This window comes from Streptomyces sp. NPDC000345 (assembly GCF_042898825.1).
Taxonomy (GTDB): domain Bacteria; phylum Actinomycetota; class Actinomycetes; order Streptomycetales; family Streptomycetaceae; genus Streptomyces.
Genome location: NZ_JBIAZE010000007.1, coordinates 1 through 57,671 on the forward strand (window position 1 = coordinate 1; position 57,671 = coordinate 57,671).

Annotated in this window: 48 protein-coding genes and 5 pseudogenes; 19 read left to right on the forward strand and 34 right to left on the reverse strand. The window is 68.0% G+C overall.

Annotated features, from left to right (window positions below; translation table 11 throughout):
- Positions 1-358 precede the first annotated feature (358 nt).
- Positions 359-526 carry a hypothetical protein gene (locus tag ACFY30_RS17945; RefSeq protein WP_390846134.1) on the reverse strand — a complete coding sequence of 56 codons (168 nt, stop codon included), beginning with the start codon at positions 524-526 and terminating at the stop codon, positions 359-361.
- Positions 527-1,466: 940 nt separating this feature from the next.
- On the opposite strand from ACFY30_RS17945, the gene ACFY30_RS17950 reads away from it, so the two are divergent.
- Both ACFY30_RS17950 and ACFY30_RS17955 read left to right on the forward strand, forming a co-directional pair.
- Entirely contained in the window at positions 1,467-3,977 is a 2,511-nt protein-coding gene (locus tag ACFY30_RS17950) for a Helicase associated domain protein (protein WP_390846135.1), read from the forward strand.
- A 97-nt stretch (positions 3,978-4,074) separates the two neighbouring features.
- Complete coding sequence (locus ACFY30_RS17955) at positions 4,075-4,299, forward strand: hypothetical protein (RefSeq protein ID WP_390846136.1); 225 nt, start codon at positions 4,075-4,077, stop codon at positions 4,297-4,299.
- Between the two features lie 32 nt (positions 4,300-4,331).
- Here ACFY30_RS17955 and tpg read toward each other — a convergent pair whose 3' ends face one another.
- Both tpg and tap read right to left on the reverse strand, forming a co-directional pair.
- Complete coding sequence (gene tpg, locus ACFY30_RS17960) at positions 4,332-4,889, reverse strand: telomere-protecting terminal protein Tpg (RefSeq protein WP_390846137.1); 558 nt, start codon at positions 4,887-4,889, stop codon at positions 4,332-4,334.
- A gap of 6 nt (positions 4,890-4,895) precedes the next feature.
- A complete protein-coding gene (tap, locus tag ACFY30_RS17965; RefSeq protein WP_390846138.1) occupies positions 4,896-7,148 on the reverse strand; it encodes a telomere-associated protein Tap in 2,253 nt (750 codons plus the stop codon).
- Between the two features lie 357 nt (positions 7,149-7,505).
- Here tap and ACFY30_RS17970 point away from each other — a divergent pair, with 357 nt between their 5' ends.
- From ACFY30_RS17970 to ACFY30_RS17985, 4 genes are all read left to right on the forward strand, one after another.
- Complete coding sequence (locus tag ACFY30_RS17970; protein WP_390846139.1) at positions 7,506-8,903, forward strand: DNA-binding protein; 1,398 nt, start codon at positions 7,506-7,508, stop codon at positions 8,901-8,903.
- Between the two features lie 110 nt (positions 8,904-9,013).
- A complete protein-coding gene (locus ACFY30_RS17975) occupies positions 9,014-9,781 on the forward strand; it encodes a TnsA-like heteromeric transposase endonuclease subunit (protein WP_390846140.1) in 768 nt (255 codons plus the stop codon).
- Positions 9,782-9,926: 145 nt separating this feature from the next.
- Positions 9,927-10,928 carry a hypothetical protein gene (locus tag ACFY30_RS17980; protein WP_390846141.1) on the forward strand — a complete coding sequence of 334 codons (1,002 nt, stop codon included), beginning with the start codon at positions 9,927-9,929 and terminating at the stop codon, positions 10,926-10,928.
- 309 nt (positions 10,929-11,237) lie between these two features.
- Entirely contained in the window at positions 11,238-11,558 is a 321-nt protein-coding gene (locus ACFY30_RS17985) for a hypothetical protein (RefSeq protein WP_390846142.1), read from the forward strand.
- 532 nt (positions 11,559-12,090) lie between these two features.
- On the opposite strand, the pseudogene ACFY30_RS17990 reads toward ACFY30_RS17985, so the two are convergent.
- A pseudogene (locus tag ACFY30_RS17990) lies at positions 12,091-13,050 on the reverse strand (bifunctional DNA primase/polymerase); the annotation flags it as partial.
- Positions 13,051-13,592: 542 nt separating this feature from the next.
- Here ACFY30_RS17990 and ACFY30_RS17995 point away from each other — a divergent pair.
- Positions 13,593-14,276 carry a hypothetical protein gene (locus tag ACFY30_RS17995; RefSeq protein ID WP_390846143.1) on the forward strand — a complete coding sequence of 228 codons (684 nt, stop codon included), beginning with the start codon at positions 13,593-13,595 and terminating at the stop codon, positions 14,274-14,276.
- 389 nt (positions 14,277-14,665) lie between these two features.
- Here ACFY30_RS17995 and ACFY30_RS18000 read toward each other — a convergent pair whose 3' ends face one another.
- The 8 genes and pseudogenes from ACFY30_RS18000 to ACFY30_RS18035 all read right to left on the reverse strand — a co-directional run bounded on the left by ACFY30_RS18000 (position 14,666) and on the right by ACFY30_RS18035 (position 20,873).
- Positions 14,666-15,043 (reverse strand): fic family toxin-antitoxin system, toxin component, encoded by a 378-nt coding sequence (locus ACFY30_RS18000; protein ID WP_390846144.1) that lies wholly within the window; start codon positions 15,041-15,043, stop codon positions 14,666-14,668.
- Positions 15,040-15,288: a plasmid mobilization protein gene (locus tag ACFY30_RS18005; protein WP_390846145.1), complete on the reverse strand. Its 249-nt coding sequence runs from the start codon at positions 15,286-15,288 to the stop codon at positions 15,040-15,042. The genes ACFY30_RS18000 and ACFY30_RS18005 overlap by 4 nt, the downstream gene beginning before the upstream one ends.
- 846 nt (positions 15,289-16,134) lie before the next feature.
- On the reverse strand, positions 16,135-16,779 hold the full coding sequence (locus tag ACFY30_RS18010; protein WP_390846497.1) for a CBS domain-containing protein: 645 nt from the start codon (positions 16,777-16,779) through the stop codon (positions 16,135-16,137).
- A 213-nt stretch (positions 16,780-16,992) separates the two neighbouring features.
- Positions 16,993-17,587, reverse strand: a pseudogene (locus tag ACFY30_RS18015) (TSUP family transporter); the annotation flags it as partial.
- A gap of 76 nt (positions 17,588-17,663) precedes the next feature.
- The gene (locus ACFY30_RS18020) at positions 17,664-18,383 is read right to left on the reverse strand and encodes a cation transporter (protein WP_390846146.1); all 720 of its coding nucleotides are present in this window, start codon (positions 18,381-18,383) and stop codon (positions 17,664-17,666) included.
- Positions 18,383-18,718: an ArsR/SmtB family transcription factor gene (locus tag ACFY30_RS18025; RefSeq protein ID WP_390846147.1), complete on the reverse strand. Its 336-nt coding sequence runs from the start codon at positions 18,716-18,718 to the stop codon at positions 18,383-18,385. The genes ACFY30_RS18020 and ACFY30_RS18025 overlap by 1 nt, the downstream gene beginning before the upstream one ends.
- A 14-nt stretch (positions 18,719-18,732) precedes the next feature.
- Positions 18,733-19,305, reverse strand: coding sequence for a hypothetical protein (locus ACFY30_RS18030; protein WP_390846148.1), 573 nt, complete (start codon positions 19,303-19,305; stop codon positions 18,733-18,735).
- Positions 19,305-20,873 carry a hypothetical protein gene (locus ACFY30_RS18035; protein ID WP_390846149.1) on the reverse strand — a complete coding sequence of 523 codons (1,569 nt, stop codon included), beginning with the start codon at positions 20,871-20,873 and terminating at the stop codon, positions 19,305-19,307. Before ACFY30_RS18035 ends, ACFY30_RS18030 begins: the two co-directional genes overlap by 1 nt.
- Positions 20,874-21,019: 146 nt before the next feature.
- Here ACFY30_RS18035 and ACFY30_RS18040 point away from each other — a divergent pair, with 146 nt between their 5' ends.
- The 3 genes from ACFY30_RS18040 (at position 21,020) to ACFY30_RS18050 (ending at position 24,054) form a co-directional block, all read left to right on the forward strand.
- Positions 21,020-21,934, forward strand: a complete 915-nt coding sequence (locus ACFY30_RS18040; protein WP_390846150.1) for a hypothetical protein — start codon at positions 21,020-21,022, stop codon at positions 21,932-21,934.
- A 763-nt stretch (positions 21,935-22,697) separates the two neighbouring features.
- A complete protein-coding gene (locus tag ACFY30_RS18045; protein WP_390846151.1) occupies positions 22,698-23,189 on the forward strand; it encodes a hypothetical protein in 492 nt (163 codons plus the stop codon).
- Positions 23,190-23,730: 541 nt separating this feature from the next.
- Positions 23,731-24,054 carry a hypothetical protein gene (locus tag ACFY30_RS18050; protein WP_390846152.1) on the forward strand — a complete coding sequence of 108 codons (324 nt, stop codon included), beginning with the start codon at positions 23,731-23,733 and terminating at the stop codon, positions 24,052-24,054.
- A 185-nt stretch (positions 24,055-24,239) separates the two neighbouring features.
- Here ACFY30_RS18050 and ACFY30_RS18055 read toward each other — a convergent pair whose 3' ends face one another.
- Complete coding sequence (locus ACFY30_RS18055; RefSeq protein WP_390846153.1) at positions 24,240-24,629, reverse strand: hypothetical protein; 390 nt, start codon at positions 24,627-24,629, stop codon at positions 24,240-24,242.
- Between the two features lie 822 nt (positions 24,630-25,451).
- Between ACFY30_RS18055 and ACFY30_RS18060 the strand changes: the two genes are divergently transcribed.
- The 3 genes and pseudogenes from ACFY30_RS18060 to ACFY30_RS18070 form a co-directional block, all read left to right on the forward strand.
- Positions 25,452-26,323 (forward strand): IS5 family transposase gene (locus ACFY30_RS18060; protein ID WP_390846154.1). Its coding sequence is split into 2 segments (ribosomal slippage): positions 25,452-25,809 and positions 25,809-26,323, totalling 873 coding nucleotides; the frame shifts between segments, so codons are not numbered across the junction.
- 437 nt (positions 26,324-26,760) lie between these two features.
- A complete protein-coding gene (locus ACFY30_RS18065) occupies positions 26,761-29,064 on the forward strand; it encodes an NACHT domain-containing protein (RefSeq protein ID WP_390846155.1) in 2,304 nt (767 codons plus the stop codon).
- A 10-nt stretch (positions 29,065-29,074) separates the two neighbouring features.
- Positions 29,075-29,462: pseudogene (locus tag ACFY30_RS18070) on the forward strand (IS5/IS1182 family transposase); the annotation flags it as partial.
- A gap of 457 nt (positions 29,463-29,919) precedes the next feature.
- On the opposite strand, the pseudogene ACFY30_RS18075 reads toward ACFY30_RS18070, so the two are convergent.
- The 10 genes and pseudogenes from ACFY30_RS18075 to ACFY30_RS18120 all read right to left on the reverse strand — a co-directional run.
- A pseudogene (locus tag ACFY30_RS18075) lies at positions 29,920-30,183 on the reverse strand (ATP-binding protein); the annotation flags it as partial.
- Positions 30,184-30,343: 160 nt separating this feature from the next.
- Entirely contained in the window at positions 30,344-30,871 is a 528-nt protein-coding gene (locus ACFY30_RS18080) for an ATP-binding protein (protein ID WP_390846156.1), read from the reverse strand.
- Positions 30,872-31,039: 168 nt separating this feature from the next.
- On the reverse strand, positions 31,040-32,218 hold the full coding sequence (locus ACFY30_RS18085; RefSeq protein WP_390846157.1) for a thiolase family protein: 1,179 nt from the start codon (positions 32,216-32,218) through the stop codon (positions 31,040-31,042).
- Positions 32,219-32,247: 29 nt separating this feature from the next.
- Positions 32,248-33,900 carry a long-chain fatty acid--CoA ligase gene (locus ACFY30_RS18090; protein ID WP_390846158.1) on the reverse strand — a complete coding sequence of 551 codons (1,653 nt, stop codon included), beginning with the start codon at positions 33,898-33,900 and terminating at the stop codon, positions 32,248-32,250.
- Positions 33,894-34,652 (reverse strand): 3-oxoacyl-ACP reductase FabG, encoded by a 759-nt coding sequence (gene fabG / locus ACFY30_RS18095; RefSeq protein WP_390846159.1) that lies wholly within the window; start codon positions 34,650-34,652, stop codon positions 33,894-33,896. The genes ACFY30_RS18090 and fabG overlap by 7 nt, the downstream gene beginning before the upstream one ends.
- Positions 34,653-34,719: 67 nt before the next feature.
- Complete coding sequence (locus ACFY30_RS18100; RefSeq protein WP_390846160.1) at positions 34,720-35,583, reverse strand: SMP-30/gluconolactonase/LRE family protein; 864 nt, start codon at positions 35,581-35,583, stop codon at positions 34,720-34,722.
- Positions 35,580-36,623: an ABC transporter permease gene (locus ACFY30_RS18105; protein WP_390846161.1), complete on the reverse strand. Its 1,044-nt coding sequence runs from the start codon at positions 36,621-36,623 to the stop codon at positions 35,580-35,582. The genes ACFY30_RS18100 and ACFY30_RS18105 overlap by 4 nt, the downstream gene beginning before the upstream one ends.
- Entirely contained in the window at positions 36,620-37,600 is a 981-nt protein-coding gene (locus ACFY30_RS18110; RefSeq protein WP_390846162.1) for an ABC transporter permease, read from the reverse strand. Before ACFY30_RS18110 ends, ACFY30_RS18105 begins: the two co-directional genes overlap by 4 nt.
- Positions 37,597-39,132: a sugar ABC transporter ATP-binding protein gene (locus ACFY30_RS18115; RefSeq protein ID WP_390846163.1), complete on the reverse strand. Its 1,536-nt coding sequence runs from the start codon at positions 39,130-39,132 to the stop codon at positions 37,597-37,599. The genes ACFY30_RS18110 and ACFY30_RS18115 overlap by 4 nt, the downstream gene beginning before the upstream one ends.
- Positions 39,129-40,205, reverse strand: a complete 1,077-nt coding sequence (locus tag ACFY30_RS18120) for a sugar ABC transporter substrate-binding protein (RefSeq protein ID WP_390846164.1) — start codon at positions 40,203-40,205, stop codon at positions 39,129-39,131. The genes ACFY30_RS18115 and ACFY30_RS18120 overlap by 4 nt, the downstream gene beginning before the upstream one ends.
- Before the next feature lie 159 nt (positions 40,206-40,364).
- Here ACFY30_RS18120 and ACFY30_RS18125 point away from each other — a divergent pair, with 159 nt between their 5' ends.
- The 3 genes from ACFY30_RS18125 to istB (ACFY30_RS18135) all read left to right on the forward strand — a co-directional run bounded on the left by ACFY30_RS18125 (position 40,365) and on the right by istB (ACFY30_RS18135) (position 44,989).
- Positions 40,365-42,155, forward strand: coding sequence for a helix-turn-helix domain-containing protein (locus tag ACFY30_RS18125; protein WP_390846165.1), 1,791 nt, complete (start codon positions 40,365-40,367; stop codon positions 42,153-42,155).
- Between the two features lie 474 nt (positions 42,156-42,629).
- Positions 42,630-44,228, forward strand: a complete 1,599-nt coding sequence (gene istA, locus ACFY30_RS18130) for an IS21 family transposase (RefSeq protein ID WP_390846166.1) — start codon at positions 42,630-42,632, stop codon at positions 44,226-44,228.
- A complete protein-coding gene (gene istB / locus ACFY30_RS18135) occupies positions 44,225-44,989 on the forward strand; it encodes an IS21-like element helper ATPase IstB (RefSeq protein WP_030792970.1) in 765 nt (254 codons plus the stop codon). The genes istA (ACFY30_RS18130) and istB (ACFY30_RS18135) overlap by 4 nt, the downstream gene beginning before the upstream one ends.
- Positions 44,990-44,995: 6 nt before the next feature.
- On the opposite strand, the gene ACFY30_RS18140 is transcribed toward istB (ACFY30_RS18135), so the two are convergent.
- Together ACFY30_RS18140 and ACFY30_RS18145 are read right to left on the reverse strand one after the other, a co-directional pair.
- Positions 44,996-45,457: a hypothetical protein gene (locus ACFY30_RS18140; RefSeq protein ID WP_390846167.1), complete on the reverse strand. Its 462-nt coding sequence runs from the start codon at positions 45,455-45,457 to the stop codon at positions 44,996-44,998.
- 133 nt (positions 45,458-45,590) lie between these two features.
- A complete protein-coding gene (locus ACFY30_RS18145; RefSeq protein WP_390846168.1) occupies positions 45,591-46,703 on the reverse strand; it encodes an IS4 family transposase in 1,113 nt (370 codons plus the stop codon).
- Between the two features lie 177 nt (positions 46,704-46,880).
- On the opposite strand from ACFY30_RS18145, the gene ACFY30_RS18150 reads away from it, so the two are divergent.
- Complete coding sequence (locus ACFY30_RS18150; protein ID WP_390846169.1) at positions 46,881-47,636, forward strand: IS5 family transposase; 756 nt, start codon at positions 46,881-46,883, stop codon at positions 47,634-47,636.
- 84 nt (positions 47,637-47,720) lie between these two features.
- Here the strand turns inward: ACFY30_RS18150 and ACFY30_RS18155 are convergent, their stop codons facing one another.
- The 5 genes from ACFY30_RS18155 to ACFY30_RS18175 all read right to left on the reverse strand — a co-directional run bounded on the left by ACFY30_RS18155 (position 47,721) and on the right by ACFY30_RS18175 (position 52,820).
- Positions 47,721-48,224, reverse strand: coding sequence for a hypothetical protein (locus tag ACFY30_RS18155; RefSeq protein WP_390846170.1), 504 nt, complete (start codon positions 48,222-48,224; stop codon positions 47,721-47,723).
- A 51-nt stretch (positions 48,225-48,275) separates the two neighbouring features.
- Positions 48,276-49,070 (reverse strand): IS21-like element helper ATPase IstB, encoded by a 795-nt coding sequence (gene istB / locus ACFY30_RS18160; protein WP_390846171.1) that lies wholly within the window; start codon positions 49,068-49,070, stop codon positions 48,276-48,278.
- A complete protein-coding gene (gene istA / locus ACFY30_RS18165) occupies positions 49,067-50,695 on the reverse strand; it encodes an IS21 family transposase (protein WP_390846498.1) in 1,629 nt (542 codons plus the stop codon). The genes istB (ACFY30_RS18160) and istA (ACFY30_RS18165) overlap by 4 nt, the downstream gene beginning before the upstream one ends.
- Positions 50,696-50,989: 294 nt before the next feature.
- Positions 50,990-51,526 (reverse strand): DUF4240 domain-containing protein, encoded by a 537-nt coding sequence (locus tag ACFY30_RS18170; protein WP_390846172.1) that lies wholly within the window; start codon positions 51,524-51,526, stop codon positions 50,990-50,992.
- Positions 51,527-51,581: 55 nt separating this feature from the next.
- Positions 51,582-52,820: an IS110 family transposase gene (locus ACFY30_RS18175; RefSeq protein ID WP_390846499.1), complete on the reverse strand. Its 1,239-nt coding sequence runs from the start codon at positions 52,818-52,820 to the stop codon at positions 51,582-51,584.
- Between the two features lie 135 nt (positions 52,821-52,955).
- Between ACFY30_RS18175 and ACFY30_RS18180 the strand changes: the two genes are divergently transcribed.
- Positions 52,956-53,441 carry a winged helix-turn-helix domain-containing protein gene (locus ACFY30_RS18180; protein ID WP_390846173.1) on the forward strand — a complete coding sequence of 162 codons (486 nt, stop codon included), beginning with the start codon at positions 52,956-52,958 and terminating at the stop codon, positions 53,439-53,441.
- Between the two features lie 5 nt (positions 53,442-53,446).
- Positions 53,447-54,028, forward strand: a complete 582-nt coding sequence (locus ACFY30_RS18185; protein ID WP_390846500.1) for a transposase — start codon at positions 53,447-53,449, stop codon at positions 54,026-54,028.
- Positions 54,029-54,059: 31 nt separating this feature from the next.
- On the opposite strand, the gene ACFY30_RS18190 is transcribed toward ACFY30_RS18185, so the two are convergent.
- From ACFY30_RS18190 to ACFY30_RS18205, 4 genes and pseudogenes are all read right to left on the reverse strand, one after another.
- The gene (locus ACFY30_RS18190; RefSeq protein ID WP_390846174.1) at positions 54,060-54,614 is read right to left on the reverse strand and encodes a hypothetical protein; all 555 of its coding nucleotides are present in this window, start codon (positions 54,612-54,614) and stop codon (positions 54,060-54,062) included.
- A 45-nt stretch (positions 54,615-54,659) separates the two neighbouring features.
- A pseudogene (locus ACFY30_RS18195) lies at positions 54,660-55,394 on the reverse strand (IS630 family transposase); the annotation flags it as partial.
- Positions 55,395-55,583: 189 nt separating this feature from the next.
- Positions 55,584-56,750: a DUF4190 domain-containing protein gene (locus ACFY30_RS18200; RefSeq protein ID WP_390846175.1), complete on the reverse strand. Its 1,167-nt coding sequence runs from the start codon at positions 56,748-56,750 to the stop codon at positions 55,584-55,586.
- A 308-nt stretch (positions 56,751-57,058) separates the two neighbouring features.
- Positions 57,059-57,460: a hypothetical protein gene (locus ACFY30_RS18205; protein WP_390846176.1), complete on the reverse strand. Its 402-nt coding sequence runs from the start codon at positions 57,458-57,460 to the stop codon at positions 57,059-57,061.
- Between the last annotated feature and the right edge of the window lie 211 nt (positions 57,461-57,671).

Genomic DNA, 57,671 nt, shown 5'->3' on the forward strand with positions numbered 1-57,671 from the left:
CCCGCGGAGCGGGTCCCATCGCGCTGCGCGCGATGCAAGCGAACCACCGCGCTGCGCGCGGTGGTTACGCTCCCGCTCCGCGGGAGCGTTGGCGGGATGCTGCGCATCCCGCACATCCTGCCTGCTGCGCAGGCAGGATGACGCTCCGTCCGCTGCGCTCCCGGAGTGGACGGGACTCCCGTCCTGCGGGCTTGCGCTGCGCTTCAGCCCGGGCGGCGGTCCGCTGCGCTCCCCGCCTGGTGGTCCCTGCGGCTGCGCCTCCAGGACCATTACGGCCCGCTGACGCGGGCCGGGCTGGCTGCAGAAGCGGGGCGGCCTGCGGTGACGGGCTGTCACCGCAGGCCGCGAGCACGGGGGGTCAGCGTCTGCGGGCCCAGCCGGCACCGACTCCGGCCACATGCAAAGCCAGAGCTGTCAGTCCCAGCAGCATGATGTTCGTCGAAGAGAACGCATCATTGGTACTGATATCAGCCGCGTTGATCAAAAACGCAACGAAGAACAGCACCGCCGCGACTATGCCAAGCATGACGAGCTCCTCTCACAAGGGGGTGAGGCCCGTATGCCCAGCTATCGCTCCTGCAGACGCCGGGAACCTCCCCCGGTCGTGCCCCTGCGGTAAGTCAGGCGTGCGTATGGTGCGGCCTGGCGGCCCGCCGTGCGGCTTGGTGCGCAGGGCTGGGCGCGCCTGTGGTCCGAAGTCGCTGAAGCCATAGAGAGGCTGTGAGCAGGAGGCCGGTGAAAATGGCCAGTAGGAGGACGGATACCCACATCTGCCGGCCGCCGGGAGACTGCCGGGCTGTCCAGGCAGTCGATGCCGCCCACATCAGGACGCCTGCTGTGTAGAAGGCGCGGATACAGCGCAGCTGGCGCACGGCCTGCAGGGACATGATGCGATCGGTCTTGGATGCCATGCGGGCCCGTGTACCCCGGTGCACGCTGTTCAGCAGACCGGGTTCGCTTCTGCTGTTTCGCTCAGCTTTGCTCTTGTTGCTGGGTACGTCCTTCGAAGTCGCGTCGTACTGCTGCGCCTTGGTCTTCGATCAGTGCTGCACTGTCGGGGAGGTCCAGGACGGCTCCGCAGTGGTTGCACAGTTTCCCGTTCTCGGCGGGCGTGCCGCAGGCCTTGCAGAACCGGTTGGCTTCGGTGTTTCCGGGTTTCTGTGTCATGGCTCTCCCGTGTCGGTGTGGGGCGGTGGTGCTTGCGAGTACCCGAGGCTTTCGTGTTGATTCTCCAGTGTGTGCTTCATTTTTTGATTGGGATAGACTCTGGAATTAATGGGCTCTCGTTCTGTGGGTTCTGTGGCCCGCTCGAGGGTGGCCGTCTGCGGGTCCGCATCGGAGGAGGCGATCCGATGGCACGGTGCTGGTGATGTGGCTGTCAGATCAATGGGCGTTCAGGTTCGGCTAGTTGATTGTGGTTCGGACGTGGGAGATGTTGTCCGGCTTGCAGGAGAGGTGACACCGAAGTGACCGTGAAGGAAGTCCGTCCGCATCAGCGAGAAGCCGTGGACGCAGTACTCCGGGCGCTCGAATTACCTGCAAGATCCACTGTGCCGGAGCGGGGCCTGCGGACTCAGGTGGTCATGGCGACCGGATCGGGCAAGACCCTCGTCGCCGTGCGCAGCGCGGAGGAGCTGCAGGCGGGTCGTGTGTTGGTGCTCGTGCCGTCGCTGGACCTGCTCGCGCAGACCGAGGCCGCCTGGCGCGAGGGCGGGCGCAGGGGGCCGATGATCGGGGTCTCGTCCCTGCGGGGGCCGGAGGCGTCCTTCCCGAACACCACGGATGTGGACGAGCTGGTCGCCTGGGTGCGGCCCTTCGACAAGGTCACCGTGTTCGCCACGTACGCCTCGCTCGGGCTCGGCACGCTGGAACGCGCGCACGCCGCCGGCCTTCCGGGGTGGTCGCTGATCGTCGTTGACGAGGCGCACCGGGTTTCGGGTCGGATCGGCAGGCCGTGGGCGGTCGTCCACGACAACACCCGCATCCCATCCCTGCGGCGCCTGTACATGACGGCCACGCCCCGGCTGTGGCAGCTCGACGAGGACTCCGAGCAGAGCGCGCCGGGTGAACTGGTGGCGTCGATGGATGACGACCCCAGCGGGCCGTTCGGCAGCAGGGCGTTCACGTTGACGCTCTCGCAGGCCATCGACAGGGGAATCTGTGCTCCCTACCAGGTGGTGTGCCTGGACATCACCGACACCCAGCTCCAAGCCGCACAACTCCTGGGCGAGGACGCACGCTCCGAGCAGGTCCGCGGGGCCCGACTCGCCGCGCTCCAGACTGCGCTGGTGAAGGCATCCTCGGAGGAAAACTTCCGCAGGACGCTCGTCTTCCACCACGTCGTCAAGGAGGCAGAGGCCTTCGCGGCGGGCCTTCCCGACGTCGCCAAGCGACTGCACTACGCCGACCCGGAGCTGTACCCGCGGACGGTCTGGGCCAACTGGCTGTGCGGTGAGCACAAGCCCCTCCGTCGGCGCCGTGTCCTCGACGAGTTCTCCAAGGGAATCGCTGCTGACGGCACGGTCGTGGAGAAGACGTTCCTCGGGTCTGTTCGCGTGCTCGGCGAAGGCATCGATACATCCCACTGTGACTCCGTGTACTTCGCCGATGTACGCGGCTCCATGCCCGACCTCGTCCAGGCCGTCGGCCGGGCGCTGCGGATGCAGCCCGGCGAGGGCAAAACGGCCTCGCTGGTCGTGCCGGTCCTGCTCGGGCCCGGAGAGACAGCCGACAACATGCTCGCAAGCCGGGCGTACGGCGGCCTGGCCAGGCTTTTGGAAGCGCTCAGGGCACACGACACCCGCATCGTGGAGCAGCTTGCCGAGCAGCAGGCGCAGAGCCGTGTCAGGGGCGTTCAGAGCCGCAGCGGAGAGGAAGGGGAGGGAGCCGGAAGCGACCGAAGCGACCAACTGTCGGTGCCGGCCCGACAGCTGCTGCAATTCAGCACACCGCGTGACCCCTCCCAGCTGGCAGCATTCGTCAACCTCAGGGTGCTCAACCCCGAACACCAACACTGGAGACGCGGCATCGAAGCCGCCACCATCTACCACCGGATCCACGGCAACCTGAAGGTCTCCTTCACCTACCGCGTCCCCGACCGCGGTGCCCGGGAAGCGGAAGCCGAGGGGTGGCCGACCGCGCTCGCCGGGTTTCCACTTGGGCAGTGGATCGCCGACGCTCGGAGGTTCTACGCCCGGGGTGACATGGACGAGGACCGCATCGCACAGCTGGAAAAGCTGGGCATGGTCTGGTCCCGCTACGACGTCGCCTGGGAAGAAGGCCTGGCCGCCGCCGGCGGATGGGCAGCGGAACACGGGCATCTCCTGGCCCCGTTGGATGCCACCTACCAGGGCTATCGGGTGGGCATCTGGCTGAAGAACGCCAGGGCCGCCGCCCGAAAGGCCGCCGAGATCGAACAGCGCCGTGCCGAAGGCCTGCCAGTCCAGTCGTCGGCTGGCGCCCTGTCGGAGGAACGGCGCGAGCAGCTCGAGGACATCGACCCGGCGTGGTGCCCCACCTGGCCGGTGGAATGGCAACGCTGCTTCCACCTCACCCGGCTGCACCTGGACGAAGGCGGCGCGCTGCCCACCGAGCCGGGCGACGTCGTGCACCAAGGCGCCGATCTGGGGCGGTGGGTTCGGGCGCAGCGGCTCGGCTTCGGCAAACTCACCACCGTGCAGCAGTGGATGCTGGAGCACATCCTCGGCATCGAACCCGCCGCCGACGACGAGAAGCCAAGGCCACGCACGAGTCAGGCGGAGAAATGGGCGTTCCACCTCGCCGCCGCCCGGCAGTACTACGAACGCGAGGGCCATCTGAACGTCCCCCGCAAGCACGTCGAGACTGTGCTCTCAGACAAGGGATCGGGACGGCCCTTTCGTCTGGGGGTATGGGTCAGTAACCAGCGCTCGCGCGTGGCGACGCTCTCGGAGGACCGGCGCGAGCAACTGTCCGCCGTCGGCATGCGATGGACATAGCCGCACGGACTGCGATCGGAGCTGCCGGGACGACGGTTTTGTCCGGCCCGCGCCGTCGGATGCACAGGCGTAGGAAGACCGCGGCCAGGGCGACACGGTGACGTGGGAAGAGCGCGAGACCCAGGCGGCACGGGGGCGGGCGCGGGCGCGGCGGATGAATGAGCTGATGCGCGACCACACCGAGGCAGAACTGGCGCGCATGGCCTACGCGGGCGGTCTGGTGAACCACGACTCTCCCGAGAAGTGGCGCAAGGATGAGATCGCCTCCGCTGTCGTGGACGTCGAGTTCGGGGCGGGCCGACCGGCTCTGACCACAGCATGATGCTGTCGACGGGGCTCGCGGATGTTCGAGAGCTATAGGTCGAACTCGAGGTGCTCGATGTCCGTGAACCGGATCTCCTCCAGCTGGCCGGCGCGGCGGCCGCCGTCCTGGAAGTACACCTCTTTGAGCGCCTCAGCCGCGAGCTCTTGGAGACGCTGCTCGGTGGCGCCCTGCTCCTGGGCCTCGAAGAGGCGCGCCGCGTATTGCGGTGGCAGCGCGACGGTCAGGTGCCGGATGCGGTCCTGGTCCGTCGACCCGATCGGCGCGGTGTAGCCGAGCCGGGCTCGGGTGTCGATGACGATGCCGCCGGTCGTCGCCGCCCGCTCCTTGGCCTTGGCACGGATCTGCGGCTGCCAGCGGGCCTTCACCTCGCGCTCCAGGCGCGCGGCGAGGTCCGGACGCGGCTTCTTGATCTGGTCCTTCACATACCGCTCGACGGTGCGCTGGGAGATCCGCAGTATCTGGGCGACCGCCTTGGTGCCCTTGAGCTGCTTGACCAGGTACCGCATCTGCGCGCCGGCCGACTTCGGGACCGGGCGCGTGAACGCCCGCTGCACCGCCTGGTCCAGGCCGTCCCCGAACAGGGTCATCGCCTGCTACTCCCCGCTGTCCTTGTCCGTGACCTGCCCGTCCTTGATGTACCGGGCGAGGTTGAGCTCCGGGGCGTTGAACCGCTCGCGGACCTCTTCGCCCCACAGGACGTCCTGGGTGCCCTCGTGCTTGACCAGGCCGGGGTTGATGCCCAGCTTGAACCCACCGGGCAGTGGCTTGCCGTCCCGGTACGGCAGGAAGTCCAGCGGGCTGGTGCCGTCTGCCGCGTAGACGACGCAGTCGGACAGGATCGCGACCGGGTACTGACCGGTGAACGCCGCATGCTTGACGATCTTACGGTGCAGGTTGATCCGGGTACGGGAGATGACCGCCGCGCGGATGTCCGGCCGCCACGTCGGACGGGACAGCGCCCGCCACGGCTGCCCGGGCTTCCAGCCCTCCCCGCGCGGGCGCTCGCGCAGTTTGCCCAGGCCGCCCTTCACGGTCGCCTTGACCGCCGAGACGACGATCGCCAGCTCCGGGTCGCGCTCCTTGCAGCCGTCCATCGCGGCCAGGAAGTCGGCCGGCTCCATGTCCGCGTGCACGCCGAGGTCGGCCATCGTGGCCAGGAAGGCGTCACGCAGCCGCTGGTACCAGCCGTCCAGGTAGCGGCCGTTGTCGTAGCGGATGTAGGCCTCGATCGGGGTGACGTCGTAGCCGAGTTCCACCGCGTAGGCGACGGTGGGCGTGGCGTACCAGGCCGGGCCCTGCGGACGGTCGCCCTTCGGGGTGAACGGGCTGGGCAGCAGACTGGCGTCCAGGTCCGCCCAGGTGTCCTTGCCGACCTTCACCCGGGACAGGTCGACGTGGGAGAGGTCGACCAGCCAGGAGCCGGGCAGCTTCGGGTCGAACACCGGCGCCTTGACGTGGGTGGGCGCACCGAGGCCGACGACCAGGCCGTTGGCGCCTGCGGCGAAGGCCATGTTCACGTCGATGCCGACCAGGTGCCGCAGGGTGCACTCGGCATCCGTCATCGGCCGCGCCCAGTCGTATGCCTCTTCGAACAGCTTCTCGCCAGGGCCGCGGACGTGGAACCGGGGCAGGTCCTTGAGCAGCGGGTGTCCGTCGGGGGCCTCGCAGGGGGCGCAGTCGACCGGGTCCTTGCCCAGGCTGGCGGGGTTGTGCTCGGAGTGCCGCTTGCCGTCGGCGTCCGGCTCGGTGGCGCGGGTCGGCGGGTGCAGCGCGGTCATCAGCTCCAGGCCCGTCACGGCGGTCGATCCGCGCGGGGTCATCACCCGGGACGCGTACACGCCCAGTACGCGGGCGAGTTCCGGCGGCGGGAGCTGCCCGGCCTCGCCCCAGTGCCGGGTGTCCAGCGCGTTCCACGACGGGATGCACAGCTGCACGCAGGCCCGCTCCGAACCGGTGGCGGGACGGTAGATCCGTGCCCACGGCCCGAAGCCACGCTTCGTCAGCTTCCACTGCGCACGTACCAGCTGCTTGATGACTTTGTGGCCCTCCGGGATCCGCCCGGTGAGGCGCTCCTCATCGGTGAGGGTGACCGGGAGGCCGTAGCGTTCCAGCGCGGACGGGGTGAGCACGAGCAGGGGGTCGGCGTCCTTGCCCGGGCCGGACAGCTTCGGCGCCCCGAGCTTGGCCTCCTTCAGGGTCCAGTCCACCAGTGCCGGAATGCTCTTTGCGGGCACGTCCAGGACCAGACCGCCGGTGCAGTACGCCAACACCTGGCCGTCGTCTTCGACGTCGACGACCGCCAGCGGACCGTTCTCGAACCGCGGGTCCGTGCCACCCGCCGGAACGTTCGCCGGGGCCGCCTTCCTCGCACCTGGGCGGCGCGACGCCGCCGACGGCGTCCTGGTGGTGCGCGCCGGACTGGGCGCGGCAGCCGGAGACACGGCGTTGGCGGCGGGGTGGGGCGGGGTGTTCTGTTCGGTCGTCATGGCCGCAGCCTCGGGCGCCGCGTCTGTGGGCACAGGCTGCGCCTGCGCAGCCGGGGCGGGATCGCTCGAGAACGTCTCCAAAGCGGCCCTGTCCTCAGCGGGCGGCGTGGCGTCGGGGTCGGCGGGGTAGAACTCCGCGAGCTTGCCGAGCAGCCGCGCGTAGGCCTCGCGCTCCGGCGGCCGCGGCTCGGTCTTACCGGCCTCCCAACCGCTGACGGTTGCCCGCCGAACGTCCAGGGCTGAGGCCACTTCGTCCAGCGTCAGACCGTGTGCTTGGCGCAGCCGCTTGCGTTCCGCCGGCGGCGGCAGCACAGACCGGGACGCAACCAGCGCATCGATCCGATCGAACAACTCGGACATGGGAGACCTCCTGAGCAACACCCTAGCTCACGAACCGTACGGATAGCGTACGGTTGCCGTACGCAATCCGTACGCAATGCGCTGCGGTAGGCGTCGAAGCTGGAGTCCTGCCCTGCTTCCCATCCTCGCGGCACCCCGGTCCGTGCGCCGCGACCGCTGTGGGGGACCAGGACAGACAGCTCCGTGGTGCAGACAGCTCCGTGCGCTGGGACTGTGGGGGTGACTCGGGTGACCTCCGGCTTGGCGAAGAAGCCGATTGCGAAGGGACTCCATTCTCAGGGAACCGGCTTGTTGGATTCCGCGGGGCATCCGTTGCGAAAGCGCCCGCCGGAACGGCGAACACGAGACCGTGGTGGAGTGCCCCATCACCCAGGCCTGCTGCGGACCGCTCCTCTGCAGGGAGAGACCACCTCCTCGCTGATCTGCCGCATCGCGAACCGCTACGGGATGGACCCCAAGGTGTTGCGGTCATGCTGGCACTGGCGCAACTACCAACCTGGGCACGACGGCGGGGGCGCGCGGGCCGACGCCGAGGTGCTGCTGAACACGCCCGGACGGCAGATCCTGGCAGGCCTGTGCGGCGTCGAGGAAGGCGTGCTGGCGCGGGCATTGCCATCCTGGGAACAGCAGGACACCAAGCTGACCTCCGAAGAGGACGGGGTGCCGGCGGCAGCGTGGCGGATCGGCGGCGCGGTCGCCGGGCCGGTGGCGTTCGGCTGCCGCCTGTGCACGGCGCGGCGTACGGGGACGGCCGTGCGGGTGGTGCGGTACGCGCCGCGGTGGGAGCGGGCGTGTGTTCGGCATGGGCGGTGGCTGCTGGACGCGGACGCCAACCAGCCGCTGGAGCACCTCGACCTGCGTGGCCTGCCGGAGGTAGTGGCGGCGCAGCGGCGGTGGGCCTCGGTGGCGCGGCGGGCGGTGCGGGCCGGTGCGGAACCGGAGCGGGTGTTCGCGCTGGCGCAGGCGGTGGTGGCCCGGTGGTGGGAGCAGGCCCTGCAGTGGGAGCGGGAGACGATCTGGCCGCGGCGCCTGCACCAGGTCGCGGGCGGGGATGCAGGTGGTGATCTGGAGCGGTGGCGGATCGTGGGGCGGGACGCGGTCGTCTTCCCGGAGGTGGTGGCGGTGGCCGACGCTTTGCTGGACCCGGCTATGGCCGAGCTGGTGTGGGCCGACAGCGGTGCTGGGCGGCCGCGGGCGCTGCCCGGCGAGGGGATGTTCTGCCGCAGGCTCGGTGAGCGGCTGGGGCGGGGATGGCTGAGGCCGCTGGCCGCGACGGACCACGGCGGGCCGCTCATCGCGTGGATGGGCAGCGTCATCCGCCTTGGTCGCGGCGCCGGCGGCCCGCCCGGCTACGACAACGACCCGTGGTGGCTGCGGCAGGAACACCAGAGCGCGACCATGGCCGGTCAGCTGCGGGTGCTGGGCAAGGAGAAGAAGGCGCCCGGTTCGGGGACGATGTGGCGGGCTGCGGTGCCCGCCGAGCAGCGCAGGCTGATCACCAGCGCTGTCGACAGCGCCGAGGAGCAGCTACTGCAGCTGCGCGGTGTGCAGATCGGTCCGACCGCCGAGGTCGCCCGGCGGCTGCTGCGCGGACTCGGTCACAGTGCCGGTCTGATCGAGAACGCCTGGAAACGGACCGCGGTGGCGGCGGTGAACGGCGGGGTGCCGCTTGGGGAGGTGGCCCGGTGGGTGGACATGCCCGTTGAGGTGCTCAGCCAGATACTGACGGCGGGCAGGCAGGAGAACGGCGGCTGAAAGCCGATGCGCCGACGGGCAGGTCGGCTGTTAGCTGATACGGCACTCATTCGTGGCAGAAATACTGAAAGCGGCGGCGTCTGCCGGCGGGAGCGGTTTGGCTGGCGCGGGTGACCAGCACAGGAGCGGCCCGGCACCAGAGCCGGGCAGGGCGAGCGGCCGTGGACCAGGGCAGCGGGTTCGAGGCGGTGTTCCTCGACCCGGTGGGGCAGGCGGTCCAGCAGCGGTGGGCGGATGCCGCCATGACCGTGGCGTTCGAGGAACTGCCGCCAGTGTCGGCGTTCCCGGTGGTCCCAGGACGCCGCTGGGGTCCGGGCCTGTGGTGGTCGGCGACCACCAGACGGCACATAGCCGCGGGGTCGAACGCGATGCGCGCCCAACTGATGGTCCCGGACCGCGACCCTGACGTGACAGGCCTGGCGGGGCGGCCCGTGCGGCTGCTGTGGCGAAATCCCCGCGGGCAGGTGCGTTCCTGGGTGCCGCAGCTCTTCGCCCGCCGTGCCGACGGCACCGCGCTGCTCGCCGACTGCCCGAGCCATCCGGAGGCCGGCGGCGAGCGGGCGGTGAAAGCCGCCCAAGCGGTGGCGCAGGCGTGCGCGCACATCGGTTGGACCTACCGGCGCCTCCCACCGCTCGACGACGTCCTGGCCGCCAACCTGAAATGGCTGGCCGGTTACCGCCACCCCCGCAACGCCGGCCGCCTGGGCCTGATGGCGGCGGTCGTCGAGGCGTTCACGCGGCCGCGGCAGCTGATCGAGGGCGCAGAAGCAATCGGCGACCCGGTCGAGGTCCTCCCCTGTGTCTTCCATGCCCTGCTCGAACCCCGCTCCGGCTACGTCTACGAGATCGTCCCCAAGAGCGAGGGCACGGACAGCTGACGGCCGGCCTGGAGACGCCACTGCACGAACGCGTCCCCGTCGGCCCGCGAGGCTGGAGCGGCCCCGAGACGGGAGATGCCGGGTGACCGCGCGGCGCAATGCCAGGCCGGCCGTGAAGGTCGGTGCTCACGTCCGGTTCCGGGGCATGAAGTGGCAAGTGGTCGCCCTTTCGGGGCAGGACATCCACCTCGTCGGCCCGGACGGCGGTGGTGAGGCCGTGCTCGCCGGGCACCTGTTCGCCGACCCCGGCTTCACCGTCGTCGGGGCCGATGCGCCTCAGGCGGCACCGCAGTGGGGCCTGTTCGAGACCGCCCCCGCCGCAGCGCGTGAGAAGGCGCTGGCCTGGCAGCGGCACGTGCGGGAAGTCGAATGCGGCCTGCCTGGCGGGCCTGGCAGCGAAGGGACGGTGCGGGAGCAGTACGACCCCGAACGGCACACGCTGGCCGAGCGGGAGCAGGCCAAGGCCGAGGAGCTGACCGCGCTCGGCTTCGGCCGGGTCTCGCGCACCACGGTGCAGCGCATGCGGCTCGCTTATCGCAAGCAGGGCCTGTGGGGGCTTCTGGACCACCGCACCACGCGCGCTTCCAGCCCCACCGGGCGGGCTGACGAGCGGGTCGTCGCCGCCGTCCGCGAGGCGCTGCGCCGCCGCCGCGGCCGCTCCAAGGGCACCATCAACGGCCTGTTCCCGCTGATCAACCAGATCCTTGAGGACCGGCACGGCCCCGGCACCGTGCCCGCGCCGTCGCAGGCCGCGCTGTACCGGCTCGTCACCGCCCTGGCCCGGCCCGGCGAACTGCCCGCAGGGCCCGTGAGGCAGGTGCCCGCGAGCGTGGACGGGCGGGCCTTCACCCCCGCCACGGCGCTGCGGCCCGGCGAACAGGTCCAGATCGACACCACCCGCCTGGACGTCCTCGCCCTCTTCGACGACGGGCGCCTGGCCCGGCCCGAGCTCACCATCGCCGTCGACGTCGCCACCCGCGCCATCCTCACCGCCGTGCTGTGCCCGAGTGCGACCAAGGCCGTCGACGCGGCCCTGCTGCTGGCGGAGATGGCCGTCCCGCACCCCGCCCGGCCGACCTGGCCGGACATCCTGCGCATGGACCACGCTCCCCGCACTCCCCCACCAGCGGCTGGCCGCACTCGATGAGCGCCTGGCCGGTGCAGCGGCCCGGCCCGTCGTCCTGCCGAGACGATCGTCGTCGACCGCGGCAAAGTCTTCGTCTCCGCCGCGTTCACCGCCGCCTGCGAACACCTCGGCATCAGCGTCCAGCCCGCCCCGCCCCGCGCCCCCACCGCCAAAGGCATCGTCGAGCGCACCTTCGGCACCATCAACGCCCTGTTCTGCCAGCACCTGCCCGGTTACACCGGCTCCGACGTCACCCGCCGCGGCCCCGACACCGAGAAAGACGCCTGCTACAGCGTCGCCCAGCTCCAGGACCTGCTCGATGAGTGGCTGGTGCACTACCACCACCGGCCCCACGAAGGCCTGCGCCACCCGATGATGCCGAAGAAGGCCCTCACGCCGAACCAGATGTGGGCCGCGCTCGTCGCCGTCGCCGGACACGTCCCCGTCCCGCTGACCGGCCGCGACTACCTCGAACTGCTGCCCGTGCGCTGGCAGGCCATCACCCCCGCCGGCATCACCATCCACCACCGCACCTACGACCACGATCTCCTCGCCCCCTACCGCGGCGAGGCGTTCGTCGCGGCTGCGGGGCGGGTCGCCGGACTGCGCACCCCCGCCATCAGCCAGCTCGCCCCCAGGTCCGCACCCTGATGATCCTCGGCCGCCACCAGCAGACCACCGCACGGCCCTCCCTGATCGTCACCGGACCCGCCGCAGCCGGGAAAACCACCGCCCTGCTGAACGTCGGCCGCGCCTGCCACCTCGCCCACACGCGCAAAAACCCCGCACCGCCCGGATCAGCCCACTCCACGGCGTCGCCAGCCGGGGCGGGAAATGGGAAATCCACTACAACCCCCACGACGTGCGCCAGATCTGGATCCGCCTCACCGACGGCGACCTCACCGAAATCCCCTGGATCCACCGCGACCACGTCCACCAGCCGTTCAACGACCACACCTGGCAGCACATCCGCACCCACGCCCACCACAACAACCACGACGACAGCCAGCAGCGGTGGCTTGGCCGACGGGTCGCTCGGTGGTGGCCTGGGCAGGCAGCGGCGTTGTGGGGCTCTGTGCGCGGATCTGGGCGGCGACGGCTTCGGGGTCGAACTCGAAGAGTGTCTCGTTGCTGGGCGAGGTCACGGTTGCCTCCCCGTGGCGTGGAGGGGCCTTTTCAGACCGGCGGCGAGGCCGCCGAGGATGTAGGCGGCCCTGTTGAGGGTGTCCGAGAAGCCCGCTCCCTCGGCGACCTGGCCGCAAGCCTCCACCAGGGCGAGGACAGCGGCGAGGGTGCGCTCGGCTTGGGCGCGGCCGCCTCCGGCGGCGAGGACCGCTTGCCGGGCGCGAGGTGGGACGGGGCGGGGAGCGGGAATGGCTGGTGCGGGCAAGTGCCCGGTGCGGTCGAGTTCTTGGGCGAGCTACAGGGGAAGAGCTGCGGGCTCGCGGGCGTTGCCGAGGGGGGTGTAGGTGCCGTGGTGCGTGGTGGTGCCGGGGGCAATGATGTAGCTGCCGTGGGCGCGGATGTCGACCTGCCAGGCCAGGGCACGGCCGGCGCTGGAGCCGGCGGAGGACTTCCATTGGCGGTTGCCGGTAGCCCGGTACCACACGTGCAGGCCCCCGGAGGGCGTGCGCACGCGCAGAGTGGTGGTGTCATCGGCAGGGCTTTGCTGGCCGCGAAGGGCGGCGAGGACGGCGAGGGTGTGGAAGCCGTTGGCGAGGCCGGCCAGGTCGACCTGGTCGCCGATGGGAATGCCGGGAAGGATCCGGTCGCGTGCCGGGGTTTCGGTGCTGTGGGCATCGATGTCGATGACTACCAGGCCAGCCGGGCCGCAGGAGACGCCGATGCCGCACTCCGGGTGCTGCCCCCACCACTGCTGGATGCGGTCTTGGTTGAGGGTGGCCGCGTGGAAGCTGTGGCACCAGCGGCCAGCGCGCAGGCAGGGGCAGTTGGCCGGTGGGTGGGTGCTGGCACGGCAGTCGCTGCAGTGCGCAACTGGTGTCTTACGGCCTGGCGCAAGGGGGTGGACGGGCCAGCCTCGGCGGGCGCACGCCTGTGCAGTGGCAAGGGACGGAGCGACTGAAGAAGCAGGGAGGGCAGGGTCCCTTGAGTCGCTGCGGAAAAACTGCAGCTCAGCAGGCATCTGCGCCCTCTATCAGCGACTGAAGCGACTCAACGACGGACACAGACTAGCGAACGGGGCGCGTGGGGTCGTGGAGCACATGCGGAACAACGGTGACACCACGCCGATGATGCGACCGGCGAGCGGGCGACCAGCGACCGAGTTGGGGGCGCAGCGACTCACTCTGGTTCGGTAGCTTCCGACGCGTAGCGGTAAAAAGCCAGGTCAAGCGGTATCTCGAGCCTGAACATCGACTGAAGCGACTGAATATCACGCACACGCACGCACTCTCTGGAGTTCATATATGCCGAGTCCGAGTCGCTTGAGTCGCTTTCCACCCTCAAAGAACCCGCTGACCTGCAGGTCTACCTGCTTAAACGGCCAGCGACCGAAGGATCGCCCGGTCGCTGGCCGTTCAGTCGCTGCTCTATGCCGAGTACAGCGACCCAAGCGACTGAAGCGACCGAACTTCAGGCAGACCGGAACAGCGAGAGTTGGCAAGCGCCGTTGTCACACCCCTCCGATTCACTGGAGGCACCACAGTGAAAGGGCAGACGACAGGAATGTTGCACCTGGTGTACGACGATCCTCATGGTTGGCTGCGGCACTACATCAAGAGGCGACCCGTCCCCAACCGGGCCGCGAAGGGCACGGGGTTCGTCTATGTCCTCGCGATCACCGGCCCGGTGTCCTACGTGAAGGTGGGCTCCACCGCAGGGCCACGTGCCCGCTTCGTGGCCCTGCGCAGTGAAGCGCACCGTGTCGGGTCGACCGTCACCCGGGCATGGCTCTCACCCGCACATCCGCAGTACCTGGCCAGCGAGTCACGCACCCTTGAGGCTTGCCGCGCGTTGTCTCCGTCATCGACGCCTCGCAGCGAGTACTTCCCCGAGCTCGACTTCGTCAGCGCCTGTCGCGAGGCCGTGAAGGCGGTTCTTGGTGTACGAGATCAGCCACGGGTGTCCGTCACGACGCTCGCCGCCGGCCTCCACGAACCAGTCCCCTCCGCTGTCCAACGGCGCTTGGCCCCGAGCATCTACGACATCCATCGTCGGCGGCAGACCTACTTTGCCCAGGGAAGCCGGCGATCTCGGTTCCTGCAGCGCAATGCCAGCCCGCCCGAACGCTCCGGTCTCAGCCCCTTCCTCAAGGCCCTCGAGGAGTTTGCCCAGCCACGTGCCACGGTCATCGATTTGTCGTCCCGCCGTCAGTGCACGCTGTCGGAGGGAGCCGACCGTAGGCTCTGAGCATCGACGGCTCGGGCAAGGGTGGTCAGCGTGGGCCTCGCTTAGCGGAGGAAAGCCAGCGGGTCCAGGAGCGTCGTCCCGATGGGTCTGTCGTCAATAAGACCTTCGACGTCGCAAGGGTCCTCAGCGCGGGGATGGCGCGCCTCGACCCCCAGGAGCCTGGCTCGCTGAGCAAGTCCAGGTGGAGGCAGATCGCGCTCGCAGGCAAACTCTTGACTCCACTGCTCTACTGCACGGAGGCGGCCTTCGTCGTCGACGCTCAGCTGGGGCGAGGATCGGAGATCAGGGCTGCCATCCTCCCGTAGGAGCTCGGGCGCACGAATTAAGCCCTCCGACACATACGAAGGGGCCCGGTGCCGTCGAAACGGCACCGGGCCCCACTGCACTGCTTAGCTGCGGGCGGTCCAGCCCTTGATCTCCTCGGCGACCAGGCGCACGTCCAGGCCTTCACGGGCGATCCGCTCGGCGAGGTCCGCGGCCTCCTTCGGGGACACCGTCACCACCGACCCGGACACCGTCAGGTACGAGGCGGCGACGACCGCGCCGAACAGGGCGTTGGCGTGCTCCAGCCCGGGGCAGCGGATGAGCTGGTGCATGAGCGCGGCGGCCCGGTGGTGCACTTCGGTGTAGACGGGGGTGTCCATCACCTTGTCGGCGTGTCTGGCGACGGCGGCCTGGAGCGTGCCGAAGTCGCCGACGTCCGGGTCGCCGGGAAGGCTGCGGTGGGCGAGGTCGAGCAGCCATGCACGGTCGATGTGCACGATCACGCGGCGTGCCCATGCGGCTCGTGCTTGGCGGGTGCGGGGTGGCCGAACCGCTCGGCGAAGTGGTCGCCCCACTCCTCGGCGAAGTGCGCGCCGGCGTTGAGGAATCGGTGCCGCAGGTCGCTGCCCTCGTCGGCGAGCACCGTACGGGCGTACTCGGCCACGTCCATGCCGACCGCCTGAGCGCGCTCCTCGATGGTGGCGTACTCGTCTTCGTCCACCCGTACGTTGATCTGCTTCTTGGCCATGCAGTCAGCGTAGCGGGTTGTACACGTCGCTACAGCAGCACGGGAGAAGTCGTCGTGCAGCGCGGTTCACATGCTGACAGAGCCTGCCATCGGCGAGGGCATGGCGCAGCCGAGATGGCCGTTCGGGCCGAGGGCCCGGCGGCCGGCCTGGTCATCGGCTTGCGCGCGGGGCTGTCGCTGCCGGTGCGCGCCCCTCCCTTGCGGAAGGTCTCGATGGCCTCCACGGACGGGGCGCGCGCGGCCGCCTCAGGGACTGCGGGGATGAGGTCATCGGCCCCTTCGGGGACCGCCTTGTCCCGGTTCGCCGTGGACGTCCGAGGCCCGTGAGGTGCCACGGAGCCGACGGCCTGCTGAGCGCCGCCGAGCCCGAGGGCCGCAGCGATCGTGCCGAGGGCCATGAGGGCGCGCATAGTGGCGCTGACACCGGGCGGGTCATCAGTGCGGCGATGCTTCGCACACGCGGGCTCCTCGGCTTCTTCCTCGGCGCTGTCGTCCGGGGCGGCGGCGAGGAAGGCTGCATCCACGAGCGTCAGGTGGCGTAGTCCCTGCCCGTGCGGGCCACCTGCGAGATCGGTCTTCATCGCAGACGATGCCTCCATGGCCCTGTTCTCGCGTATGGCTACGGCCAAGTGGCGTCTGTCGTCACCTGCCCTGGTCAGCAGGCCAACCGTCTCGGTAAACCGCGCATTTACCGAGACAACGGCCCACCCAAGAGGGACGATGACCGCGTTTCAGCAGTGAGGTGTACGCATTCACCGTGACAGGCTGAGATGGCCGGTCGCTCACCGCTACATGTCCGTCTGCCGTAGCTATACGAGCAGACCCCCGACTCCCGGGGCAGAACACTTAGCCCGTCCGGGCGGCGGCGAGGTGGGCGTCCACGGCGACGACACCGTCGACGCCCTGGCAGAGGCCCACGACCACCGGAACGAGTCGCGGTTGCGGGACGTGACCCCGGAGGGTGACGACCCCGTCCCGGACCTCGACCGCGACGGTGCCCTCGTCCAGGCCGAGGATGCGCCCCAGGACGTCCTGCTCGACCTCGCCGCGGATCTCGGCGTCGGAGCGGATGAAGGCGTCGAGCAGGTCACTGCGGGTGACGATGCCGGTGAGGAGCCCGTCGTCGCCGACCACCGGCAGCTGCTTGACGTGCCGCTTGCGGAGTTCCCGTGCGGCCCGGGGGATCGTCCAGTCGGCGCGGGCGGTGAAGACGGGGCTGCTCATGAGCGCGCCCGCGGTCCGGGCCCGGGCCTTGCCCCAGGCGCGCTCGTCGTTCCCGTCCTGACTCTGCGGCTCGGGCATGCCGGTCTCGTGCCGCAGCACGTCGGACGCGGACACGACACCGATGGGAGCGCCGTCGTCGTCGACGACCGGGGCCGCGACGATGTCGTTCGCGTCCAGCAGGGCGGCGACCTCCTGGAACGGTGTGCTGGGGCGGAGGGTGACGACATCCTCGGTCATCACGTCACCGACCGTGCGGCGGTACAGCATGGCATCGGCCTCCTGCGCTGTGCGACGGGGCGACCGCGATCGGTCCGCCCGGGCGGACCACGCGCGGCGCGGCGGCCTCCGCGCCCCTGCCGGCTCGTCCACGCCGTCTTCCCTACCCATGACAGCACCGCGCCGCTCCGGCGGCCAGTGACGTTCGGCCTGGCGGGGAGGGCCGGAGGTCCCACGGCCAGGAGTGCGACCGAGTGCGCGTGGCAGCAGCGCGAAGGTGGCCGCGCCGACGAGCGAGGTCGCGCGAACGTGGAGGCGAGGGCAGCCGGGGCGACCCGGGCGACGGGCAGACCGCGGCCGACGAGGATCGGTCCGAGAAGCGAGCCGCCTCCGATTCCGTAGATGCCACCCATGATGCCCACGGCCAGCGCGAGACCCATGACAGTGCGGGCAGACGGTCACCAGCGGCCCGCTCGGGTGCCGGGTGGAGGGTGCGTGCGCACAGCCACAGGCCGAGCGGGAGGAGGAGGGTGGCGATGTGGAGCCGGAAGGCGGTGGGTCCGGGAAGTGCGAAGACTCGAATGACGGCGCCGAGGATCACTCCTGGCAGGGTGCCGGCCACCAGGCGTCGGGTGAGGGGTCCGCGCAGGGCGCCCGTCCGGCGGTAGCGCCACAAGGCGCCTGGGCCGGCGATGACGTTGAAAAGGAGGTTGGTCGGCGTGACGGCGGGGTTCGGCACGGCGAAGACGCTCAGCGGGACCGGGAGGAGGAACACTGCCCCGGACACCCCGACCGGCGCGGTCATTGTCGCGATCAGCAGCCCTGCGGCCAGCCCTCCCAGCGCCGTCCACCAGTCCACCGCTGCCCCCGCCCGTCCGTTGCGGGACCAGTATCAGCGCGGCCGCCAGCGGCTCGGCTGGTCGGCAACGAGATGTTCATGAGCAGCAGGTGCAGCCCGGTCGGCAGCCGCACGCGTCAGGCTCGTCGTCCGACGCAGGTGCGGCTGCGACGGAGTGGGCGGATGGGGCGCAACAGCCCTTGCCCTGCCAGGCGTCGCGGCCTTCCTTCACCGTGATGACGGCGATGACGAGGGCGGCGATCGGGTCGGCCCAGGACCAATTGAGGATGGCGTTGAGGATCAGGCCGACAAGGAGGACGGCGGAGAGGTAGGTGCACAGGAGGGTCTGCTTGGAGTCGGCGACCGCGGAGGCGGAGCCGAGTTCGCGTCCAGCGCGGCGCGGGGCGGCGGAGAGGAACGGCATGATCACCAGGGACAGGGCGGCGATGACGATGCCGGGGATGGAGCGGTCGGCCTCGCCGGTGCCGGTCAGGGCGCGTACCGCGTCGATGCTGACGTAGGCGGCGAGGGCGAAGAAGGAGACGGCGGTGATCCGCAGGGTGGTCTTTTCGCGCGCTTCGCGTACAGCGTGGTCGCGGGCGGAGAACTGCCACGCGACCGCAGCGGCGGAGGAGACCTCGATGACGGAGTCCAGGCCGAAGCCGATCAGAGCGGTGGAGGAGGCGATCGCCCCGGCGGTGATCGCGACGACGGCCTCGATCACGTTGTAGGTGATCGTGGCGGCGACCAGCAGGCGTATGTGCCTGGCCAGGATCTCGCGGCGGGCCGGGGACGGCCCCAGGGATATCGCGGTCATCAGCAGCAGGCCTCCGTTGCCGCGTCGGGGCAGGTCTTGTCCGACTCGACGGCGACCACTGCGGCGAGCAGATGCCCCACGGCGTGGCCGAGGCGTTCGTCGGCGAGCTCGTAGCGGGTGCGCCGCCCGTCCGGCACAGTGACGACCAGGCCGCAGTCACGCAAACAGGCCAGATGGTTCGACAGTCGTGTCCGGGAGACGCCGAGGGCGTCGGCGAGGTCCGAGGGGTAGGCCGGCGACTCACGTAGCGCGAGGAGGATTTGGCAGCGGGTCGGGTCGGCAACATGAGCGCCCTCCACAGCCCAGGCTTCGATCACCGCCAGGAGGTGCTGCACCTCCTCTCTGGGTGTTACCTGAGTTCAACGGAGTAGCTACCTCCGTCGAACTCCCGTCCATCGGTGCCCTCACCGATGTCCGCCACGATGACGTCGTCGATGAAGTGGTCCTCGAACTCGTCGTCGGTGAGCTCGCCGGCCAACCAGAGGTTCTCGATCGCGGCCCAGTCACCCCGGCTCCCGTCGATCCGCAGGGGCGCGGCGTTGCGTGTTCCGCGCTCGCGCCGGTCGGTACCGGTGGTGACCCAGCCGCTGATCTCGTACTGGCCATCCTTGACGTGGTCGGGGATCCGGTCGGCGGGGACGATGGCGACATTCTCGTAGGCGGTGTGGATGAGGTCGCGGTAGCTGCGGCGGACGTTGTACTCAGGGTCGGACAGCCAGTTGAGAAGGGTCTTGGCGGTCACGTCGAGTCCGGCCTCTTCCAAGGCCTGGTAGCCGCGGTGGGTTCCGGTGAGCTGACTGAGCTGGGCGTGCCAGTGCTTGGCGTTGTAGGACGACAGCCGGTGGCGGGGTGTGACCTGGGCGCGCAGGAGGTCGTTGAGGGCGGCGCCCAGGGACCCTCCATGCCCGGTGGGCCCGGCCATCAGTCGTCACCCTCGGGGATCATCTCGCCCGGCTGGATGAACTTGGCCTTGACCTCGCCGAAGCCCGTCCCGATCCGGTACGTGTCCGGGGGCGTGCCGGGCGGCGTCCAGAAGACGGCCGCGTCGACGTTGCGCAGGGCGATGAGCGTGTGGCCTTCCTGGACGGCCTTGAAGGCGACGGTCCAGTGGCGGACGGAGGCCTCGGCGACCATGCTCATGCGCCAGTCCGGCCGCCAGAACGGGGACTTCTGTTCCTTGCGCTTGGGCCACAGCAGACGCAGCGCGATCGACAGGCGGGTCTTGTACGCCTTGTACGGGTCGCCGCCGGCCTGGACGAGCTCGATACGCGCTTTCCGGGCCGCCTCGTAGAACGGCTTGAACAGCGACTCGTTGGCCTTCCCCGTCCAGGAGTCGTGGATGGCCGGCATCGCGGCGAGGTGGTTTTCGCGCACGAGTTTCATCAACTGCTTGATGTGCGGGGTGGTGACCCACACGCGGCCCTGCTGGTCGGGCCGGTCGATGATCCGCCCGAGCGGGTGCGGCATGTCCGTGCGGTTCCACTCCGGGATGTCGATGAGGTAGATACCGGCGCTGGCCTTGTCGAACGCCTCAAGGGGCCCGGTGTGCAGCAGCTTGTTCGGGACAAGGGGGACGGCTGAACAGGCGGACGGGTAGCTGCCGTTGCGGTCGATCAGGCACAGCACCCCGTCGCCGAACGAGTCGGGCACATCGAGCCGGTCACGCCGGACCCGCTTGCCGTTCTCCCGGATGAAGGGCACCCGCGTGCTGGTGACGTCGGGGTGGACCCAGCGCGGTTCGCCGTCCATGTGCTCACTGATCAGCGGCCACGGCCCGCTCTCCCGGTCCTCGAGGCGGATAACCCTGGTCGGGTGCATCTTCGAGCGGCCGACCGCGTCCTTGAGGAGCTTCAGCGCGGGGAAGGGCGCGCCTTCCGGCTCGTCCTCCTCGTCCCCCGGCTGCAGTTCCACTTCTGCTTCTGCGTCGTCTTCGTCGTCCGGGACGTATCCGCTGCCCGCGGCGGGTCCGGTAGCGGCGGGCTGCCCGGGGGTGCCGGCGGACACGGCGGTGCTGTAGGCGTTCAGCGCGGCGGCGAGGCGGCGTCCCTCGGCGTCGTTCGGCAGTTGCTGCGGCGCCGCAGCCGTCTCGGCCAGGGACGGCCCGAGTTCGGCAAGGGCTGCCTCGTCACCGCCTGCCAGCGCGGTGCGCAGCGCGGCCAGCACGTGGGTGACGGAGGCCGGCAGCCCTTGCCGGGCACCGGACGTGTAGGGAAGCGCCGCGTCGGACAACTCCTGTTCCACGGCGCTGCCCACACTCCCCTGCGCGGGTCCTTCGCCGCCTGTACGGGCGGCGGGGGCGGCTGTGGCGTCGAGGAAACGGGCGTGCAGCAGATCGGGGCTCAGGTACGCCGAGCCGATCGTGCCGAAGTCCCGCTCAGCGACCGTCACGTGGACCTTGGAAGAGTCCTCGGTCGGTGTGAGCGTCACCATGACGTCGGCATCCAGGAGGCCCAGAAGCGTGGGATCGGCGCTGTCCACGATGGCGAGCACCGGCACATGCAGGGTACGGGCGAGAGAGGCCAGGACCTGGGAGGCGGCCGGGAGACGGTCACCCGACAGAGGAAGCCGGGCGTTGTGGGCGGCCTGGAGCCGCTCGGTCTGTCGCAGGGCAGGTTGGGATCTTTAAGCTCTGCCCTATGTCGAAGCAGAAGCGGGGCAGGAAGCACCGGACGCCACAGATGCGGGCCCCACGTCAGCCCTCGATACCGCGTCCGCGTACGGCGGCCCCGGTTCTGCCCGGTGGCGGGCTTCCCCTGCGCGGCAGCCTGGACCAGACGGCGACGCTCCTTGAGCACGCCGAGCCGGACCAACTGGTGGAACTCGTCCTGCCGCACCTGTGGGCGGCCCTCGCGGACGGCCGGGTCCCAGTGAACGTGTGCGTGGACGCGTGCCTGACGCTCCGCCACGCCTACGGCCAGCTCGGGGTCCGGGCCGACCTGCTGCCGGTCGATCTGGCCGTGCAGCACAAGGACGACGGAGACGGCACCCGCTACGGCTCGCTCACCCCCAGCTGGACGGGGACCTCGTGGAATGGGCACTGCGTCCTGGTGCTGCCGGACTCCGAGCGGTTCGTGGACGCCACGGTGGAGCAGTTCGACGAGATCCGTGAGATCGGCGCCGGGCCGATGATCGGCAGGGTGGCCCTGTCGACCCACGACGACGGCTCGATGATGGAGCCCGGGGCCCAGGTGATGCTCCAGCGCGGCAACCTGGTGCTCACGTACACGGTCGCCGGGCCGGAGGCGCTGGCCTCCGTCGTGGAACACCCCGAGATGGTGGCCCACGCCGGCCGCCACCACCGCACCGGCGTCAACGTCGCCTCCTTCGCCCTGGCCGCCCTGCGCGGCGAGGGCGTGCGCGGCCGGGCGATGCAGGCCCCGCACCCGAGGCTGCGGGCGCTGCTGCGGGCTGTCGCAGACGCACCGTACGAGGCCGACGAGGCTGGCGACGTGAGGTTCCGCCTGGACGATCGGACCGGCCGGGAGCAATGGCTGCGACTGGACGAGATCCCGCTGCCGCCTTCCGTCCCGGCCGCCTGGCCCCGCCCATAGACGGCCTCGGGGCTCAGCCGTCGGTGGGGCGCGGGTCCTTCCCGGCCGGCGGGGAGACACAGCAGGCGACCACGGCTCCCAGCGCGCCAATCGCCGCGCCCACCACACCCGCCACGCTTGCGTCCATGCGCAGGATCGGATCTCGACACCGAGTCGATGCGGACCCACGCGTCCGGTTCAGGCCGCCCCAGCCTCCGCCGGCGCGGGTTGCGGGTGGCGGCCTTGGCCCGTACGGCGGCCTCGACGTCGTAGCGGGGCTTGCCTTCATCCCCGGCATGCTTGGTGACGGCAGCCTGAACCTCGTCGGCCGAGTTCCACCAGCCCTGCCAGGCCTTCTCATACGCCTCGGTCTGCTCCGGCGACCACGGTTGAGACGTGGGCCGACCGTAGGTGTCCTTCAGCTCCCGTACTGGCCGTGCGCCTCGTCGGCCGCTCTCTGCATCTCCACAAGATTATCGAATGTGTGTACCACGTTCATGGATCCCATGTCGCTTGCTATGGGGCACGGCGCCCTTGACCAGCACGTCGCCCTCTCCTTTCTTCTCGGTTGCGGTCTCGCCTCGGGCCGTCCATGTGCGAAGGACACGCTCCTGGCCGTTCGCCTCCACCCGCCCCGCCGACGGCTGGCATACAGCCGCCCGCCCGACCACGCAGCGAGCGCACAGACGGACACCGCGGGGGCAGGCGGACTTCGAATCGCCACCCTCATCCGGCATCACCAAAAGCAATGGCACAAGGTGAACTCCTCGTGCATTCTGGTGGGTTGCCCACACAGGAGGTCGTACCCGGGGCAGAGATCCGCTCGCTGGAGGAGCTGCAGTCGCCGGACAGGACAGGGCTTTGCTTCAGCCCGTTCGGACTGGGCCCTGCAATGCCGGCCGAGAAAGCAGCCGAGTTCCTGCAACGGCTGGTCGCGGACTGCGAGTTTGCTTCGGACGTGGCGGAGGGAACGCGCCGGGAGTTCGATCGGCTCCAGCGGCTCTTCGCCTACGGTCTGCTTGACTACGACGTCTTCACCGTGGTCGACGATCGCGCCCTGCTGGTGATGGAGCAGGCACTGCGCGAGCGGTTCGTCCAGTGGTGCGCCGGGACGGTCACGTTCGAGGACGCCAACGGTTTGCAGTCGCCAGTAGTCGAGGACGTGCGCACCTACGACGACGTGTTCGCCGCGGTGAAGAAGGTGGGCAGGAGGAGCCGGCGGAGACCACGGCAGCAGCCTTCGCCGCAGTGGCGGTTGAAGTCGGCACCACGCTGATCGACTTCAACGGCATGCTGGCCGGGCTGCGGACCTGGGCGCGGGCAGCCGGTCTGCTGCGTGGTCAGCGCACGCGTGGCATCGAGCATGCGAAGTCGAAGCTGCGCGATGCTGTGGCCCACCCGACGGGTTACCACCGCACGATGCCCGTGGAGGCGGCACGAACCCTGCATGATTTTGCAGAGTTCATCAATCAGTTGTGGGGACACCCGACCCCTGGCGGGCGCCTGTACCCCGCCCCGGTGGAACGCGACATCGTCGTCATGGCCTGGAACGACGAGGGGAGCGTCCAGATGGCCCATGCCGATGCCCTGCGCGGGGATGCCGATGCCGACGGATACCACTACATCCTGATCCGCAGCGCTTCTGGCCCCGGAAGCCGGTACGAGGACGGGTACTGGTCGGCGTTCGAGCCCAGTTCGAGACCGCACAGTTCCCTGCGGACTACCTCTGGGGGCCCGGGAGCCGCCGTGATGCCCTGGCCTGGCTCGATGCAGAGCAGCCGAAGGGGGACACCGTCGACTACATCGACCGCGTCTTCATGCTCCGCGAGCACGACGGCCAGGTGTACGCGCCGATGCACCCGGAAGTGGCCGCGGGCCTCACCGCAGAAGAGCAACGCGGCACCTGGCACACGGTGCGGGCCGACTTCCCCGAACACGCCTTCGCCCATGTACGCGGTCTCAGCGATGGTCCCGGGCACGCCCGGACCGGCGACTGCAGAAACTGCGCTGCTCATCACCTCGGCAGCGGCAGCCACGAACAGGCCGTGCGGGCCGCCGAAGACGCCATCGGTGTCGTCACGCCCCGCAGGCCGCCCGCCGTTCGCATCCCTGACTCGTTCTTCTGGCCACACAGATTCTGAGCTCACGGAAAGCTGATGGGAGGGTTCATCGGTCGACGCCCCTCATACAGCGCACCTATGCACTGCGACCAGGCGTAGGTGGAGGGGCGGCTCCCCACCCAGGGCGCAGAGTGCCGGGGCCGCCCGAGCCCTGCGGTCCTGTCAAGCGGGGCACTACACCGCCGGGGTCCAGCAGCCGGCAGCGATTATTTTGCCGCAGCAGAACCGTGAGCGCGCGCCGCCTCAACTTCCGCTGCGGCCTCCAGTGGTAGGCAACGGCCGCAGGTCGGCCGGTCGCACACCTGCAGCGGACCGTCCCATCGGTGGCGTCCGCGCCAGCGCTGCTCGTAGCACAGTTGGTCAGGCCCGGACTGCGGCATCACCCGCAATGCGCGCCGGATGGCCGACCGGGCCGCGGTCAGCGCCCCGGGCACGGTGGGGTCGGCCAGCAGCCGCACGGCCTCGGAGATCGCGTCGCAGCCCTGGAGGTAGCCCGGCAGCTCGCCCGGGGGGACGCCTGGGCCGTGGACACGGTCAGCCGTGTCCACGGCCTGGCGCCATTCCCGGGCGGCCGGCTCGTCCTGCCATGTCGCCATCGGCCCTCCGCCCGTTCCTTCCCGCGCCGGTTCCCCCTCCTTGTAGCGTCCGGGCTCCGGTCAGGGCGCTGGTGACACCGCCCTGTTCACCCGGACGGCCCCGGCTCGGCCGGACCCAAATCCTCGCGGAGACGAACGAACCGCACGGTGTGGTGCCGGGTGGTGCCCACCTCGATACTTGGCGAGCCGCGGAGCAGCGCGCGATGCTGTCGGAGCTGGCTCGGCCACGATGCCGTCCCGGCCCCGTCCGGGACAGGTCAGCGCACGGGTTGTGTGCGCACATACGCAAGGGGGTGTCTTCCTGTGACCGTTCGCGCTTGTTGGCGATTGAGGTGGGGTAGCTTCGCTGCTCGCGCGTTTTCTGTTCACTCTGTTACCACCTGTCGGTTGAGCCATCAGGGAAGGCTGGGTCAGTCACCCAGAACTCATTGCAGGTACCCGTTGCCGAAACGTCGATTCGGTCCAGGCGTCCGCGCAGGTGCCACGTCCTCTTGCTTCCCCGGTGAGATCGGCGTGAGGCCTTCCGCGCATCTAGCGGACGGAACGGATGCGGTACACAAGGAGCGCTCCGACGGCTGCGGCCGCGCCTACGAGGGCGAACAGGAGCGGGCAGCCGCGATCCGAGCTGATGACCACGCCGGCGATCAGCGGAGCGATTGCAGGGGGAACGACCGAGCCGATGTTCATGATGCCGAGACCCTTGGCCCGGCTCTCGGCATCGGGGAGAACCTGTGTGATCAGGGCCTGGTCGCTTGTGCTTGCTCAGGCGAACTACGGGGCCAAGTTCACGCAGCTCAGCGTGGTGCGGCTAGGCAGTTTCGTTTGGATCAGTCGGTCGTTGGTCTGGGTGTGCCGTTATCAGATGCGCAGTGGGCGCGGATTGAGCCGTTGCTTCCGGGCCGGACGCCGAAGCGGGGTGGTCGCTGGCGGGATCATCGTGAGGTGATCGATGCGATCGCGTTCAAGTTTCAGACCGGAACGCAGTGGGTTCACCTGCCGGAGAAGTACGGAAACTGGCGGGGGGTCTATAACCGGCTGCGGATGTGGGCTGTCGACGGCACCTGGGAGCGGGTGTTCACCGCGCTGATGGCGCAGGCCGATGCCGATGAGGACCTTGACTGGGCGGTGTCCGTCGATTCCACGATCGTGCGAGCTCACCAGCACGCGGCCGGGGCCCGCAAAAGGGGGCCCCGGCCGGCGAACCCGGCGACCACGCCATCGGCCGGTCCCGGGGTGGGCTGACGACCAAGATCCACCTGGCCGCCGATGCCCGCTGCCGTCCTCTCGCGTTCGTTCTCACGGCGGGACAAGCAGGCGATGCACCGGCCTTCACCGACGTCATGGACCGTCTGCGCGTTCCCCGGCAGCGCGGACGTCCTCGCACCAGGCCGGACGTGGTCCTGGCGGACAAGGCGTATTCCTCCCGCGCGATCCGCAGCCACCTGCGCAAGCGTGGCATCCGGGCGGTGATCCCGGTCCCGGCAGATCAGCGTGGTCACCGGCTGCGTCGAGGCAGCCGAGGCGGCAGGCCGCCGGCCTTCGACCGCGAGGCCTACAAGCAGCGCAACACTGTCGAGCGGTGCATCAACCGCCTCAAGCAGTGGCGCGGGATCGCCACCCGCTACGAGAAGACAGCCACGATCTACCTGGCCGGACTCCACATAGCGGGCATCTTCCTGTGGTCCTCCCGCTGATCCAAACGAAAGCCCCTAGGCGTCCGGAGTTTGGCCGTTTTGTTTCTGGGTCAGGTTTTTTTCGATCGTGGAACGGGTCACCCTCTGTACTCCAATGACGGGCGACGTCTGCTTGACCGAGCCCCCGACCTGGGTGCGCCCGACGTACTGGCTGCCCCGCTCCGAATCCGCGAAGGTCAACCAAGCCTGCAATCCGGCGCCCAGAACGACCAAGACGATCACCCCGGACCACCAGACCGCAGATCCCCAATGTTCCGACAACACCCCCACCGACACAGCGACTGCCGCCGCGACCACAACAGTTCCTCCCGCGGCGATCGCACGTGTACTCCGCTTTGCCATCGAGCCCCCATTCCGTCCAACCCTCTCGGCACTGCTTGCTCGAACATAGGCCAACCGGCTGCCGGGCGGACGCATAAAGCAGCATCATCTCCATCATGCGGAGAGATTGGTCTTGGCGGAAGGGTTGGCACCAGACGGTCGAAAACACCACCATCGCGGGGGACCTGGTCCAGATTCAGGTCGCGGAGCCGCCAAGCGCGAAGATGGACTACGCGCAGCAGCTGCTGGCCGAAAGTACGCGATCTCGTCTCCAAGCCGAGATCGCCCGGCGTCGGCTGGAGCAGCCCGAGCCGATTCACGTACGCTGGTCATCGACAGCGCGCTCGGTCCAGCCGCCGTCCGAGGTACTGGCGACCGAGGTACTGAAGCTCAACGGCAACATTACCGAGATCACGGCACTCCTGCGCCGCTTGCCCCGGCGCCAACTGCTGGTCCTCGGCGAGCCAGGCTCCGGCAAGAGCGTCTTGGCGCTGCTTCTCGCCCGAGACCTGCTGCGTTCACGCGAACCGTGCGAGCCGATTCCCGTGCTGCTGGCGCTGTCGTCCTGGCGGCCGACCGTCGGCCTGTCTTCCTGGATGGCCCGGCAGATCACCGAACTCGCCCCCGGAGTAGCGAGATTCGGCCGGGACGTGGCGGCGCAGATGATCAGCACTGGCCGGGTGATTCCCGTGTTGGACGGCTTGGACGAACTGCCCGAGGCGCTTCACGCGCGGGCCATCGAGGCCATCGACGAGGCCGTCTCCGACGGTGTGCCCCTCGTGGCGACCTGCCGCTCCGATGAGTATGAGCGCGTCGTGGCACGGACTGGCTGGTACCTCACCCGGGCCGCCGTTGTGGAAATCGAAAGCGTCAAAGGCGACGTCGCAATCGATTTTTTGAGGCGCAGTCGCGTGGAAAGCGACCTCGGCCGGTGGGCTAAGGTCTTCGAGTGCCTGCGCACTGCACCCGATTCGGCACTGAGTCAGGCGTTATCAACCCCACTCATGCTGGCCCTCACGCGAACAGCCTATGCGCCCCACACGATGGACCCGGGCGAGCTGCTCAACAAGAACCGCTTCAGTGGACGCACTTCTATCGAGGACCACCTTCTCGGGCAGTTCCTACCGGCCGTCTACAGGGAGGATCCGTCCACCCGATACGATGCTTCGCACGCGAAACGCTGGCTCACAACCATCGCCCGGCAGATGCACGCCAATAGAACGTTCGCCTTCGAGTGGTGGCAGATCAACTCCTATGCATCTTCGCTTCTTTCCGCCATCGTGTACGGGTGCGTCTGGGGTTGGCTGTTCAACGCAATCTTTGGCCCGCAGCTCGGGGTCGCCTGCGCCGCATTTATGGCCCTGATGGGTTTCTTCGTACACACCGCCGTACGCAAGAAGCTGCGGCAGGTGTACGTAACGGAGGTGCCGCACCGTCCAAGGGAAACCCTCCGCCGATATGCGGCCCTGAGCGTGTTCTCTTCTCTTGTCCTCTTCAGCATCGCTGCGGTAGCAGTGATGTGCGCCTTGGTCAGCAGCCTGGAAGCGGGCCCCCGGAGCGCCTGGCACTACGGCTCCATCGTCGGCGTCGGCATCGGGTTGGCGACGCTCCTTGGCTCCGCATGGGGCTCGTACCAGGTATCCGGTGCATGGTACAAGCTCACCGGGCGGCTGCCTTGGCGGCTGATGAGGTTCCTCGATGATGCCCACCGACTCGGCGTCCTGCGCGAGACCGGCGCTGTGCACCAGTTCCGGCACGCTCGACTGCAAACCTATCTGAGTAGTACCGCACCTGATCCTCGTTGGGCGAAAAAATCCTCGCTGCCGAAGATCTCATTCTCTACGGATCGAATCAGCGGCTGGCACAAACGGTTCCTTCCCACCATCCCATCCCTGGCTCAATTCACCGGAGCGGCACTGGGGCTGGTCTTGGTCCTCATGGTCACCCTCTTGAACAATATCAATACATTCAGCTATACATCGGGTACCAAGCCCCACATCGTCGAGGATTCACCCCCCATGCAATGCGGGAACAGCCCCTGCGGCCCCCAGCTACCCGATTGGACGTGGACCCTTCCTCCGGGCTCCTCGCAACAGACAATCCTGCAGCCCCACACGCATGGGGTCACAGTAATAGCGGTCGCAGGAAGCATGTTCATTACAAAGTGCCCCAAATCCTCCGTTGAGGTCTCGATAGCCATAGGAAACCTCAAGATCGCCCCCTTTACGGTGGACCACTCATCGCTCAACTCAACGCTGGCAAGCCAAGCGACGCTGTCCCGCAGGGTGGACTACGAAAACGCCCCCGTGTCGGTCACCCTGCTCCGTCGCGACAGTGAACACTGCACAGCTGAGGTCCACTGGGTTAACCCAGGGCTCACTTTCCTAGCCGCAGACGTCGGGAAGAAATTCAGTCGGTAAGCCGTCCGGCGAACCCGGCGACCACGCCATCGGCCGGTCCCGAGGCGGGCTGACGACTAAGATCCACCTGGTCGCCGATGCCCGCTGCCGACCTCTCGCGTTCGCTATCACCGCCGGGGAGGCAGGCGAGGCACCGGCCTTCACCGACGTCTGGCCCGCCTGCGCGTGCCCCGGCAGTGAGGACGCCCTCGCACCAGGCCGGATGTGATCCTGGCGGTCAAGGCCTGCTCCTCCCGCGCAGTCCCGACAGACCAGCGTGGCCACCGACTGCGTCGAGACAGCCAGGGCGGCAGGCCGCCATTGTTCGACCGCTAGGTCTACAAGCAGCGCGCAACACTGTCGAACGGTGCATCAACCGCCTCAAGAAGCGGCGCGACATCGCCACCCGCTACGAGAAATCTACCTGGCCGGACTTCACATCTCGGGCCTCTTCCTGTGGTCCGCCCGCTGATCCAAACGAAAGTCCCTAGGTGTCGCGGATGGCCGAGGTCGAATACAGATCGGGCTGGTAGCTGGGAATCTCCGTGCTCATGGGCATGCGGAGCCCTCCGAAGGGGGCCGTAAGAAAGCGGGAGCAGGACGGTGCCAGCTTGGGCCTCACCCGGTGCGCAAACGGGCGACGCCTACACAACCACGTCGTAGTGATGGAACACTCAAGCTTGATGGAATTCTGCGTCAGACTTACGCAGAGAAAAGGATGAAATCATCAGAACAGCTGGTGTTCCCCCTGCTTGCCGCGCAGGCACCATGACCGGGTGACCGATCCACTGTTTGTCGGCGCGCAGGCCCATCCTCAAGCTCAGCTGCCGGGTGCCAGCTATGGGACGGACTCCAGTCCCCGAGGGTCCGGCGTGCTTCTGCCCAGACCGTCCTCCCCTGCTGTGCATGGCGCGTTCCCCCACGCTCGGCGAGCTGGGCGACGAGGTGCAGGCCGCGTCCGCCCTCGTCGAACGCGCGAGCCCGGCGCAGGTGGATGTGGTGCTACCGGCGTCGGACACCTCGCACAGGAGGGAGCGATCGCGGCTGAGACGCAGGCGGATGGGGGGGCCGGCCATAACGGATGGCGTTGGTGACCAGTTCACTCACCACCAATTCGGCGATGAAGCCGAGGCCCTCCAGCCGAGATCCGGGTTGCTCCGAAGTTCGGGAACCTCACGCCGCAGGCATCGCACCACGCCGTGTACTCCACACTGTCGACAGTACACCGCACGCGCGTCGCGGCTGGATCGAGCTCTCGCCCGGAGCACGATGTCGGGACACGCACTTGCGCACTCTGTGCTCAGACACCCCACGATGGCAGGAGCAACAGCCTTGGCCTAATCCCTGCGATCGGGCCGGAAGGAGCTCCTGCAGCGGGCGAGTCTGGCGGTGCTGTCAGCTCGGCCCACCGCACGCTCCCACTGCGGTGGGCGCGGCTGCCGCACCGCGTGGAAAGGGCGTTGACGATTTCCAGGCCGCGGCCATGTTCCTCAGGGTCCTTGTGGCCCAAGGAAAGGTGGGGACGACAGGCCAGGCCCGAGTCGGTGACCTCGATCCGCACGATTCGGCACCCATCAGCGACCGGAACAGACAAGCGGAGATAGGCGGGCGGCAGTGCGTGGCAGAGAGCGTTCGTGGTGAGTTCGGAAATCACCAGGAGCGCGTCATGGACGGTGTCCTCGGGCAGGTCCTCCGCTTCGAGGATCGTGCGCGCGCGGTGGCGCATCGATCGAACGGCCTCGGGCGTGGGCAGCAGCACGAAGACGTGTTCGACGGTGGTGGGAGGGTCAAGCGTCGTGGGCCTTCGCTCTTCGGCCGAAGCATTCATGATGGGCCACTCCTGGCGTGGTGTGCTGGTTTGCGTTGTGCGGGAACGTATGGAACAAGTGCTGACACCGGCCACCGGTGCCTTGTGGGTAGTCACGAAACTGGTGGCCGACGTCGTGTGGCGGTAATCGCAGCCCAGCAGGAGTCACTGGTCTGGGGCGTTGGCCTGTTACAACCGGCGCAACATAGCGGCAAGGGCTTGCCCGCCGCCGATGCACAGTGTGACGACGCCGAGCTCGAGGTCGCGGCGAACCAGATCCTGCGCAATCCGCAAAGTCAAGATCGCACCGGTGGCGCCGACCGGATGACCGAGCGCGATCGCACCGCCGTGGGGGTTGACCCGTCCTGGGTCCAGCTTCGCGTCGCGGATGCAGGCGACAGCTTGCGCTGCGAAGGCCTCGTTGACCTCGAATACGTCGATGTCGGAGGGTGCTGTGCCGGTTTTCTCGAATAGCTTGCGCAGCGCCAGTACAGGCGCGTAGCCCATCAGTTCGGGTTCCAGTGCCGCAGTCGCGACGGCTTCCAGTGCGACCAGGGGGCGTATGCCGCGTGTGATCGCCGCAGTTTCGCGGGCGACGACCAGCGCGGCGGCACCGTCGTTGATGCCTGAAGAATTGCCCGCAGTGACGGTGCCGCCGGTACGGAAGGCCGGCCGGAGTGCTTGCAGGGTCTCGAGAGACGTTCCGGGCCGGGGGTGCTCGTCCTGGTTGACGATCTGTGTCCTGCGGCCTGCGATCTCGACCGGAACGATCTCGTCGGCGAAGATGCCGGCCGTAGAGGCCAAGGAGCATCGACGCTGCGACTCGACGGCGAACTCGTCTTGCTCCTGCCGGGACACGTGGTACTTCTCGGCGACGTTTTCGGCGGTGATTCCCATGGGGATGTCGTGAAAAGGGTCGGTCAGCATCATGAGCGTGCCGTCTGCGAGTTCGCGGTGGCTCAGCCGGTAGCCGCTGCGGGCGCCGAAGTCGTAGAACGGCATACGAGACATCGACTCATCCCCGCCCGCGAGCGCGATCTCGGCGTCGCCGCAGCGCAACTGCATTGCAGCCGACCACACTGCCTGCAAGCCCGAGCCGCACAGTCGGTTGACTGTGTACGCCGGCACGTGAACGGGCAGGCCGGCGGCCATGGCGACACGGCGGGCGTTGAACGTGTCGGCGCCGACCTGGCCGACGCAGCCCATGACGACCTCGTCGACCTCGGCGGGATCGACGCCGCTGCGACGCAGCGCCTCGCGAGCGGCCGTTGCTCCGAGCTCGTGGGCGGGGACTGGGCTCAGGGCACCGCCGAAACTTCCGATGGGCGTGCGTGCGCCATCGAGGATGACGATCCGCTCGTTCTGCATGGCGCCTCCTTTCCGGGGACGGATCCGATTCATGCGATGCGGGTCGAGGCTCGAAGGGCAGTCTTCGACAGCTTGCCCGTGCCGGTTTTTGGCAGGGTGGTCATGAAGACGAACTCGTCGGGAAGCCACCACTTCGCCACCATGGGAGAAATGTGCTGCAGCAGGTCCTCAGCGCTGGTGGCGCTGCCCTCGCACAGGGCGACGTAGGCGACAGGTCTCTCCGTCCAGCGCGGGTCCGGTCGGGCGATCACAGCGACTTCGACGACGTCGGGGTGGGAGGCGATCGCGGTCTCGAGCTCGACCGAGGAGATCCACTCGCCTCCGGACTTGATCAGATCCTTGATCCGGTCCACGAGCCGGAGGTAGCCGTCGGCATCGATGGTGGCCAGATCGCCGGTGCGCAACCATCCGTCGTCGGTGAAGCTGTCGTCTGCCTCGAGACGGAAGTAGCCATGTGCCACCCAGGGGCCGGCGACCTGCAGCTCGCCGACGGAGTGGCCGTCGCGGGGCAGCTCTTTGCCGGTCTCGATGTCCAGGAGCCGCATGTTCACCAGTGGGAGCGGCTGGCCCTGGGCGGCGCGCACAGCGGTTTGTTCCTTGGCGCTGAGCGGCCGGTGCTGGCTGCGAGTGCCGCCGATGGCGCCGACGGGGCTGACCTCGGTCATGCCCCATGAGTGTGTGATGGGCACGCCGACGGCAGTGCGATATGCCTCTGACAGCGAGTCCGGGACTGCGGAGCCGCCGCCCAGTAGGAACCGCACGGCGCTCAGGTCGTGAGCCGAGAGCTCGGGAGTCAGGCTGGTCCATACGGTGGGCACTGCTGCGGCGATGCTCACCCGTTCGGTCTCCATGAGCTGGAGCAGATGCCTGGGTTCAGCTGACAGTCCTGGCAGCACGAGCGAGGCCCCGGCCATCATTGCGCCGTAGGGCAGACCCCAGGCGTTGGCGTGGAACATCGGCACGATCGGCATGACGACGTCGTTCTCGCTCAGGCCGATGAAGCCGGCCGCGAGGATGCCCAGGCAGTGCAGGACCGTCGAACGGTGGCTGTAGAGAACGCCCTTGGGCGGTCCTGTGGTACCGGAGGTGTAGCACAGGCCTGAGGCGAGGTGCTCGTCTGCGAGCGTGAAGGCCTGCTCGAACGACCCCGAGAAGGCAGCAGCACTGGAGATCAGTTCGTCGTAGTCACAGATTCGCGGATCTGAGGGGATCGCGACGTCGCTGCCGTCCGGGAGTACGACCCAGTGCCGCACCCTTGGCATCCGTTCGACGCTGGGCCAGATCCGTGGCAGGAGCGCCCGGTCGACGAAGATCACGTCGTCCCCGGCATGGTTGACAATGAACTCGATGTGTTCCGCGCTGAGCCGGATGTTGATGGTGTGCAGGACCCGCTTGGTGGCCGGCACTGCGAGATAGAGCTCGAGATGGCGCCGGTTGTTGCTCGCGAAGGTTGCGACCCGGGCGCCGCGGGGCACTTCGAGCTTTTCCAGCGCAGTGGCGAGGCGCCGAGCATGGTCGGTGACATCGGCGTAGGTGAGTTGCTCGGTGCCGGCGCTGACGACGAGCTTGTGGGAGTAGAGCAGCTCGGCGCGTTCCAGGATGTGTGCGATGGTCAGTGGGCGCGGCTGCATGAGTCCCGTCATGATGTCGCTGAGGCCGATGTTGTCGTCTGGGCTCAGCATCGGGGACCACCCGCGACATAAAGGGTCTGACCGGTGGTGAACGATGCCTCGTCCTTGACGAAGAAGGACGCTGCCGCGGCGATGTCCTCGACCGTGCCCGTGCGGCCGACCGGGATGTCACCGGCGAACTCGGCGAGCAGTTCGTCGTACGACTTGCCCATGCGTGCTGCGGTGGCCTCGAGCATGTCGGTGGCGATGAAGCCGGGGGCGATCGCGTTGACGGTGATCCCGAAAGGCCCGAGCTCAATGGCGAGGGTCTTGGTGAAGCCCTGCAGACCGGCCTTGGCCGCCGCGTAATTGGCCTGACCGCGGTTGCCGAGGGCCGAGGTGCTCGACATGGAAACGATCCGTCCCCATCGCTCCTGGACCATCCAGCGCTGTACCGCCCGGCTCATCAGGAAACTTCCACGGAGGTGGACACTCATGACGCTGTCCCAGTCCGCGGTGGTCATTTTGAACAAGAGGTTGTCGCGGGTGATGCCGGCGTTGTTGATCAGGATCGTGGGTGCACCGAGCCTCTCGGCACACTCCTCGACCGCCGCGTCGACAGCCGCCTCTTCGCTGATGTCGGCTCCCAGCCCGATGGCGGAGCCGCCGACAGCGACGATGGCGTCGACAACCGGTGCGCAGGAGGCGGCATCGAGGTCGACCACGGCTACGCGGTGGCCGTCATTGGCGAGGCGTCGGGCAACAGCTGCCCCGATACCGCGGGCGGCTCCGGTCACGATCGCGACGCGGGACTGGTCAGGCATGGGTGTCTCTTTCGGTCAACGGATACTCCCGGAGTACGGCACGGATCGACAGGCAGTCGGGGAGTGATCAGGGGTATGAGGGCTGCTGGGGGCCGGGGACGTCGACGCGGACGGTCTCGATCCAGCCCTGCCGCTCCTCGGTGTCCGCGGGCTGCCAGCTGTTGGAGGTGAGCAGATAGAGGCTGCGCCCGTCGTGGCCGCCGAGTACGCAGTCAGTCGCGCAACGGCCTGGCACGTCGACGACATCGGTGACCTCGCCGCCGGCCAGGACGCGGATGAAGCGACCGTTCACGATGCATGAGACCCACACACCGCCCTCGGCATCGACGCACAGGCCGTCGGGCGTGGAGCCGGCGGGTAGCGGGGCCCACAGACGCTTCCCGCTCAACTCGCCGTCCTCGCCGATGTCGAAGGCAGTCAGACGTGCCGCCCAGGTCTCGGCCACTACCAGAGTCCTGGTGCCGGGGAGGATCACCGCGCCGTTGGGGAAGACCATGTCGGAGTCCGCCACGCGTGCCTCCCCCGTTGGCGGGATCGCGAAGACGGGGCCGTTTTCCTGCGGCGCGCCGGCGTACAGGTCGTAGCCGAAGCCTCCGAGGTAGGCGGTGCCGGACTCGTCGACCACCATGTCGTTGATGGGCGCGTCCGTCATCGCGGACAGATCGGCGTGGACGCTCTGGCTGCCGTCCGGGGCGTGCTTGAGCACGACCCGGCGCAGCATCGAGCTGATCAGCAGTGATCCGTCAGCCAGCCAGCCGAGGCCGGAGGGCTGGTCGTCGATGCGGGTGACGACTTCCGGCAGCTGGTCGCCGTCCGGATCCACGCGGAAGATCTCTCCGGTGTGCATGTCGGAGAACCAGAGTCGGCCGTCATGCCAGCGGCCTCCTTCGGGAAAGCGGAAGCCCGAATAGAGCCGGGTGGGTGTGCTCACGATGCGACCTTTCTCGAGTCGATCGGCCTGGCGAGGTCCGCTGAGCGGCGTGAGTGCAGCCTGACGGAAAATCGGGTCCAGGCCCGGTGCAGACCTGGCGCTTCGACGGCGACGATGAGGAGCAGCAATGCGGCGTAGAAGAGCTGGGCGAGGTAGCTCTGCAGGCCGGCAGCGGTGACGATCTGGGCGAGCAGGGACACCGTCAGTGCCCCGGCCAGGAGGCCGGCGACACTGCCGCGTCCGCCGGCCAGTGAGACCCCGCCGAGCAGCGCGCCGACGGCGGCCAGGATCAGCGGCTGGGTTCCAGGATCGGGGTTGGCCGCGCCCAGGCTGAAGTTGAGCAAGGCGCCGGAGGCCGCGGCCAGCACACCCGAGGTGGCGAACAGGCCGATGAGCAGGCGGTCGGCGCGTACCCCGGAGGCCCGGCTGGCGCGGCGGTCCGATCCGATGGCGCGGATTTCTCGTCCCCAGCGTGAGCAGCCGAGGATCAAGCCGACGACCGCGAAGGCACCGAGCACGAGCAGGCTTCGGGGCGAAAAGACCACGGCGATCTGCCTGTCGACCCACAGTGTCACCGAGATGTTGTCGTAGGTCTTGCTCAGCCCGCCGGAGATCGCCTTGGTCAGGCCAAGGAGTGCGATGTAGGTCCCCAGGGTGACCGGCATCGAGGGGATGTTGAACCGGGCGACGATGGTGCCTTGGACAGCGCCGATCACTGCGCCGGCCGTGAGGGCGACAGCCATGCCGCTGACCCAGTGGGCGCCGCCGTACTGCACCGCGAGCATGCCACCCAGGGCGTACGTACCGACGATCGAGAGGTCGAACTCTCCGGCGAACATCGTGAGCCCCAGGCCCAGCACCAGTGGGGCGAGGCGGGCGAAGAACTGCAGTGCGTTGAACGTGTCGAAGGCCAGTAGCGGCTCGCCCGAATAGAGGGGCAGTGCCAGGTAGGCCAGCAAGACGATGCCCAGTGCGCTGGTCGGCAGCAGGCGCTGAGGTCTACTCAGGAAGGCCCGGAAGAAACGGGTTTGGGACATCATCGGGCTCCTTTGCGGGACCGGAGGTGGACCACGACCACGATGGCGAGCACGATCAGTCCCTTGACCAGGACCTGTGCCCCGGTGCTGTAGCCGCGCAGCAGCAGGATGTCGGAGAGGGCAGCGATCAGCACAGCTCCGCACAGTGTGCGAACCGCTGAGCCGCTTCCTCCGGCGATCGGGGTCCCGCCGACGAGGACAGCGGCGATCGCGTCGAACGTCAGGGTGCCTCCGAGGTTGACGTTCGCGGTGGTATTGAAAGCGCCGCTGAAGGAGGCCGCTACCGCGAACAGGGCGCCGGCCAGAAGCCAGGCGATGGTGATGGTGCGTCCGACGGCAAGGCCGGCCGCAGTGGCCGCGCGCCGGTTCTCACCCGTGAGATAGAGGGTCCTGCCGAAGCCTGACCGGCGGAGCAGGAGCTCGAGCAGGACGGTGAAGGCCACCAGTACGTAGACACTCAGCGCGATGCCGCCCGGCGTCGCATTGAGGTGGATGTAACCCGCGCCCTGAGGAGCAACCGAGGTTCCTCCGGTGACCCAGGTCGCCACACCGACCAGAGCGAAGCCGGCAGCGATGCTCAGGACGATGGGGTTGGCCTCGCCGTACCCGACTGCCAGGCCTTGCAGCGCGGTGATGGCCGCGCCGGCGGCGAGCGTGGCCAGCAGTGAGGGAACCAGACCCCACGACTGGGTCACGAGGAACACCATGGCGCACACCGAGGCGGTCTCGGAGATCGCGAGGGAGACCGACGTCCCGGCGATCACGATGAGGGTCAGCCCGAGAGCAGCGATGCCGACGAGGCTGGCAGAGGTGAAGACCGCGCGGAGGTTGTCGAAGGTGTAGAAGCGGTCCGTCGCCGCGCCCAGTACCAGCAGGGCGACGAGGGCGAGGGCGGCGACAGCATCGCTCCAGGCGACCGCGCGCCGGGTGCCACCACTGGCTGTGGCCGCGGTGTCCAGGGGTGTCTGCACAGTGTTCACCGGGCGCCTCCCACCTCGTGCACGGCGGTACCGTGAGTCATCTCGAAGAGCAGCGCGTCCCCGGAGGCCACGCTGTCGTGCCGGGCGACGACCTCGCCCTTGTGGAACGTGACGACGACGTCGGCGAGCTCGACGAGCTCGTCGAGCTCGGTGGACGCGAACAGGACCGTCATCCCGTCGGCCGCGGCTTGGCGGACGAGCCGGTGGATGGCCGCCCGCCCGCCCACGTCCACGCCGCGGGTGGGTTCGTCCAGGAGCAGCACCTTCACGTCCGGGCGTCCCAGCGCCCGTGCGACGAAGACCTTCTGCTGGTTGCCACCGCTGAGGTCACCGACCGCGACCCCCAGGCGCTCCTGCAGTCCGCAGGACGCCGCAAGGCGGCGCTCGCATGTCCGCCACGCCCTGCTACGGACCGCGCCGGCTCGCGTGAAGGCCGGGATCCTCGTGGCCATGAGGTTCGTGCCGACGGGGCGGCGCAGGAACAGGCCCTCTGACTTGCGGTCGTTGGAGGCGAACGCGATGCCGCCGCTCGATGCCGCAACGGGATCGCCGGCGGTCAGATGCTGTCCGCCGACGCTGACGCGCCCGCGCATCGCCGGCTCAAGACCGGCTATGCCGCGCAACACCTCGGAAGCACCTGAGCCCACCTGGCCGGCCAGGGCGTAGACAGTCCCGGCACGAGCGTCGAGGGACAGGCTCCCGAACCGTCCGGGCACAGCGATCGCGTGGAGTTGCAGAGCCACCTCGCCGACGTCCGCCGGCCGCTTGAGACTGCTCTCCGGCGTCTCGCCGAGGATGTGCCTGATCAAGCTCTGGACGGTGAGTTTCGCTGTGTCGGCCACGGTCACGACGCGGCCGTCGCGCATGACCGTCACTCGGTCGCACAGCTGAAGCACCTCGCCGAGCCTGTGGGAGACGAAGAGCACGGAGCAGCCGGCGGCGGCTACGCGGCGTACGGCGGCATAGACCCGCTCACTCTCGACATCGCTCAGCGTCGCGGTCGGCTCGTCGAGGATGACCACGCGGGCACGCTGGCCCATGGCCCTGGCGATTTCGACCAGCTGTCGCTCGCCGAGCCCCAGCGAGCGCAGTGGCTGGTCGGGGTGCACGTGCACGAGCCCCATCTCGTCGAGCATGTCGCGAGCGCGAGCTCGTTCCTGCCGGCGCCGGTAAACCCATCCGGCGCTGCGGTCGCCGAGGAAGAGATTCTCGGCGACCGTCAGGGCGGGCACGACGCTGAGCTCCTGGTCGACCAGCGCTATGCCTGCCAGCTGAGCGCTGCCCCTGTCGCGCAGCTCGACGACCTCGCCTTCGATGCTGATGGTGCCGGCCTCGGGGCTCTCCTGCCCCGAGAGCATCTTGACGACCGTGCTCTTGCCTGCGCCGTTGTGCCCGCACAGGGCGTGGACCTCACCTGCCCGAAGCGTGAGGTCCGCGCCGTGGACTGCCACCGTGTCGCCGTAGGTCTTGCGCAGGCCGGTGAGGCTCACCAGCGGAGGGCCGGCCGGAGAGTCGTAAGGCTGGGTGCTCATGCGTGGCTGCACTGTGCGGCGTACTTGTCGACGTTGGCGGCGGTGATCCGCTCTTCCTTGACGGTCTGCTTCCGCGGAGGGTTCTTGCCGCTGAGGTACTTCAGGACGTAGTCCGCCGTCTGGTTCGCGATCGTGCCCGGATCCTCGGTCGCCGTGCCGTAGAGGGTGCCCTGCTTGATCGCTTCGATGCCGGCCTTGAAGCAGTTGCTGCTGGTGACGACCAGGCCCTTCTTCCCACCGACCTCGCAGCCCGCCTGCTTGGCCGAGGCGATGATCGGGAGTGCCATGTAGTCCGCCATACCGTAGGCAGCCTGGATCCCGTCGCAGCTGTGCTTCGCCAGCAGCTGGGTCGCGATCTGGCCCGACAGCGTGGGGTCCCAGTTGCCGTCCTGGGTCTCGATCACCTTGTAGCCGGGAGCGGTCGCCATCTCGGCGTTGAAGCCCTTCATACGGTCCTGGGTCACCAGCGAGGAAGCGGTGCCGGTGACAACGACCACGTTGCCGGACTTGCGCCCTTGTGCCTTGAGGCCCTCGATGATGTTCTCGGCAGCGGCCTTGCCGAGTGCGACGTTGTCGCTCAAGACCTGAAGCACGTCACCGTCGACCTTCGGATCGGGGCGGCCGTCGAAGACCAGCACCGGCACACCGGCCTGCTTCGCCTTGGCGATCGGAACCGCCATCGACTTCGTGTCGAGCAGTGCGGTCACGATGAGGTCGGGCTTGTCCGCGATCGCCTGGTTGAAGTTCTGGACCGCTGTCCCCGCGTCCATGGTGGTCAGGTCCTTGAGCTTGACGTCGGCGGCCTTGAGTCTTTTCTCGAAGACGCTGTTGTAGTACGCAGCCCACTGGTTGGTGTTGCCGTAGCCGATGAAGTGGACGGTCTTCCCCGAGGCGCTGCCTCTGTTGCCCGTGCCCGACGATCCGGCGGCTGTTGACGATGAGCCGGTGCAACCGGCGGCCAGTGCCGCCATGGCAACCAGAGATCCAGCCAGAGCGATCTTGTTGACCCGCTGGCGGCCGGTCTTTCTGAGGGTGGTCTTCCCGCCTGTGGCCAGGCGTGTTTCAGGCTTCATGGGTTCCTCGCAGGCACCTCGATGTGTCTTCCGTCATGCGTCACATTAGGTACAGTTCCTTCAGTAGGAGAGGTATGAAAAGTCCACTCCTATGCGCCCTGGGGTGCATGTTTCCAACACCAGTCCATGACGGTGGCGTGACGGGAGGATGTGAAGGAGATGACGTCGACAGCGTCCCCACTTCCCGCCGACGAGAGCTCGCAGGCCTATCACCTCCGGCGCAAGCGCGAGCTGTCATCGCTCTATGCAACCGCCAGGTCACTGACTGCGCTGGGTGAGCTCGATGACGTCCTGCGGTCGATCGTGCGCCACGCTCACGGACTCATCGGCACGGACTTCACGTACCTGTCTCTGCTCGGCCCGGACAATGCGCTGTCGGTCCGTGCCTCGGAAGGCACCATCTCCGCCGACTTCCTGGCCGCCGGCATTCCTCCCGGCACCGGACTCGGAGGGCAGGTGATCGAACGGCGCAAGCCGATCTGGGTCAGCAACTACCTCGTCGCCGACGAGCTCAATCACGTCCACGACTTCGACAGGCTCGTCGCACGAGAAGGCCTGGTCGCGCTCCTCGGGGTGCCCTTGCTCGTCCGCGGCCAGGCGGTCGGCGCGCTCTTCGCCGCCGACCGCTCGGAGAGGTCGTTCAGCTCGGAAGAGATTGCACTCTTCAGCGCATTCGCAGATCACGCCGCGATCGCACTCGACAACGCTCGTCTGTACGACCAAAGCCGCACCGCCCTCGAGGAGCTGCAGTCGGCCTACCGTGTCATCGAAGAGCACGTTGCCACGATCGAACGCTCGCAAGCCGTTCACGAGGCGCTCACCGACGTCGTCCTCACCGGCGGTGGACCGAAGGACGTCGCCTGCCACCTAGCCGATCAGATGGGTGGAGCGGTGGTCTTCCTCGGTCGCGACAACACGCTGTTGGCGAGCGCAGGCGTCGACCAGACGCTCCATGACAGCGACAGTCCGGCGTGGCCCGGGATCATGCATGCCCTCGAGGGCGCGCGTCGCACGGGACGATGCATGACCCAGAAGGACGCGTCCGCCACGCACAGCGTCGCCGTCGTCCAGGCTGGAGACAGTTACCTCGGAGCTCTCGTTTGGAGTCAGCCTGCCAGCCCGAGTTCGGCTGACTTGCGAATGCTCGAGAGAGCCACACACATCGTCGCTCTGATGATTCTAAAGGAGAACGCGGTCGCCGACGCGGCCGAGCGGCTCAGCGGCGAGCTGATGACAGAGCTGCTGGTCAACAGCCCCGCCGTCAGCGCGGCGCAGCGGGCGCGAACACGCGCGCGCGGCATCGATGTCGACGCGCTCAACCTCCTCGTGGTCGCCGACTCCACGACGGTTGCCACTCTTGAGCTGTCACGCCAACTCCACGTGTACGCACACAAACACGCGGGCCTGGCCGGTGAATACCTCGGTCGAGCCACTATGCTCCTGCACGCTGAAGACGTCGATGAGGCTGTCGCGGACGGACACCGTGCCATACGCCAGCAGCTCGACCGGGACATCAATCTCATAGGCGAACAGGTTCAGGACCGCGACTGGGCCCGAGCATTCACGACGGCGAGCAGGTGCCTCGACCTGGCACTCGCTCTGGGCAAGACCGACCACGGCGCCACAACAAGTGACTATGCCCTCTACTCGCTCCTATTCGCCCCTGACCGCATCAACGAATTGGACCGCTTCATCTCAGCCACCATAGGTCCCCTCCTCGCATACGATGCACAGCGCTCAACTGACCTCGTCACCACTGCCGCGACCTACTTCGCGAACCGTGGGAGCCTGGCTCAGACCGCACGAGCCCTCCAAGTCCATCTCAACACGCTGCTCAAGCGACTGGACCGCATCGACCTCGTACTCGGCAGCGGTTGGCGGGAGTCGGAGGCGCTTGACTCCCAACTCGCGCTCCGTATGCACCAACTGCGCATCTCAGTGGGCATTTAGAGGCAATGCCGTTGCTTTATGGGTCTGCGGGTTGAGGGCGTTTGATGTGTATGGCTTGGGTGCCGGTGCGGGTGGGCTGGGGCCACGCGTGGTGCTCGGCCCGCTTGAGCCAGTAGTTGGACATCTTGCGCTTCACGACGCGGGGCTGGCTGCGCAGGCGTCTGACGGGCAGGAGTCTTTCCAGGAGGTCCTCCTGGAGTACTTGCAGTGCTCTGACCAGGAGTTCAGGGGGAAAAACCGCCCGGGGTGACGGTCACGCTGCGGCGGGCGGAGCGCAGGTGTCGACGATCAAGTTTTTCCCCATGTCGGGCGGTTTGAGCGTCATGTAATTCCCCATGCCGAATTCTCCTAATTGGCCATGGGTAGCGCGGAGGTCGGGATCGAGGGACCTGGTCGTCGCGGAGCTGCTCATGTTCCTCGTCCCGTGGTTCGGATGGCCGATGGGCAGCCCGGATGGCGAGGAGAACGTTCGTCGTGGTCGACATCACCGAGATCTACGTCCACTGGTACGCGGGTCGCTCGAAGAGCGAGCTGGCCGCGTCGCTGGGAGTGGACCGCAAGACGGTCAGGAAGTACCTGGCCCCGGCAGAAGCGGCCGGGATCAGCCCGGGAGGGCCGCCGATGAGCGAGGCGGACTGGTCGAAGCTGATCAAGGAGTGGTTTCCCGGGCTCGTCGACAGACGGCTGAGGCAGGTGACCTGGCCGGACATCGACCAGCACCGCGACTACATCAAGAGCCTGCTCGGGACGGTCACCGTCTCGACGATCCACCAGCGGCTTCGTGACGAGCACAAGCTTCAGGTGTCGATCTCTTCATTCCGCCGTTGGGTGCACGCGACACTTCCCGATGAGGTGGCGAAGTCGCAGGTCACCGTGTTGCGGGACGAGATCGAACCCGGATCGGAGGCCCAGATCGACTACGGATTCCTCGGGCAGTGGATCGACCCGCGGTCCGGCAAACGCCACCGGGTCTGGGCGTTTGTGATGGTCCTGCCCTGCTCGCGGCACATGTTCGTCCGGCCGGTGCTGCACCTCGACCAGCACGCTTGGACGGAAGCGCATGTCGCAGCCTTCCGCTACTTCGGCGGCGTCCCACGCCGGCTCGTCCCGGACAATCTGAAGACCGGAGTCGACAAGCCCGACCTCTACGATCCGAAGATCAACAAAGCCTATGCCGAACTCGCCACCCACTACGGCGCGTTGGTCGATCCGGCGCGGGCTGCGAAGCCGAAGGACAAACCCCGGGTCGAGCGGCCGATGCCCTATGTCCGCGACTCCTTTTGGCGACACCGCGAGTTCACCTCGATCGAGCACATGCAGGCCGAGGCCGTGACCTGGAGTCAGCAGGTCGCTGGCCGACGGAAGTGCCGGCCGCTGGGCGGGGCCGCCCCGATGACCGTGTTCGAGGCGCTGGAAGCCGCCGAACTGCTGCCTCTGCCTCCGACCCCGTTCGTGCTGGCCCGCTGGTCGACGGCCACGGTCGGACCGGACATCCACATCAAGGTCGGCCGCACTCTCTACTCGGTGCCCTGGAAGCTGATCGGCCGCAAGGTCGACGTCCGCTCCACCGCCACCATGGTCCAGGTCTTCCACGACGGACAGCTCGTCAAGACCCACGCGGCTCTCGACCAGGGAAAACGCACTGACAAGAGCGACTACCCACCAGAGAAGATCGCCTTCCAGATGCGCACGCCGGTCTGGTGTCGCGGCCAGGCATCCGAGATCGGCGACTCCTGCCGCGAGGTCGTCGACCAGCTGCTGGAAGTCAACGTTCTCTACCGGCTCCGCGCTGCCCAGGGAGTTCTCGGACTGCGCAAGAAGTACGGCGACACGCGGCTGGAAGCGGCCTGCGCCAGGGCCATCGCGGTCGGCGATCCGTCTTACCGCACCATCAAGGGCATCCTCATCGCCGGCACCGAGACGGATCCCGAGCCCGAGACCAGTGGGGACGCTGGAGCCGCGGCCTTTCTCCATGGCCCCGCCCGGCTCTTCGCCACCGTCGCGACCCCCGACACCACGGACGACGACCACAACGACCAGGTCCACGACGAAACCGAGGTGGAAACCCGATGACCGTGATGGACGCCGCCCTGCGGGAGTCACTCAAGGCCCTGCGACTGTCCGGCATGCTGGAAACCCTCGACGCACGCCTGGCCCAGGCCCACGGCGGAGAACTCGGCCACCTCGACTTCCTCCAGGTCCTCTGCCAGGACGAGATCACCCGCCGTGAGACTGTCGCCTTCCAACGCCGACTGCAGCGAGCCAAGTTCGAGCAGCAGGTCACGTTGGAGGAGTTCGACTTCACCGCCTCCTCGAAACTGCCTGCGGCCCAGATCCGCGACCTGGGAGCCCTGCGCTGGCTTCACGCCGGCGAGTCGGTCATCCTCTTCGGACCGGTGGGCGTCGGCAAGACCCACATCGCCCAGGCCCTCGGCCACCTCGCCGTCCGTCAGGGCGCCCACGTTCGCTTCGCCAAGACCAGCCGCATTCTCGCCGACCTGGCCGGTGGTCACGCGGACCGCACCTGGGAGAAGCGGATCCGCGAGCTCGTTCGCCCCGACGTGCTCATCCTGGACGACTTCGCGATGCGTCAGATGTCCGCGGCCCAGGCGGACGACCTCTACGAGCTGGTCAGCGAGCGGCAGGGAAGGTCTCTGATCATCACCAGCAACCGGGCGCCCAGCGACTGGTATCCCCTCTTCCCTAACCCCGTCGTCGCCGAGTCGCTCTTGGACCGGCTGATCAATACCAGCCATCAGGTCATCATGAACGGCCCCAGCTACCGCCCGAACAAGCGCCCCAAGAACCGCACTGACAAGCCCTCAATCAAATGACCGGGATCAGTCCCACCAGTTGAACATCAGCTCGCCGACTGTGCTGGGACGCCAGTAACGCACCTGTTCCAGCTCTGCTTCGGCGAGCTCGCTGGTGTCAGCCGTCGCCAACGGCGTGCTCAGTTCGTCGACGTCCAGCAGCCGGAAGCCGCCCCGCTCAAATGCGTCCGCCCAGGCCTGTGGGGAGGCAAAGTTCGTCAGGGGCACACCTGCCTGCGGTGGACTCGCCGCAAAGGCAACAACCGGGAGTACCTCGTGGCACAAGACGCTCGACCGAATGCCCGGGGCGGTAATCAGAGCCGCATGGAAGTTCGGCGTGGCTCCGGCCGGCGCCACTTCGGCGACCGTGCCCCGAATCGATCGGGCCACGGCATGGCAGGCGGTTTTGAAGGCCACTACGTCCACCTGAGGCAACGCGGCATCGTCGTACCCCCAGAACCCGGTGGCTCCTCGCGCGACGCGGATCAACGCACGACTCAACTCTCATTCCGTCCGTCAGGCCCTCTGAGGGTGCCACTCGACCGAGCCGAGTGATCACGCGCCGATTCTGCCACCCGTCGGAGTCCTCCTCGAGGGCCGTCTCAGTCATGAGGGTGGGGAATTACGTGAACTTACCCCTGGGGAAATACGCGATCGTCCACAGCAGGGATTCGGTGAAGGAGATGCGGTCGGGGTCGAGTTGGCGGGTGGCCGCGGTTCTCAGCATCAGTTCCCGCAGTGCGTGGTGGACCAGGAGATGGGCCCAGATCTGCTGGAGGACACCGTCGGGTGTCTTGCTGCTGAGGACCACCCTTGCACCGCGCTGGTGGGTTTTGATCTCGGCGAAGACTGATTCGATCTCCCAGCGCTCGCGGTAGAGCGCGGCCAGTTGCCGGGCCGGATGGCGGCGGGCGTCCAGGAGGCTGGTGACCAGACGGTAATCGCCGGCCGTGGCCGAACCGCCGGCGTGGATGTGGGAGAGCCATGATCCGTCACGAAGGAGCTTGTGGACGGGCAGGACGCGGTTGGCGGGCACCCTCCACAGCAGGTCGGCTCCGGTGGCGGTGAATGCCCGCCACAGCGGGACGCCGAGGAACTCGCGGTCGGCCAGGACCAGCTGGCCGGGGCCGCATGAGCGGGGCAGACGGCCTACCAGGGTGACTTCCCCGGTCCGGCAGCCGGCGAGTTCCGCGTCCAGCACCGCGTGGCTGCCCACTTCCACCAGGGCCGCCATCCGAACCTGGACGAAGGCACTGCGTCCCGTTCCGCGGCTGTTGCCGGGACGGCCGAAGGCGGCCTGGTTGGCTTCGGTATCGGCGACGTCCCAGCAGGTCCCGTCGACGGCCAGCAGCCGCAGGCCCCGCCAGAACGCACCGGGCGTCGACTCGGTGGCCATCGGCTTTGCGGTTGCCGCGAACAGCACCTGCAGCGGCTCAAAACCCAGCCGCTGCCGGGCCCTGAACAGCGAGGACTTGGCTGGAACGTGCCAGTCGCCCAACAGCCCCAGACCGCGCAGTCCCGCGACCAGGTGTCGCATGACCTCGAGATACGGAGCAGGCGAGAACAGCGCAAGCCCCAACACGAAATACACGATCAACCGCGCAGGAAGCAGTCTTCTACGTTGCTCTGAACGTCCGCACGCGGCCACCACCCGGTCCACCAAACCTGGCGGATACACCCAGGTCAACAGGCCAAGACCCGATAAGTCAGACGCACTTGCAGCCACCCGCACCACCCCCGGGACCCACTCCCGACCAGCCTACGCCCACGGCAAAAGCAACGGCATTGGGTCTAAGCACGCTGAACTGAATGCGGTCGGCCGGGCGGGCTGCTTTAGAGAGCATCTGATCTAGGTAGTTGGTAGTTAGGGATGATTTTGTGACGGCGGGTGCTGACGGTCGTTAGGCCAGGCGTGAGCGTGCGTCGTCCTTACCGCAGTGACGTGTCCGATGCCCGGTGGGCTTTGATCGAGCCGGTCTTCACCGCTTGGCGGGCGAGACGAACAGGCCCTGGTGCCGCGGCCCGGGTGCACGATCTGCGGGAGATCGTCAACGCGATCCTCTACGTCAACCGCACCGGCATCCCGTGGGAGTACCTGCCGCACGACTTCCCGCCCTACAAGACCGTCTACGACTACTACGCGAAGTGGGAAGCCGACAGCACGACCCAGCAAGTCCACGACCTGCTACGCGACAAGACTCGCCGGGCGCACGGCCGCAGCGCGCAGCCCACCGCGGCCGTGATCGATGCCCAGAGCGTGAAGACCTCGGCAAACGTGGCCGAGAGCAGTCAAGGCATCGACGCAGGCAAGAAGATCAAGGGCCGCAAACGCCATCTGATCACCGACACCCTCGGCCTGGTCTTGGCCGTACTGGTGACCGCCGCGAACGTCCACGACACCATCGGCGGAAAGCAACTGCTCGACGACCTGGCGGCGCAGCATCCCACCGTCACCAAGGTCTGGGCCGACGGCGGCTACCAGAACAGCATCTTCAATCACGGTGCCGGCCACGGCATCGACGTCGAGGTCGTGCAACGGACCCGGACGAAGGGCTTCGAGCCGCTGCCCAAACGGTGGGTGATCGAGCGGACCTTCGGCTGGCTGATGCAGCACCGCCGGCTCGTGCGGGACTACGAAGCCCTGCCCGAGTGGCTTTGTTCACCTTGAGTGACAGCGTTTGTTGACCAGTTTGAGCGGCGGTTAGCGATCTCTGGGGCGATAAGTCTTCACGAGTTTTGACGGCGCTTCGCGTCAGTGACCTTGGTCTGCGGTCCGTGCGGAGCAGTCGTGTCCGTCGCCGGGCAGGCCCATGACGTTCAGTACGGGTTCCTCGCCCTCGGGGATCTCGAAGGTGAAGTTCGCTCCTGACGTGATCGCCGTGAGTGAGCACTGGTTGCCGAAGGTCAGCGGAGCATGCGGCTCCCAGGAACAGCCGGCCATGTCCAACGCGGAAACGACGTCCGCGTGCTTGAGTCCTGCCGGGAAGGTGCCCGTCCCCCCAACAACCGATGGAGGAAGTTCGACGACGTCACGCCATGTCTGGACGCAGATGAGGGAAACCTTGCGGCAGCGGCAGACACTCAGCTCAAGGTCTCCGTAGGCGAAGAGCCGCGGCCACTTTCTGTTCCGGCTCATTGTTCCGATGTCCCACGGCTCGCCGAGTGCTGTGGTCACCTCGTTCCAGTCGGCTCCGCTGAACACCGGGCCTAGCCGACCTGTCTTCGCCATGCTGGTCAGGACATCGAGAATCTCCACAAGGCGGAGCCTGACAGGTGCTCTGACCAGCAGTCCAGCGGTTTCAGGGGGTCAGCCCGCTGCGGGTTGTTCGGTTCGGGCTCGGGTGCTGGCGAGGCGGTAGGAGTCGGTGCCGGTCTCGATGATGGTGCCGTTGAAGGTGAGCCGGTCGACGATGGCCGCGCAGAGGCGGGGGTCAGTGAAGGTCTTCGTCCAGCCACCGAACGACTCGTTCGAGGCGATCGCGACGCTGTTCTTCTCCTCCCGTTCGGTCAAGACCTGGAAGAGGAGCTCAGCGCCGTGGCGGTCGAGTTCCATGTAGCCGAGTTCGTCGATGCAGAGGAGATCGACGCGGCCGTAGCGGGCGATGGTCTTGTTCAGCTGCTTCTCGTCGGCGGCCTCGACCAGCTCGTTCACCAGCTTCGTGGCGAGTGTGTAGCGGACTCGGTAGCCCTTCATGGCGGCCTCGGTTCCCAGAGCGATGAGCATGTGGGACTTGCCGGTGCCGGAGTCGCCGATGAGGCAGAGCGGTTGGCTCTTCTTGATCCATTCGCAGCTGGCGAGGGTGTGGATGGTGGCCGGGTCGATGTTGGGGTTGGCATCGAAATCGAAGGACCGCAAGGACTTTTCCCGGGGGAAGCCTGCAGCCTTGATCCGCCTTTCCGACCTGCGGCGGGCCCGGTCGTCGCATTCGGCCATCAGCAGTTCGGCGAGGAAGCCGCGGTAGGTCATCTGGTCCTTCATCGCCCGGTCAGCGATGTCGGAGAACTCGTTGCGGATCGACGGCAGCCGCAGCAAGCGGCAGGCGGAGTCGATCGCGGCGTCGGCGGCCTGCTCGGTCAAGCCTCGCTGGCGGGGCATGGTCACTGCGCTTCTCCCTCACGGTGGCCGCTGCCGCTGGTGCGGCTGCGTCGGAGCAATTGGTCGTAGTGAGACACCGAGGGCAGCGGCCTGGTGTCCGGCGGAAGATGCGCCAGGCGCCACTCGTGCAGGGACGTCACCGTCGCCGGCGGCTGGCCGAGGGTCCGGGCATTCGGCGCGGGCTCGGTCTCGGCCTGGGCGGCCTTGCGGGCCTCCAGCGCGACCGCATCCGCGGTCATGGCCCCGGCCCGCAGGGCTGCGGCCAGGCCGGCGACGACGTGTTCGTGCGTCATGTGGCGTCCGAGCAGCAGCACCTCGATGAGCGCGCGGGTCCCGTCCCGCTCGCCGTGGATCTTCATTGCCTGGGTCCACCAGGCGTCGTGGACTGGGGTGAACTTGCCGGCTGAACGGGCCTGTTCGAGAGCCGTCGAGCCGGGGAAGGCGCCGGGCTTGCGGACCAGGACCTCCAGGTAGTGGTCCAGGTCCAGGCGGACGGCGCCTTTGGCGATCAGCCGCTCGTGCCGGGCCACCTCCACGTTCTGGTCGTAAACAACCAGGTGAGAGGCGTGAAGGATGACCCTCACCCGCTTGCCGATCAGCCGGATGGGGACCGAGTAGCGGTTCGTGCGGACCGGGATCTGACCGTAGCGGTCGACTCGCGGCGTGAACAGCCGGCCGGTCTCGAACGGCTCCTCCGGCAACGGCATCAGCAACGGCCGTTCGAGCGCGAAGTCCTCGGCAATGGTCCGGGACCTGGAGCCGATCCTGCGGGCGTCGTCCTGCCGGTCCCACTGCTCGACCATCTCGTTCAGCTCGGCGAGCGAAGAGACCTCGGGGACGGGAACGAAGTGGTTGCGGCGGAAGTAGCCGATCTGCCCCTCGACGCCGCCCTTCTCGTGGGCGCCCTCGATGCCTGGGCGGCAGTAGGAGCTCTCGATTCCGTAGTGCGACTTGAACGCGATCCACCGGTCCGCCTCCACCCTCGCCCGGCTCGGCCCGAGCACTCGGGCGACGGCCGCCTTGAGGTTGTCGTAGCGGACCTTGGTTCGCGGAACTCCGCCCAGCGTCCGCAGCGCGTGGACGTGGCCTTCGAAGAACGCCTCCTGCCCGCAGGACGCGAACACGCGGTGGACGGCCTTGCCGGAAAACGACAGGCGGAAGGAGAACAGATAACAGGTCACCAGCTCGCCGGCGAGGCGGATCGTCACGTCGCCGAAGTCGACCTCCGCCTCGTGACCGGGCTGGTGGGTCTGAGGGACGAACGCCTCCGACGGCGCCTTGCCCGACTCGACCAGGATCTCGGGCTTCCGGGCCGCGACGTAGTAGCGCACCATCCCGTAGGAGACGTCGGCGCCGTGTTCTTCGACCAGCCGGTGGAAGATCCGAGTGACCGTGTGGCGCTGCTTGCGCGGCGCGACCAGGTCCGCCCGCAGGATCTCGTCGATCACCGACTTGTAGCGGTCCACTCCGGTTACCCGCGGCGGCAGCTTCTTACGCGGCTCCGGCCAGGATGAATCCAACGCTTTCCGCACCGTCCGCCACGTCACACCGTGCTTGCGCTCAAGCTCCCGCATCGACATGCCGCCACGGTGGTCACGCCGGATCGCCGCGTACAGCTCGACCTTCGACATCCGCGGCATGACCAGCGCCTTTCACCAGGAGCATCCCGATGCTGCCCTGGCAAGAACCCCAGTGCCTCCCAAACTCGTCGACATCACCCATCCGTGGAACAGGGCGCCTCCCAAACCCATCGACAAGCGACGTCGCTACTGCTCGATAAAGCCAGCCCGAGAGATCCCGCACGATGATCCACTGGGCGATGGCTAACAAAATGTCCCGCGAACTGACCGGAGAATCCGTACCAACCTGGCGAATCAAAACGGACAACCCAGCCATACCAATCTGAACGCTGATCAGATGCTCTCTTACTCCAGATAGAGAGCGGTCAAGCGTGGCAGTCGGCGAGCCATCTCCCCTTGGTCGTCGAAGTCGAAGTCCCAGGCAGGGTCTAGCTCCGGGTATCGGATCGTGAATGCGTCGGCGGGGAGCTGCTCGCCGGTCGCCGTGATGTGTGCGTTCCAGGCGATGCTCAGCACTTCCTCACCGTCCAGGTCCAGGCCGTCGGCCGCCGAGGCTTGGACGATGGGCAGTTCTGCGAGGGCATCAGGATCAGCGACTGTGCGCTCGAAGACCTCACGCCCCTGTGCGATCAGCCAACCACGGAAGTAGTCGAAGCCGTCGTCAGAGCAGCCGCCGTTGATGACGTAGGCAGCGGCCCACAAAGGGCTCGTGTAGGAGTCAGCCATCAGGTCCCACAACACCTGCTGAGCGGCGACGATCTCCTCGGCCGGGCGCGTGGCAAGCAGCGAGGTCGTCTCGCGAGCGACCGATTCGCTCTCATTCGGGTCGAGCGCCTGGCTGTGTGCTGCCGCGATGAGCTGCCAGAACTGCTGTTTGTTCATGGTGGCAGAGCATGCCACCTGATACTGACAGCGCACTGGTCCCGCTGATCGAATGTCACGCTGCCGCTGTCTCCATCTCCTGGCCTGAGGGTGGGAACGCGGTGTTCTCGTCGAACAGCTTGCGGTGCTGGAGGCAGTGGTATAGCTGGCCGATCATGCGGTTGAAGAGGTTGCGCTGGGCGGCGGCGCGCCAGTCGCCTATCTCGCGGCGGCGCCGGTAGTGGGCGTCGGCTCCGGGTGAGTGGCGAAGGGCGGCGAAGGCCCAGAGGTAGCCGGCGTGGTTGAGCCGGTCGTTCTTCACCCAGCGGCGGGTGATGGACGACTTCTTCCCCGAGGCCCTGGTGATGGGCGAGGAGCCGGCGTATGCCTTCAGGCCGCGGGCGTCTGCGAAGCGGGTTCGGTCGTCCCCGATCTCAGCCAGGATCCGGGCGGCGAGCTGGATGCCGAGCCCGGGGAAGCTCAGCAGGATCTCGGCGTCCGGGTGCTGAGGGAACGCCTCTTCCACCGCCTCGGCGAGCTGGTCTGCGGCGGTGCAAGCGGCTTCCAGCTGGAGGAGGAGGGCGACCATCTGCTTGCCGAGCGCGTCCTCCACGAGCGGCGGCTGGTGGGCCCACTCAGCGCGGAAGACGTCGCGGAGACGGTCGGCCTCCGCCTCGATACCGCGCTTGCGGCCGGCCCGCTTGAGCGCGGCTTGGAGCTGTGTCCGGGTCAGCCGTGCGGCTCGTGACGGGGTCGGGGCGGCCTTGAGGAGTTCACGGGCCTCGGGGCGGCACAGGCCGTTGGCCCAGACAGCGAAGGCTTCCAGGGCGGCCGGGTAGTACTCGCGCAGCAGGGAACGGAGCTGGTTGGCGATCTGCTGCCGGTTCCACAGAGCGTCCTGCTGGGCCCGGGCAAGAACGCCGATGGCACGACCGAGGTCGCTATCGCCCGGCAGGGGCCGGTGGGCATGCATGTCGGTGCGCAGAATGTTCGCCAGGACAAGGGCGTCGCCGGGGTCGGACTTCTTGCGCGAGACCGAGTGGCGGTCGCGGTAGCGGGCGGCCGCCATCGGGTTGATCGCGAAAGCCTTCCGCGTCCCCGTCCGCAGCACGGCAACGAGCAGGCCACGGGACGTCTCGATCGCCACTGGGATCGGGTTCTCCTCGGTGTCGCCGTGCTCGGCAAGCAGCTCCAGCAGGATCTTGTAGCCAGACGCGTCGTCGGTGATGTGCCGCTTGGCCACTAACGTGCCGGTGTCGTCGACCAGGGCAACGTCGTGGGTACGCTCCGCCCAGTCGATTCCGCAGTAGATCAAAGTTGTTCCCTCCCCTATGCGCTGGGTGTTTGCGCTGGTCACGAGCGCATGCGGGCCACGCGAGCGACCTACTCAAGTTGAACTCGCCTTGTCGTAGGTGCTGACGGACCTTGATCCCTGCGATATGACGTCGGGGTGCGATACGCGCAGGGGGGCGGGTTCACTGCCCAGGAGCAACAGCGTCGGGGGCGGGTACGGCTGGAGGCCGCCGAGCGGTTCGAACGGGGTGACGGCAACAGGGTGATCGCGGCTGACCTTCGGGTCACCGTGCGGCCGGTGGAGCGGTGGCGCCACACCTGGCGCCAGGGAGGTTCGGCTGCCTTGGAGTCGAAGGGGCCGCAGTCGCTGCCCCGGCTCAGCGAACGGCAGTTCGGCCAGCTGGAGCGGGAGTTGGAGAAGGGACCGCTCGCTCACGGCTGGGAGGACCAGCGGTGGACGCTGGCGCGGATCAAAACTCTGATCGGCCGACGGTTCCACGTCTCCTACACCGTCCAGGGCGTGTGGAAGTTGATGCGACGCAACGGCTGGTCGTGCCAGCAGCCGGTCCGCCGGGCGATCGAGCGCGACGACGAGGCGGTCGAGATGTGGAAGAAGCAGGTGTGGCCGCAGGTAAAAGCCTAGTGGCGGTGCTCGGAGCCTGGCTGGTGTTCGAGGACGAGGCCGGGGTCTCGATGACGCCGGCGCGGGCCCGCACCTGGGGACGCCGTGGCCGGACACCCATCGTTCGGGTGCGTGGCCGCTCCCGTCGGCGGGTCTCGATCGCCGCCCTGACCTGCTACAAACCCGGCGAGCGATCCCGGCTGATCTACCGGCCCAGGCTGGACGACGGCCAGAGCAGGAGCAAGGGCCGCAAGAGCTTCGCCTGGACCGACTACCGCGACTTGATCATCGCGGCACACAACCAGCTCGGCGGACCGATCATCCTGATCTGGGACAACCTGAACACCCACCTGGCCGCCGGCATGAAGAAGTTCATCGCCGCCCAGGACTGGCTCACCGTCTACCGGCTGCCCTCGTACGCGCCCGATCTCAATCCAGTCGAGGGCATCTGGTCGCTACTGCGACGCGGATTCCTGGCCAACGTCGCCTTCGCCGACCCGGACCACCTCGTGCAGACGGTCAGACGCGGCTTACGGAAGATCCAGTACCGGCCGCAGCTCATCGACGGCTGCCTGGCCGCGACCGGGCTGACGACTGCGTTGCCGTGATCGTGTTCGACATCGGCAGGTCTTGGACGCATCAGCGGTCGCGTGGTCCGCGAGCGACGATCGGAGGAGCGTCGCCCTCTGGCAGGACGACCAGGAACCGCCAGAGGTCGTGCTCAACGTTCGCCAGTCCGATTGTCGCCGCTGACGCGAAAGCTTCGGCAGCGGGCCCGACGCCCTCGGTCAGCTCGTCGATCCTCGCGTAGAACTTTGCCAGATCTGCGGAGCGGCCGTTGATCCACAAGCGAACCGTCGCCCCCGTACGAAGGGCGGCGAGTAGCTCATCGCGCATCGTGCCCGGAGCCGAATCCAGGACTCGGCCGTGAAGGCGCTCCTGGGCACCGGGCTGGGTCGGGACCGCGTCGGCCTGCTGACGGCACCGTCGGCACGACTGCAACGCGTCGGGAACGAAAAGATGCAGATAGAGAGTGGTGTGCCGCGCCGATATGCCACACAGCGTCCCGCGCGCGCCTACCGCGTGCTCGACACCAGGGGCCCCGTTCACCTCGCAAGCGCCGAAGCGAGCCGGCTCCCGTGCTGCTGCGAACGACCAGCCATCATTTGGGACCTCGATCACGCGGACGAGCATGCCACAGCCGCTCCTCCATCCGGTCCTGCCGCCGACATCACGAGTTCAACCTGAGTAGTTCTGCTCTGTTTTCTCGCCGGTGGTCCCGACTTTGGTGAGGTAGTCGGCGAGGGAGTTGAGGATCTCGTCGGCTGTCTTGGTCCAGGTGGAGGGCCGCGGGTTCTCGTTCCCGGTGTCGATCCACGCAGTGATGTCGTCCTCCAGTGCCTTCACGGAGGTGTGGACGCTGCGGCGGATGAGCTTGTCGGTCAGCAGGCCGAACCACCGCTCCACCTGGTTCATCCAAGAGGAGCCGGTGGGGGTGAAATGGACGTGGAAGCGGGGGTGTTTGCCGAGCCACGTCCTGATCTCGGCGGTGTTGTGGGTGGCGTAGTTGTCGCAGACGAGGTGCACGTCGAGCGCGGCGGGCACCGCCTTGTCGACCCGGATCAGGAACTTCTTGAACTCGATCGCCCGGTGGCGGCGGTGCAGCTGCGATATGACGCTGCCGTCGGCGATGTTGAACTCGGCGAACAGACTGGTGATGCCGTGCCGGTAATAGTCGTGGGTACGCCGTTCGGGCATGCCCGGCATCATCGGCAGCACCGGCTGGGACCGGTCCAGCGCCTGGATCTGGCTCTTCTCGTCCACGCACAGCACCACCGCCTTCTCGGGCGGATGGTGATACAGGCCGACGACGTCGACGACCTTGGCGACGAACTGCGGATCGGTGGACAGCTTGAAGGAGTCCTGCAGGTGGGGCTTGAGGTCGAACCGCTTCCAGATTCGCCCGATCGTCGAACTTCTGCTGGCTGCTGTCACGGACCGGCCCGATCGGCACCCCCGATTTCGCCCGAGCTATCGGCGTGACCTTTGACGCCCTCCACAAATGGCGGCCAGGCGGGTGACCAGGACCGCGGCGAGTGTGCAGAGGGCGGAGTCGTGGTGTTTGCCCTTGTCGACGACGAGGTCGTGGTAACGGGCGGCGCCTCACGGCCGTCGGCTCACCTTGACAACGTTCGAGGGCGGGGTGATTTCCAGACCCAGGGCCTCGCGGGCACCGACGGTGGTGTCGCCGTCGACGTACTCGTAGCCGTTGTCGTGGTGGTGGTAGTAAGTGTCGGCGTCACCCGCGGTGGCGGCCTTCGCCCAGTCCGCGTGGGCGTCCTGCATGTCCTTCACCAGGGCGTCGACGGACTTCTCCGCGTTGCCCGGCCAGGTGTGGCGGCGCAGCGCGTCCGCCTGCTCGCCGAGCACGTCCCGGACGTCCGCCGCCCAGTCCTTGTTGGCGTCCAGGTCCTCCTCGGCGTATTCCTCGGGCTCCTCGTGGAGGACCTCGTCGACGGCGTTCATCGCCTTCAGGAACGCCAGCTGGTCGGCGTCGAGTATCGACTCGTCCTGGCGCAGCGGGCCGTACAGGCTGCCGTACGCGGCGGTGTGGGCGAAGACGCAGATGATCTTGTTGCCGCTCCAGGCCCAGCTCTCCGCGGTGGGCGTGAGGTAGTTGACGTCGACCTCGTCGGTCAGCCTCCAGTGATCCATCGCGTAGGCGTCCTGGAGTGTCCGGCACTCGTCCTCGGCCTTGTCGGTGACGTAGTCGTCGCCCGGGTAGTCGCCGTCGGACAGCGGGACGGTGCCGAACACCTCGGCATCGTGCTCGTAGTTGCAGGACACCGTGTCGACGTCGTAGGCGTTCTGGTCGAAGCCCGTGTCCCCCGGGACGTCGAAGCACTCGCCCTTGGCGAGGAGGTAGCTGTTACCACCCCTGCCGCCCGCCTTGAAGCCCTCCCAGACGGCGGAGGCGATGTTCGTGGACAGCAGCAGGGCGAGTCCGAGGGACGACACGACCGCGCCCGCGATCGCCATGCCCCTGCCGCGCTCGCCCCGCTTCTTTATCTGCACCAGCGCGATGATCCCGAGGACCAGCCCCACGGCCGGCAGGAAGCACAGCAGGCCCAGCACGAGGGCGGCGATGGCGACGCCGTTGACCGGCGCGGGGCGAGCGAAGGGGACGTAGCCCTGGCCCCAGACCTGGTAAGGGGTGGTGTGGGGGTGCGGCCCCTGCGGTCCCTGGGGGTGCGGATACGGGCCCTGCGGCTGCGGGGGCTGGTACAGGTCCTGGGGCTGCTGGGATCCGGAGGGCGGGGGTATCGACACGGGTACTGTGCTCCTGATTCAAAACGGACGTGCGACTGTTCGAGTCATTGTCAACACGTGTGGATCACCGTTCGGTGGTTGACCAGATGAAGCGAGGGATGGCCGCCGCGACCTGACGGTCGTGGCTCCTTTTGCGTGCCGCCGCCAGTACCCCGCGGTGCTCGAAAGCGGATCGTCCGCTGCTCGTGGTCAGCCGTACGGTCGGACGTTGCGCGGCATGGTCACCTCGGTGCAAGCGGTGGCGCACTCCGCCGGAGCTCGGACACCGGTGCTTTCTTTCGTTGCGCCAGGTGATGCGGTGACCGCGCTCAGAGGGTCGGAAAGACCGCCGCGAAGGAGAACCACAGCAGTACGGCCCAGAACACCGCCGCCGCCAGAGACACAAGCAGGGAGCTGCGCCATCTCAGCACCAGGAACGGGAAGAGCGCCGGGAGCGCCCGGAAACCGGCCACGCCGATCGACATGCGGGCAGCCTGGCTGAGGGTTTCCGTGTGCCCCGTGGAGATACGCCGCGACAGCCGCCGGAAGACGAAGCCGTACAGGCCGACGACGATCGGGAAGAACCACAGCTGAGTGATCGTGACCAGTTCGGACTCGTCGAGCTCGTTGAACATGACCAGATAGACGCAGGCGGCGGCCCCCAGCACACCGGCGATGAGGACGGTCACGTAGAGGGCGGTCAGGGCGGCCCGCCCTCTTCCAAGGGGCAACAATCAACTGCTTCACGCACCAGCGCCTTTCGAACCAGTAGGGGCCGCGGGCAGCGCAAGGACCCAGCACGAGTACAACTCTCCTGTATCGCCCCATGAAGCGACATCCGTGGAATCACGTAGTGCAACACGGAAACAACAGCCGGGTCCGACCGGCGTCCTCCGGGGCGGCGGCCATGGCTGGACGGAGACGGTCTGCCGGGCGTCGCGC

Coding starts and splice junctions, on each gene's coding strand:
- ACFY30_RS17945 (WP_390846134.1), bottom strand. CDS start 526: ATGCTTGGCATAGTCGCGGCGGTGCTGTTCTTCGTTGCGTTTTTGATC.
- tpg (WP_390846137.1), bottom strand. CDS start 4,889: ATGACCCTGTTCGGGGACGGCCTGGACCAGGCGGTGCAGCGGGCGTTC.
- tap (WP_390846138.1), bottom strand. CDS start 7,148: ATGTCCGAGTTGTTCGATCGGATCGATGCGCTGGTTGCGTCCCGGTCT.
- ACFY30_RS17980 (WP_390846141.1), top strand. CDS start 9,927: ATGAAGTGGCAAGTGGTCGCCCTTTCGGGGCAGGACATCCACCTCGTC.
- ACFY30_RS17995 (WP_390846143.1), top strand. CDS start 13,593: ATGTTGCACCTGGTGTACGACGATCCTCATGGTTGGCTGCGGCACTAC.
- ACFY30_RS18005 (WP_390846145.1), bottom strand. CDS start 15,288: ATGGCCAAGAAGCAGATCAACGTACGGGTGGACGAAGACGAGTACGCC.
- ACFY30_RS18010 (WP_390846497.1), bottom strand. CDS start 16,779: ATGCTGTACCGCCGCACGGTCGGTGACGTGATGACCGAGGATGTCGTC.
- ACFY30_RS18020 (WP_390846146.1), bottom strand. CDS start 18,383: ATGACCGCGATATCCCTGGGGCCGTCCCCGGCCCGCCGCGAGATCCTG.
- ACFY30_RS18030 (WP_390846148.1), bottom strand. CDS start 19,305: ATGGCCGGGCCCACCGGGCATGGAGGGTCCCTGGGCGCCGCCCTCAAC.
- ACFY30_RS18040 (WP_390846150.1), top strand. CDS start 21,020: ATGTCGAAGCAGAAGCGGGGCAGGAAGCACCGGACGCCACAGATGCGG.
- ACFY30_RS18050 (WP_390846152.1), top strand. CDS start 23,731: ATGCTCCGCGAGCACGACGGCCAGGTGTACGCGCCGATGCACCCGGAA.
- ACFY30_RS18055 (WP_390846153.1), bottom strand. CDS start 24,629: ATGGCGACATGGCAGGACGAGCCGGCCGCCCGGGAATGGCGCCAGGCC.
- ACFY30_RS18065 (WP_390846155.1), top strand. CDS start 26,761: ATGCGGAGAGATTGGTCTTGGCGGAAGGGTTGGCACCAGACGGTCGAA.
- ACFY30_RS18080 (WP_390846156.1), bottom strand. CDS start 30,871: ATGAATGCTTCGGCCGAAGAGCGAAGGCCCACGACGCTTGACCCTCCC.
- ACFY30_RS18085 (WP_390846157.1), bottom strand. CDS start 32,218: ATGCAGAACGAGCGGATCGTCATCCTCGATGGCGCACGCACGCCCATC.
- ACFY30_RS18090 (WP_390846158.1), bottom strand. CDS start 33,900: ATGCTGAGCCCAGACGACAACATCGGCCTCAGCGACATCATGACGGGA.
- fabG (WP_390846159.1), bottom strand. CDS start 34,652: ATGCCTGACCAGTCCCGCGTCGCGATCGTGACCGGAGCCGCCCGCGGT.
- ACFY30_RS18105 (WP_390846161.1), bottom strand. CDS start 36,623: ATGATGTCCCAAACCCGTTTCTTCCGGGCCTTCCTGAGTAGACCTCAG.
- ACFY30_RS18115 (WP_390846163.1), bottom strand. CDS start 39,132: ATGAGCACCCAGCCTTACGACTCTCCGGCCGGCCCTCCGCTGGTGAGC.
- ACFY30_RS18120 (WP_390846164.1), bottom strand. CDS start 40,205: ATGAAGCCTGAAACACGCCTGGCCACAGGCGGGAAGACCACCCTCAGA.
- ACFY30_RS18125 (WP_390846165.1), top strand. CDS start 40,365: ATGACGTCGACAGCGTCCCCACTTCCCGCCGACGAGAGCTCGCAGGCC.
- istB (WP_030792970.1), top strand. CDS start 44,225: ATGACCGTGATGGACGCCGCCCTGCGGGAGTCACTCAAGGCCCTGCGA.
- istA (WP_390846498.1), bottom strand. CDS start 50,695: ATGTCGAAGGTCGAGCTGTACGCGGCGATCCGGCGTGACCACCGTGGC.
- ACFY30_RS18170 (WP_390846172.1), bottom strand. CDS start 51,526: ATGAACAAACAGCAGTTCTGGCAGCTCATCGCGGCAGCACACAGCCAG.
- ACFY30_RS18190 (WP_390846174.1), bottom strand. CDS start 54,614: ATGCTCGTCCGCGTGATCGAGGTCCCAAATGATGGCTGGTCGTTCGCA.